Source organism: Streptosporangiales bacterium (assembly GCA_009379825.1).
In the GTDB taxonomy this organism is placed as follows: domain Bacteria; phylum Actinomycetota; class Actinomycetes; order Streptosporangiales; family WHST01; genus WHST01.
In genome coordinates this window covers 1-41,833 of the sequence record WHTA01000051.1, presented here as the reverse complement: position 1 = coordinate 41,833, position 41,833 = coordinate 1, and the positions used below count along the sequence as shown (strand labels likewise).

Genomic DNA, 41,833 nt, shown 5'->3' with positions numbered 1-41,833 from the left:
GCACCCGAGCCCGCGGCTCCGCCCGCCCGAACCGGCCCGCGACCCGCTCATGCAAGGTATCCAGCTCATCTATCACCAGATCGGTAACCACCCGACCATGATCAACTACCTGTCAAGCAAGTGCCGTTGCAGTACTAGGCGCAGTAGTGGCCGGCCGCGTGATCGAGGAGTACGGCCCAGCCACCGGCTTCACCCTCGCCGCGGTCATGTGCGCCCTGGCCGCCTGCGCCCTCCTCCCGGCAAAGGCCACCGGCGAACCCGAACACCCACGAGTCCCCCGGCCCGCCCCCAGGTCACCTGACCCGCCCACCTGCCCGGCCCCGCGCACGCGGCGTGGGCGCCGGCTGCCGGCCACCGGGCGTGCGGGCAACTCGGCGGGGCACGGACCACCGGTCATCGGAAGCCGGCAAGCTGGCCACCGGCGCCGGGCGTACGGGCAATGGGCGGGGCCCGGGCCACGGCCACCGGCCGTCGGGCGCGTGCGGGCAACTCGGCGGGGCACGGACCACCGGTCATCGGAAGCCGGCTACCGGCGCCGGCGTGGGCACGCGGGGCCGGCCACGGCCACCGGCCGTGGGCACGTGGACGGCCGGGCAAAATGCGGCGGGCAAGGTGGCTACCGGCCGCTCGCGTGTCGGCACGCAGCGGGCTACCGGGTGTGCGAGCCCGACAAGGCGGTCTGCACCCGGTCATTGGCAAACGGGCACCTGGCCGGCAAGCTGGTCGCCACCCCGCGACGGGGCGGGCGGGCAGCCGCGTCGGTTACTGGCCGCCGGACCGGCGAGCTGGTCACCGGCCACTGCGGGCGCGGGGTGGGTGCACGGCCGGCAGGCCGGCCGTGCCCAGCGCAGCCACTGGCCGCACCCGGGGCCGGCCGCGCGGCGTGCGAGCCGGCGGCGGAGCCCACCCCCGGGGCCACCTGCCAGGTGGCCGGCGCCGGCGGTCGGGTCGGCCAGCCGGCGGGGGCTAGCTTGCGGCGGTTCCTAGCGGCTCGCGTTCGAGGAAGTCCATGCCGCGCATTGGGTGCGGGATGTCGATGCCTTCGGCGCGGAAGCGCTCGTGCAGGCGCTTGACGAACTCGTGCTTGATCAGGAACTGGTCGCCGTACTCCTCGATCTGCATGATCACGGAGAACTCGATGCCGAGGTCGCCGAAGGTGTGGAACCGGACGACGGGCTCGGCGTCGGCGACGCCGCCGTCGATGCTCGACAGGACGTCACGGCCGACGGCGACGATGATCCGCTCGACCGTGGCCAGGTCGCAGTCGTAGGTGACGCGGGCCTGTACGACCATGTACAGGTCCTTCGCCGGCTGGTCGTAGTTGACCACGGCGCTGTTGGAGATCATCGCGTTCGGCACGATGACCATGTTGTCGAGCAGGTCACGCATCGTGGTGTTGCGCCAGTTGATGTCGACCACGTATCCCTCGTGGCCGTCCGGGAGCTTGATGTAGTTGCCCGGTTGCAGCTTCCGCGACGCCAGCAGGTGTACGCCGGCGAACAGGTTCGCCAAGGTGTCCTGCAGGGCGAGGGCGATCGCGATACCGCCGACTCCCATGGCGGTCAGTAGCGGGGTGATCGAGACGCCCATCGTCTGCAGCAAGATCAACATGCCGACCGCGAGCACCGCGATGCGCGCGATGTTCACGAAGATGCTGGCCGAGCTCGCCACCCCGGTCTTGGTGAGCACCGTGCGTACCAGGCTGCCCACCAGCCGGCTCACCGCAAGGGCGACCAACAGGATCAGCAGGCTCAACAGGAGCCGGTACGTCCACTTGCTCACCGTGCCGGTCAGCGGCAGCAGGGTGGCCGCGAACCAGGCACCCCCGATCACCAGCGCCGAGGACGCCAGATCGCGCAGGGCATTCACGAATACGTCGTCCCGAGTCCAGGCACTGCGCGGCAACCGGCCGTTGAGCCGCTTGACGAGTACCCGTATGAGCACGGCCGCGGTGACACCGACCACGACCGCGGCTACGGCAAAGATCAGCTCTGCCCAGGTAGGGGGTTGATGCAACGGAATCTCCAACTAAGCGGTGTAGTTTTCGAGCAACCTGAGCCACACCTCGCTGATCGTGGGGTACGCAGGTACCGCATGCCACAGTCGATCGATGTGCACTTCTCCGACGATTGCCACCGTCGCAGCGTGCAACAACTCGGCCACCCCGATGCCGGCGAACGTGGCACCCACGATCACGTGTCGCGTCTCGTCCACCACCATACGGGCCTGACCCGTGTATCCGTCGGCGAACAGTGCAGCTCCTGCGACGTTCCCGATGGGGAAGTCGACGGTGCGTACACGCAGACCTGCGTCTCGTGCCTGTCGGTAGGAGTAGCCCACCGCGGCGACCTCGGGATCGGTGAACACGACCTGCGGCACGGCCATGTGGTCGGCCGTCGCGACGTGCCTCGTCCACGGCACGGGGCCGACCCGCCGGCCGTCGGCGCGGGCGGCGATCGCCGCGCCGCACGCCCGGGCCTGGTACTTGCCCATGTGGGTGAGCAGGGCGCGGTGGTTCACGTCCCCGACCGCGTAGAGCCACTCGCCGGGCACGCCCCGCAGCAGACAGGTGTCGTCGACGTCGTCGAGCCAGTCACCGTCCTTGTGGCCCACCGTGTCGAGCCCGAGACCCTGGGTGCGTGGCACCCGGCCGGCGGCGACGAGCAACTCGTCCGCCATCACGGTCAACCCGGTGCTCGTGTCGATCACCACGCCGTCGCCGGTGCGGCTCACGTCGGTCGCGGTGGTGCCGAACCTGATGTCCACGCCGCGTTGCCTCAGCGCGCCGGCGACGAGCGAGCCGGCGAACCCGTCGACAGAAGGCAGCAGCGTGTCGCCGCGGACGATCATGGTGACCGCCGCGCCGAGCGCGGTGTACGCGTCCGCCATCTCGCAGGCGACCACGCCGCCGCCGATCACCGCGAGCCGGCCGGGCACCTGCTGTGCCGTCGTCGCGTCCCTGCTGGTCCACGGGTTCGCCGCGCGCAGCCCCGGTACGTCGGGGATCGAGGTGTCGCTGCCGGTGCAGACCACCACCGCGTGGTTCGCCCGCAGCCTGCTCTCGGTGCCGTCCTCGGCCACCACCGCGACCTCGCGCTCGCCGACCAGCCGGCCGGCGCCCCTGCGCAGGTCGATGCCGACGCTGTTCAGCCAGTCGACCTGGCCGTCGTCGGACCAGTTGGACGCGAACGCGTTGCGCGACGCCAGCACCGCGGCGGCGTCCAGCTCGCCGGTCACCGCCTCCCTGGCGCCCGGCACCGCCTGCGCGGCGGCCAGGGCGGCGGGCGGACGCAACAGGGCCTTGCTCGGCATGCACGCGTAGTACGAGCACTCGCCGCCGACCAGCTCACGCTCCACGACGACGGCGCTGAGCCCGCTCGCCACGACCGTTGCTGCGACGTTCTCCCCGGGTGGGCCGGCGCCGATCACGACGACGTCGTAGGCGTCGCTGACCGTCTCGTTCATGTCACCTCCCGAAACCTGCCGGCCGTGGCCGGCCGGCGCGTCGGCTACTTGGCCGCGGCGAGCCGTTGCCGCGCGGCCCGTCGGTACTTCCCCTCCCGCAGCGGGCGGGGAACGGTGAATGCGGCCACCCGCATCGCGTGCAGGGCCGCGGTGACGCCCATCGCCGGCGTCGGTGTACGCAGTCCGTAGAGCTCGCGCGCCCACGCCGGCAGCGACGCGTACGCGACGGCGCCGACGCTCGCCCAGCCCGGCCGTACAGCGGTGAAGTTCAGCACCAGCGGCATCGGCGGGAGGACGACGAAGCGTGCGGCGTCGCGTGCCTCCTGGGTGGCGGCGAGGCTGGGGCGCGCGGCGGTGAAGAACGCGGCCAGCTCCGCGGTGCTCGACGGGGCCGCCTTCGGGTCGATCCCGATCAGCCAGGCACGCCACCGCTGCTCGTCGACGTAGCGGTCCGCGGCGGCCGCGGACAGCCGCAGCCCCGCCCGGCGGGTGACGGACAGGTACGAGTCGATCTCGCAGCAGTGCACCCACAGCAGCAGGTCGTGCTGGTCGAGCCGGTAGCTCTCGCCGGTGTCGGGATCCACGGCGGTCAGCCGCTCATGGATACCGCGGATCCGCGCGGCGACCCGGTGCGCCTCCTCCACCGACCCGAACGTGGTGCAGCCGACGTAGCGCGCTGTGCGCACCAGTCGCTGCCAGGTGCCGTTGCGGTAGTCGGAGTTCTGGGTGAAGCCGCGGATCACCCGCGGGTGCAACGCCTGCAGGTACAGCGCGCGCGGTCCGGCCACCCACATCATCGGGTCGCCGTGCACCTGCCAGCTCACGCTGTTCGGTCCGGGCGGCCGGGTGTCGGCGTCCGGGGGGACGGTGAGCGTGTTCGGCACCGGTCCCACCTCCGGTCTCAGCAGCCCGACGCCGCGGTCAACGCGGTCTCCGCGCCGATCCCGGGCCCCTCTGCGTCGTCCCAGAATCGCAGGAGCGTCTTGACCAGGTCGTCGGGTACGTCCACGTTCGGGGAATGACCGGCCCCGGCGAAGATCGCCTCGCCGGCGCCGAGCCTGGTCGCCATCGCCGCCTGGACGGCGGGTGGCCATGCGTCGTCGCCGTCGCCGTACGCGACCAGCGTGGGCACACCGAGCGCGGCGAGGTCGTCCACCCGGTCCGGCTCGGTCAGCAGCGCCCTGGCCATGGCGACGAGCGCGTACGGCGAGCTGACCTCCAGCCGCCGGTGCACGAACTCCACCACCTCGTCCGGAGGTTTGGGGCCCGCCTTCAACCGTTCGAAGCGCTGCATCGTCGGCGCGACGACGTTCGGGCCGAACTTGGCGACCACCTCGACCAGCAGCCTGGCGTGCTTCGACCGCACCCCGATGATCCGGCCGGGCCCCGAACCGAGCACGGTGTACGAGCACACCCCGGTCGGGTCGGCAAGCAGCGCCGACCTGGTGACCAGGCCGCCGAACGAGTGGCCGAGCAGGTGCAGCGGCCCGCTGCCGGAGAGCGCGGCCACCATCGCGCGCACGTCCGCGCCGAGTGCGTCGGTGGTGTACGCCTCGTGGGTGGCCGGTCCCGGCGTCTCGTACTGGCCGCGCTGGTCGACGGCGATAACCGTGCGGCCGCCCGCCGCGATCGGCGCGAGCATGGCGATGAAGTCCTCTTTGCTGCCCGAGTAGCCGGGTACGAGCAGCGTGGTGGGCGCCGCCGACGCGTCCGCCGGCGGGTCGGCACGCAGCGCGGCGAACTCGCCGCGGTTGGTGAGAACTGAGGTGCGGAAGACCCCGTCGGGCAACTCGACGAACGGGGGAGTGCTCATAGGCGGGGCTTCCTGCTGCTCCGGGACCACTGGGGAGGACTACTCCTCGACAGTACCGCCATTGCCCGACCGGCGTGTCCTGCGTCGCCGCCTGCGTCGCCTGGGCTGCTCCCCGCCGTGACCGGCGTCCGCGTTGGCCGGGGCGGTTTGCTCGCTTGTGGCCGTGCTGTCCGATTCAATGGGTTCGCCGCGCCGGGTCCGCCTGCGCGACCTGTTACGGCGCGCCCGCTGCTCGCCGTCGCCTTCGGAGTCGCTCGCGGCCCGCTCGCCGCGCGGCTCGCGCCGCCGCGGGCTGCGGTCGTCGCGCGGCCGCCGGCTCGGCTTGGCCGCGCTGGCTCCCGGTGCGCCGGGCAGTGTGCCGGTGGCGTCCTCGGGGATCTCCAGTTCGCTGTACAGGTGCGGTGACGTGGAGTACGTCTCTGTGGGCTCGCCGAGGTCCAGGTCGAGGGCGTTGTTGATCGCCTTCCACCTGGCCAGGTCGGACCAGTCCACGAAGGTCAGCGCCGTACCGGTCGCGCCGGCGCGGGCGCTGCGGCCCACCCGGTGCAGGTACGCCTTCTCGTCCTCCGGGCAGTCGTAGTTGACCACGTGGGTGACGCTCTCCACGTCCAGCCCGCGGGCCGCGACGTCGGTCGCCACCAGCACGTCGATCTTGCGGCCGCGGAAGTTGCGCAACGCGCGCTCCCGGTCGCCCTGGCCGAGGTCACCGTGCACCGTGGCTGCCCTGAAGCCGCGTGCGACCAGGTCGCTGGCGACGTGGTCGGCGGAGATCTTCGTGCGGCAGAACACCATGGTGCGGCCGCGTTCTGGTACCTGCAACACCCGGGCGAGCACCTCCACCTTGTCCATCTGGTGGGTGCGGTACGCGAGCTGGCGCAGCTCCGGCCCGATGCCCTCTTCCTCGCCGGTCGCCCCGTGCACGTGCTCGACGTGCACCTGGGTGGCCTGCTTGAGGTAGCGCCGGGAGAGGCTGACCACCTCGCCCGGCATGGTCGCGGAGAACAGCAGCGTCTGCCGCCGCTCCGGGGTCATGGCGATGATCCGCTCGACGTCCGGCAGGAAGCCGAGGTCGAGCATCCGGTCGGCCTCGTCGAGCACCAGGGTGTTCACCTCGGACAGCTCGAGCACGCCGCGGTTGGCCAGGTCGAGCAGCCGGCCGGGCGTGCCGACGACCACGTCGACGCCGGACTTCAGCCCCTCGATCTGCGGATCGTAGGAGCGACCGCCGTAGATCAGCAGGATGCGGACGCCCCGGTCACCGGACGCCGTCTCCAGGTCGCCGGCCACCTGGACGGCCAGCTCCCTGGTCGGCACGATCACCAGCGCCTCCGGCCGGCCAGGGCCTGGCACGGTGATCCGCTGCAGTAGCGGCACGCCGAAGGCGAGCGTCTTACCCGTCCCCGTCGGTGCCTGCGCGATGACGTCGTTGCCGGTCAACGCAAGGGGAATGGTGAGCTCTTGCACGGGGAACGGCGACACGATGCCGACCGCGGAGAGCGCATCAGCGGTCTCCGCATCGGCTCCGAGGTCGCGGAAAGTCTTGATCGTTCGCACCCTTCTCGCATGGTAAGCAGGTGGGGCCCGTCGCCGCGGGTGTCACGACAGCCCCGATTCGCCAGAACGTATCGGTACGCCCCGGGACCCGACCGTGCCTGCGTCGCGGTGTCGTCCGGCGGGCACCAGTGCCGTCGTGGCGATACCCCCATCGCTACGGACTCCGTCGCGCGGGTACCGGTGGCTACCCCCGGCAGCCATGTCGACCATTCGCGCGACCGCGAGCAGTCTAGCTGCCGCACCTGCGGGGTTGAGCAGTGGCCGACGGCGGGCGTGTCGGCGACGCTGTGTTCTCCCGCCGGCGGGCGCCGGGATAGCCTGCGCGGATGAGCGAAGGAGCTGAGGAGCTGGCCGGAGGTAGGGGCCGCGTTGCTGCCTTGGTTGTCGGTCGCACCGTCGCGGCACCTGCCGGAGGGCAGCGATCGAAGCGGTCGCGGAGGAACGGATGAGCGATGGAGCGGGACAGCAGCCGCCGTCGGGCGTGGACCCAGCGTTGGACGTCGCCGTCGCCGATCTGCTCGGCGTGCTCGCCTACGCCGAGCTGGTGGCGTTCGAGCGGCTGGCCGCGTACTCCCGGCTGGCGCCTTCGCTGATCGACAAGGCCGCGCTTGCGGAGCTGGCAGTGGTGGAGTTCCGGCACTGCGAGCGGCTGGTGAACGCGCTCGCCGCGCGGGGCCTCGACCCGGAGGTCGCGATGCAGCCGTTCGTCCGGCCGCTCGACGACTTCCACGCCAAGACCAGCCCGAACGACTGGCTGGAGGGCCTGGTGAAGGCGTACGTGGGGGACGGTCTCGCCGGCGACTTCTACGCCGAGCTCGCGTCCGTGCTCGACCCGGACACCCGCGAGCTGGTGGGGGACGTGGTCGGTGACAGCGGGCACGCCACGTTCGTCGTCGACCGCGTGCGCAAGGCCATCGAGGAGGACCCGACGGTGGCCGGCCGGCTGGCGCTGTGGGCGCGCCGGATCGTCGGCGAGGCGCTGGTGCAGGCGCAGCGGGTCGCCGCCGACAGGGACGCGCTCGCAGCGCTACTCGTCGGCCGCGGCGACGCGGGCGCCGACCTCGCCGAGCTGGGCAAGGTGTCGAACCGGTTGCTCGAGAACCACAACGACCGGATGACCCGCCTCGGCCTCACGTCCTGACCGCGCCGCCGCCGTGGCTGGCGGCCGTGCTGGGCCAGTGATGGCGGGGCTTGGCGGGTCTGTCGCGCGGCAGAGCCTGACCGCGCCGCCGGCGTGGCTGGCGGCTGTGCTGGGTCAGTGGTGGCGGGGCTTGGCGGGTCTGTCGCGCGGCAGAGCCTGACCGCGCCGTGAACCGCCCCGGCGTTTCCGGAGATGGTCTGTCGCGCGGTAGAGCCTGACCGCGCCGCCGGCGTGGTTGGTGGCCGTGCTGGGTCAGTCGTGGCGAGGCTTGACGGGTCGTCGTGCCGCAGAGCCTGACTGCGCCGCCGCCGTGGCCGCCGCAATGGTCGCTCAGTCGTGGCGGCGGTTGCGGCCGGTGAGCCCGGCCAGCACGGAGACGCCGACCGCGGCGAGCACCAGCTGGATCACCAGCTCGAGCCAGTCGAAGCCCGGCGTGTCGGCCACCCCGAGCGGGGCTGCCAAGACCGTGCCGATCAACGCGGCGATGATGCCGACCCCGATCGTCATCCACCAGCGGATCTTCTGCTTGCCGGGGGCGAGCAGCCGACCGCCGAACCCGATGACCACGCCTACCACCAAGGCGCTGAGAATGCCGGTGATGTCCATCCGTCCCTGCCTTTCTGCGTTGGGACAGGTCCCTCTGTACGCAGGCTAGCTCGCTGCGGGTCAGACGGCGCCGAAGCCGACCCGGCGCTCGGTCTGCTCACCGATGTCGACGTAGGCGAGGCGGGCGGCGGGCACCACCACGCGGCGGCCGCGGTTGTCCTCGAGCACCAGCAGGCCGTCCGTGGCGCCGAGCGCGTCGGACACCGCTGACTGCACGTCGTCGGCCGATCCCGCGTACTCGATGACCAGCTCCCGCGCGGCGTACTGCACGCCGATCTTGACCTCCACAGGGACTTCCTCTCGGCATCTGTTCCGGCTTATGGACTACTGCGTGCAGCGTATCGGGGTGAGCGTGGCAGCTGGCGCCGCCGGCGCCCCGGGCGTGGCTACGCGGTGCGGGGCCAGCCGGAGATGCCGCGCCAGGCGAGCCGCGCGAGCAGGTCGACGGCCTCGGCTTTGGGCATGGTGTCGCGCACCGAGAGCCAGTGCCGCGCGGCCGCCTCGGCGTTGCCGACCAGGCCGCGGGCGAGCAGGCTGGCCTCCAGGGCCGGCATGTCGGTGTCCTCGGCGATCACCTCGCCGACCAGGTCGGAGCAGGCGGTGATCGCGCCGTCCAGCCGCTCCCTGACGGCCGGCTGGCTGCGCAGGTCGGACTCGAAGACCAGCTTGAAGGCCTCGCCCTCGTGGTCGACGAAGTCGAAGAACGCGCCGAACGTGGCCGCGACCCGCTGCTTGTTGTCCGTGGTCGACCGCAGTGCGCTCTTCACCCGCTCGACCAGCTCGCCGGCGTGCTCCTCGATGAGCGCGAGGTAGAGCTCGAACTTGCCAGGGAAGTGCTGGTAGAGCACGGGCTTGCTGACGCCCGCGCGCTCGGCGATATCGTCCATCGCGGCCGCGTGGTAACCCTGCGCGACGAACGTCTCCCGCGCCGCGCGCAGCAGCTGCTGGCGGCGGGCGGGCCGCGGCATCCGGGTGCCGCGTGGCGGCGTCTGCTGGCCGGCCGTCACGGCAGTTCCCCGACGGCCGCTTCCAGCGCTCTCCCGCGCACAACGCCTCCGCTGCTCCTGCCGCCCCAGTCGGGGCGCGCTCCGACCAACGGTACCGCCTACGCCGCCATGTGACCCGCAGTGCCTAGGGTTCGGCTAACGGTAGTCGTCCTCGTCGAGCTCGACCTCGCGGTACTGGTCGGCGGCGTCCGCGGGGTCCACGTCGTCGGGCAGGAGCTGCCGGTAGGCGCGCCGGCTCCCTCCGCCGGCGAGCTGGTGCTGCTCGGCGGCGTCGGCCTCGTTCAGGTCACTGTCGGTGAGCTCTGCCTCGTCGGCTTCGTTGCCGAAGTCGAAGTCCTCGCCGGAAACCGGGCGGGAGTCGCTTTCTGACATGGGCGGTAGCTTTCTTGCTCACGGGGTCGGCAACCGCTGCCGCGACGTCTCGAGCAGCGGGTCGAGCAGGTTACCGCGCTCCTCGACGCGGTCGATCACGTCCTCCGCCAAGAAGCGTAAGTCCGACGGGGTACGGCAGTCAGCCACCTCGGCCCAGCTGACCGGTGTCGAAACGGTCGGCTCGCTGCCGGCGCGCAGCGAGTAAGGCGCCACCGTCGTCTTGAACGCGTTGTTCTGGCTCCAGTCGATGAACACCTTGCCCTTGCGGAGGTTCTTCGCCATCCGCGAGACGACGAGCTTCGGGTGCTCCCGCTCCAGCCGGGCGGCGAGCGCCTTCGCGTACGCCGAGGTCTGCTCCGCCGGGGTCTCGGCGACGGGGACGTACAGCTGCATGCCCTTGCGCCCACTGGTCTTGACGCACGCCTCGAAGCCGTCCGCGGCGAGCGCGTCGCGCAGCAGCAGCGCGACCTCGCAGCACTGCACGATGGTGGCCGGCGCGCCCGGGTCCAGGTCGAACACGACGAGGTCGGGGTCGTGTACCTCGCAGCCGGGCAGCACCCGCCACTGCGGGATGTGCAGCTCGAGCGCGGCGAGGTTGGCCAGCCAGACCAGGGTGGGCAGGTCGTCGACGACGACGAAGCGCAGCATCTCGCGGCCGAGCGTGCTGCCTGGCGTCGGCAGCTCCTCCGTACGCACCCAGTCGGGCGTGTGCGAGGGCGCGTTCTTCTCGAAGAAGTCGGCCGCCTCGACGCCGTTCGGGAAGCGCTTCCTGGTGGCCGCGCGGTCGCGCAGGTGCGGCAGCATGACCGGCGCGATCCTCGTGTAGTAGTCGATGACCTCGGCCTTGGTGAACCCGGTCTCCGGGTAGAGCACCTTGGTCAGGTTGGAGAGCTTGAGGGTGCGCTCCTCCACCGAGACGAGTACCGACTCACCGGCCATCTGGGTCCACCTGGGTCGCGTCGAGGTCGGGCCGCAGACCGCGCCAGACCGCCGCCCGCAGCCGATTGTCCCTCGTCCAGCCGGTGTGCACGACCTCGGCCACCCGGGTCGGCGGCACCCAGTGCACGCTGCGCTCCGCGGCCGGGTCGAGCTGGCCGCGCAGCGGGCTGTCGGCGACCTCCTCGGCGGTGAACATGGCGTACAGCTGGTCGAGCACCTGGTCGCTGAACCCGGTGCCGACCTGGCCGACGTGGCGCAGGCCGCCGTGCCCGTCCGGCAGCGCGAGCACCACGGCGCCGACGGTGCCGGCCCGGCGGCCTTCACCGGGCAGCCAGCCGGCGACGAGCACGTCGCGGCTGTCCACGTGCTTCACCTTCACCCAGGCGTCCGACCGCTTGCCCGGCCGGTACACCGACTCCAGCCGCTTCGCCACCACGCCCTCCAGGCCGAGCCGCTTGGTGGCGTCGTACACCTCCCGCCCGTTGCCCGTTACGTAGCCGGGCACCTGCACCTTGCCGTCGGCGCGCAGCTCCAGCTGCTCGAGCAGCTCGCGGCGGTCCCGCAGCGGCAGGCCGGTGGTGTCGTGGCCGTCCAGCTGCAGCAGGTCGAACACGACGTACGTGACCTGGACGTCCCTGCGTGCCCGCCGTACGTCGACCGCCTTCGTCAGGTGCATCCGCTGCTGCAGCAGCCCGAAGTCCGGCCGGCCTTCGGGGTCGAACGCCACCACCTCGCCGTCGAGCACGGCGGGCACGCCGACCAGGCCGGTGAGCACGCTCAGCTCGGGGTAGCTCGCGGTCACCAGGTTGCCGACCCGGCTCCACAGGCTGAGCTCGCCGCCACCGAGACAGGCGACCACCCGTACGCCGTCCCACTTCGGCTCGAACGCCCACCCCGCGTCGTCGGCGGGCAGCTCGCCGGTGACGGCGAGCATCGGCGGCACGAACGCGGGCAGCATCTCCCCAGGTTATTGCTGGGTGAGGGCCAGCCGGGCACTGAGCGCGACGAACGCGGCGGCGAACGTGCGCCGTACCCAGGCCACCACCCGCGGCCGGCTGATGACCTTCGCGCGGATCGCCGCGGCGAAGATCCCGTACGCCGCGAACACCACGAACGTCGCCAGCATGAAGACGGCGCTGAGCTGCAGCATCCGCACCACCCCGCCGGACTGGCCGGTGCTCACGAACTGGGGGAGGAACGCGAGGAAGAAGATGCTCAGCTTCGGGTTGAGCAGGTTGACGAGGATGCCGCCGCCGATGACCTTGCCCGGTGACGGGGTGCCGGCCTGCTCCTCGACGACCAGGGCGCCGCGGTCGCGCCACGTGGACCACGCCATGTAGAGCAGGTACGCGACACCCAGGTACTTCACCACCTGGAACGCGACGGCGCTCGTATGGAGCAGCGCGGCCAGGCCGGTGATGGCGGCCACCATGTGCGGCACGATGCCGAGCGTGCAGGCGAACGCGGCCAGCACGCTGGCCCGGCCGCCGCGCGACAGGGCGGCCGCCAGTGTGTACAGCACGCCGGCGCCCGGCGTGGCCACCACGACCAGGGTCGTCACCAGGAATTCGATGCTCACCCGGGCGAATCTACGCGGTCTCAGGGCGACTCGTCAGCGGGTTCCAGCCGTACGTGCACCCCGCCCATGCGGTGCGGCACCACGTCGTCGCTCTGGTACGCGACCGGGTCGCGGTCGCCGGACAGCCGCAGCCCGGTCACGGCGGCGTTCTTCGGGACGTCGTACCAGAGCTCGACCTCGATGGCGTTGTGCCCGCCGATGCGGATCAGGTCCGGCTGCCGCCGCACGCCCATGGCGAACGGTCCGGCCGGTTCTGCGGCGCCGCGACGCCGGCGAGCGTCTGCCTGCGGGTGACATAGTCGTGGTAGCTGGGGTCGTGGTTGTCGACGCGCAGCGTGACGCGGCAGTACTGCCCCTCGGGCGTGCCCTCGCCGGCGTGCGTGCCCTGCACGGCGACGATGCCGCAGCCGAACTCGTATACGGTGAAGGTGAAGTGGCCGTCCACCACCGGCTCGGCGAGCGGCCGGGTGGTGCTCGGCGACGGCGACTTGGCGGGCCGGCGCGGCTCGTCGTCCTGGGTGCCGCGCGCGAACCAGCCGATGCCGACGCCCATGGCGAGCGCGAGCACCACCGCGCCCAGCCGTACTGCTACCGTCCGGCGACTCCGCATCGGACAAGTATGGCGCCGCTGGAGGGATGACACGTGGTGCAAGAGACGACCCTGGCCCGCGACCCGCTGCCGCTGCGCGGCCGGGTCGTCGTGGTGACCGGGGTCAGCCGCCGGATCGGCATCGGGTACGCGATCGCGCGGCGGGCCGCGGCGTACGGCGCCAGCCTGCTGCTGCAGCACCACAGGGAGCACGACGAGGAGCGGCTGTGGGGCGGGGACGACCTCGACGCCGTACGCGCGGGCGTCACCGCGGCGCTCGGCGACCCGGCCGCCAGGGTCGCCGACCTGCCGCTCGACCTCGCCCGCCCGGACGCGCCAGAGCAGCTGGTCGACCGCGCGTGCACGGAGTTCGGCCACGTGGACGCCCTGGTGTGCAACCACGCGCAGAGCGGCCTCGACGGTGCACTCGGCGAGCTCGACGCCGAGCTGCTCGACCGGCACTGGGCGGTGAACACCCGGTCCTCGCTGTTGCTCACGCAGGCGTTCGCCGCGCAGCACGACGGCCGGCCGGGCGGCCGGGTCGTGTTCCTGACCTCCGGGCAGCGGCAGGGTCCGATGCCGGGCGAGGTCGCGTACGCCGCGGCGAAGGGCGCGCTTGCCGAGGTCACGCTGACCGTGGCCGACCAGCTCGCCGACGACGGCATCACCGTCAACGCGGTCAACCCCGGCCCGGTAGACACCGGCTACCTCGACGAACGGACCTGGCAGCAGGTCGCGGCGAAGTTCCCCTTCGGCCGGTTCGGCGAGCCGGACGACCCGGCCAGGCTGATCGGCTGGCTGCTGACCGACGAGGCCCGCTGGGTCACCGGCCAGGTCATCGACACCGAGGGCGGGTTCCGCCGCTGGCAGTGACGGCCGCCGGGTCAGCCGTTGTCCACCGCCCGCACGTCGATGGACACCTCGGCACCCAACCAGAGGCTGGTGAGGACGTACTTCGTCCCGCTCGGCAGCGACCCGGCCTCGTCGGCGGCCGCGGACGCGGCGGAGCCGATCTGCTCGCAGTTCTTGTCGTAGAAGTAGAGGTCCAGGTCGTAGGTCGCAGCCGACTCGCCCTTCACCGTCACCGAGTGCATGCCGTCGCCGAAGCTGTCCGGCAGCTTCGTGACCCAGCCGTCCGTGCCTTGCGACGCCGGTGGCGCCGTGCAGTTGTTCTGCAGGTCGAGCATGGTCACGCTGGCGCCGAACTCACCGCCAGGGTTGCCCGCGGCGATCGTGCCTGAGTCCTTCACCGGATCGTCCGGCGGCTCCGGCGGCAGCGGCTGCACACCCTGCACGCCCTTGGCGAAGACCTGCACCTCGGCCGCCTGCACCTGCTCCTTGGTCTCGCCCATCGGTGCGTCAGCGTAGAAGCGTACGTACTTCGCGCGCGTCGGCTCGGCCAGCTGGAAGGTGCGGTAGTCCACGTCAGGGGCCACCGGTCGCGGTTTCTGGTAGCCGAACCCGTCCTTCTTCACCAGCGCGTTGCGCCACTGCTCGCCGTCGGTCGAGACCTGCACGGTGAAGTCCTTCAGCGCCTCGAACCTGGAGGTGGTGAACGCGCTCAGACGCACGGAGGAGACGTCCGCCGGCTTGGCCAGCTCGACGACCGCGTTCCCGCGCGGCTTCGTGGACCAGCGGCTGGACGCGGTGTCGTCGAACAACGCCTTCGCGCCTTCGCTGCTGGCCGAGACGACCTTCGCGCCGTTGCCGGTGGACGCCAGGTTCGGCGCGACCTCGAGCGTGACCCGCTTGCGGTCGCCCGCCTGCACCTTCACGGCGTCGAAGGTACGCGCGCCGAAGCCACGCGCCTGCACGGTCACGGGGTACTCACCGGCCACCGCGGGTGCGGAGAAGCCGCCGTCCGCGCCCGTCAGGCGCAGCGGCGTGCTGCCCGCCTCGAACGAGCCGAGGAACACGTTCGCGCCGGCGATCGGCTCGCCGGTGGACGCGTTCACGACCTTGCCGACCAGCTCACCGTTCTTCGACTCGTCGGGGTGGTCGAACGCCGGCGTCGGGTTCAGGTCGTCGCCGCCCTCGGTCTGGGCGTGTGCCCCGGCGCCGCGCTTCGCGAAGGCCGTCCAGAACGCGTCCCAGATCCCCTCGTACCTGTCCGAGTCGTGGTACAGGTCGTCGATCGCCGAGCCGATCGAGTCGCGCATCTCGAGGAACGACGGGTCGGCGGGCGAGCGCGGCATCGCCTCGGTCACGGTCAGGCCGGCGATCCGCGCCGCGGCCTGCTCGCCGTACTTCTTCACCAGCAGCTTGCGGTAGTCCCACAGGATGCTGGTCCAGATCTCGCCGTCGGAGTGCACCTCGGCGCCGCCGAGGTCGTAGCCGATGTCGGCGTACGTCGTCGGGTTGTCGTCGTACGCCCAGTTCCTGATACCCCGCTCGGCGTTGCCGGTGGCGTACGCGCCGACGACCGAGTCGTCCTGCAGGCCCTCGCGGTGCAGGTAGTTCAGCGCGTACCAGTCACCCCAGCCCTCGCCCATGGAGCCGGACTGGTGCGAGTTCAGCGCGTTGTCCTCGGCGCTGACGTAGCGGTTCGACAGCCCGTGCGCGTACTCGTGCTCGATCACCGAGGAGTCGAAGTCGCCGTCGCGGCAGGGGCCCTCGAACGAGTCGTTGATCGGCTCCCACAGGAACATGCCGCTCCACGCGGGGATGCCGTCAGGCAGCGTCAGCATGTACGCGTTGTCCCTGCCGGTGTAGAGCGGCTCGCCACCGGTCAGCGCGCCGGCTTGTGCCAGGCCGAGGATCGGGTCGCCGCCCTCGCCACCCTTGCCGTCGTTGTTGACCTGGAAGTTCCCGTCCTCCTCGGTGAAGCCGAGGTCGTAGAACTCGTCGTGGATCCGGTTGTGGTGGTAGAAGAGGTTGGTCGCGGCCGGGTCGATGTCCTTCGCGTAGGACGGCGGCACCGACTCGCACTCGCTGCGCTCCCAGTTCGCTGCGTACGCGTAGTTGAACTGCGACGTGGCGCTGACCGGGCGCGGCCCCTGGTCGGCGGGCACCAGGTAGTTGGACCAGTTCGCGTACGAGTTGGCGTTGTTGCCCAGCGTCGTCGGGCCGGGGAGACCGGCGACGCCGCTTGGGTCGACGTACCCAGAAGGCGACTCCTTGGTCGGCCCGAAGCTCTTCACCACCGCGTCGCCGCCCTTGGGCGCGCCGGGGTAGTTCGGGTAGACGGTGCCCTCCGAGTCGTTGTGCACCAGGCTGGCGCGGCGCAGCACCTTGCCGTCGGTGGCGTCGATCGTCACGTCCCACGCCCGGTCGAGCTTCTTCACGAACAGCACCTGCCAGGCCGGCTTCGCGCCGTCGGCGGTGACGAACACCGTCTTGCGCGCGTACGAGCCGGCGGCGAACGGGCCGCGGGCGAAGGTGGTGAAGCCGGCCTTCTCGCCACGCTCGTCGGCGCTGAAGTCGGCCTTCGGCGCGAGCGACCCGGCGACCTGCTCGAGCGCACTGTCGGCGGAGAGGTTCCAGCCGCCGCGCAGCGTGGCGCTGCGCGCGTTCTGCCCGGCGTACGACTCGACGGCGCCGTTCTTCCGCACGGTCACGGTCAACGAGCCGCCGTGCACGGCCGCCACGCCGTCGAACGTCTGGCGCAGGTCTACGACCCTGCTGCCGCTGCGCAGCCGGTGCACGCCGGTGACCTGGAGGTCGTCGAGGTCATCGGCAGCTAGCCCGAGCGCGCTGCGGTGCTCGCCGAGCCACCGTTCGGCGATCTGCCGCGGGGTGCCGTCGCGGGGCCCGGTGAGGGTGCCGCGCGCCGGCCGGATGGTGCGCGGGGTGCCCAGGTCGTCGTTCCAGGTCAGCCGTGGTCGGCTGGTGGCGTCCGCGGCGAGCTCCTCGAGCGCGCGCAGCTGCTCCTTGGTCGGCGACTGCCGCTTGCCCTGGTCGCGGGTGTCGACATAATCGTCGCCGTCCGCGGCCGGCGGCGGTGGCTGTACCGCCTGTGCGTACGCGGTGACGGATACCGCGACGATTGCGGCACAGCTGGCCGCGAGAACTGCCCGAGTGGCGTTGCGTCGTAGCACGCGCTGGTCACCCCTGCATGTCCAGGTGGCCCCCGAGTTCACCCCAAAGCATGGAGTCAGCGACCCCCCGGTTACTAGCCGGTACGCAACCGTGATCATCCGAGTACGGACAGCGACGCGAATGGCGACCGGACAAACCCGCTGGTCGTCGGGCATGCTGGGAGGCGAGAGAGCGAGAGGAGAGGCATGCGCAGCATCTGGAAGGGCGCGATCTCGTTCGGGCTGGTCTCCATCCCGGTCAAGCTGTACAGCGCCACCGAGGAACGCAACGTGTCCTTCCACCAGGTGCACCGGGAGGACGCCGGCCGGATCAAGTACCGCCGGGTGTGCACCGTGTGTGGTGAGGAAGTGCCGTACTCCGACATCGCCAAGGGCTACGAGCTGCCGAGCGGCGAGGTCGTCGTGCTCACCGAGGAGGACTTCGCCGACCTGCCGCTGTCGTCCAGCCGCGCGGTGGACGTGCTCAAGTTCGTGCCGCTGGCCGAGGTCGACCCCATCTACTTCGCGAAGAGCTACTACCTGGAGCCGGACGCCCAGGGCGCGAAGCCGTACGTGCTGCTGCGCGAGGCGCTCGAGGCGTCAGAGCAGGTCGCCATCGTGAAGATCGCCCTGCGCCAGCGCGAGCAGCTCGCGACGCTACGGGTGCGCGACGGCGTGTTCGTGCTCGAGACCATGCTGTGGCCGGACGAGATCCGCACCCCCGAGTTCGGGTTCCTCGACGAGGACATCGAGGTGCGGTCGCAGGAGCTGGAGATGGCCAAGTCGCTGATCGAGCAGATGAGCGGCGAGTTCGAGACGGACGAGTACTCCGACGCCTACCGGGAGGCCCTGCAGGCCGTCATCGAGGCGAAGGTCGAGGGCCGCGAGGTCGTGCAGCCTGAGGAGGAAGAGGAGGCCGGCACCGTCGTCGACCTGATGTCCGCGCTGCGCGCCAGCGTGGAGGCCGCGAAGACCGGCCGCGCGTCCGAGTCGGAGGAGGAGGCGCCGAAGAAGAAGGCGGCGAGCAAGCGCAAGACCGCCTGACGGCCGCGGCGGGAATGGTGTGGCGTCCGGCTCGGTTGGCACCGTTGAGAGACTGTTCCACGTACGACGACGCCACGAGCCGAGACCCGGAGAGACAACGTGTCGCTGCCACCACTGGTCGAACCAGCCGCTGAACTCACCGTTGACGAGGTACGCAGGTACTCCAGGCACCTGATCATCCCCGACGTCGGCATGGACGGGCAGAAGCGCCTGAAGAACGCCAAGGTGCTCGTCGTCGGCGGTGGCGGGCTCGGCTCGCCCGCACTGCTCTACCTCGCGGCAGCCGGTGTCGGCACGCTCGGCGTGATCGACTTCGACGTGGTCGACGAGTCCAACCTGCAGCGGCAGGTGATCCACGGCCAGTCCGACATCGGCAAGCCGAAGGTCGAGTCGGCGCGCAACAGCGTCGCGGAGATCAACCCGTACGTGCAGTTCAACGTGCACGAGACCAGGCTCGACAACAGCAACGCGCTGGAGATCTTCGAGCCGTACGACCTGATCCTCGACGGCACCGACAACTTCGCCACCAGGTACATGGTCAACGACGCCTGCGTCATCCTCGGCAAGCCGTACGTCTGGGGCTCGATCTTCCGCTTCGACGGCCAGGTCAGCGTCTTCTGGGACGAGTACGGCCCGAACTACCGCGACCTGTACCCGGAGGCCCCGCCACCCGGCATGGTGCCGTCGTGCGCCGAGGGCGGCGTGCTCGGCGTGCTGTGCGCGTCGATCGGCGCGGCCATGGTGACCGAGGCGATCAAGCTGATCACCGGCATCGGCGAGCCGCTGCTCGGCCGGCTGATGATCTACGACGCGCTCGCCATGACGTGGAAGACCGTCAAGGTGCACAAGGACCCGGAGGGTGAGCCGGTCAAGGAGCTCATCGACTACGAGGCGTTCTGCGGCGTGGTCTCCGAGGAGGCCGCGGACGCGGCGGCCGGCTCGACGATCAGCGTCAAGGACCTGAAGGAGAAGTTCGACCGCGGCGACGACTTCCTGCTCGTCGACGTGCGCGAGCCGCACGAGTACGAGATCGTGCAGATCCCCAATGCCGTGCTGATCCCGAAGGACCGGATCCTCTCCGGCGAGGCGCTGGCCGAGCTGCCCCAGGACAAGCCGATCGTGCTGCACTGCAAGACCGGCGGGCGGTCCGCGGAGGCACTCGCCGCGCTGAAGCAGGCCGGGTTCGCCGACGCGACGCACGTGGGCGGCGGCGTGACCGCCTGGGCCAACCAGATCGACACCTCGCTGCCGACGTACTGACGCGTCCTAGACTCCGCGGCGTGGACGACTTCGCGGAGGCCGTGCTCGATGTGGTCGACCAGATCCCGCCGGGCAAGGTGATGGCGTACGGCGACATCGCCGAGTACGTGGGCCGCGGCGGCCCCCGGCAGGTCGGCCGGGTGATGGCGCTCTACGGTGGCGGCGTGCCGTGGTGGCGCGTGGTGCACGCCAATGGCTCGCCCGCCTTCGAGGAGGACGGGCGAGCCGTCGCGGCACTACGCGAGGACGACACCCCGATGCGAGGTACCAGGGTCGACATGCGCCGTGCCCGCTGGGACGGCTTCTGACACTGCGTTACGGAGAGATCTACCCCGGTGACCCTCACAGGGGTTGAATGTCTGTGCACTGGCGCTGGCTGATGCCATCGCCGCCAAGCGGCGCGAACTCGCCGACGTCCAACGACAGTACGACGAACTCTTCGTCGACGGCCAGGCCCTCATCAAGGCCGTCGACAAACTCAGCGCCGGGGAAGCGCGACCGTGACGCTGAGTGGCGTGGCGCAAACGCTGACAAAGAAGCAGCTGCGTGACCTGCTCGACGAGAACAACCGAAGCCGGCAGCCACTCGGTCAAACGGCCGTGCGTCTCCGCGACGAGCTGACCGAACTCGAGAGCCAGCAGATCGGCGTCGGCAAGCCGTCACGCCGGCAGCAGCGGCGGGACCTGGCGCCCCACACCAAGCACACGGGGCGGAGCACGGCGACAACCGGTGACAACGGCCGGCGTCCGGACCCCTGCTCGACCAGCCGTTGCGCGCCGCAGGATCAACTCGACACAGCCAAAGGCACCATTTTACTCGTTACGTCGACGGGTTCTCGATGAACGTGACGACGTTGCCGTCGGGGTCGGCGACGGATGCCAGCCTGGCGTTCTTGTCGGTGGTGGTGACCTCGCCGAGCGCGATGCCGCGGCCGGCCAGCTCGGCGGTGTGTGCGGTCAGCTCGTCGACGGCGAAGTTGAGTGCCGTCTGCCCGGCACGCTGCGGGTCGTGGAACACCTGCACCCACGCGGTGTCGGCGACGTGCCAGTCGGCGAGGCTGGGCATCGGCCGGGCGTCGGCCGGCCGGCCGAGCAGCCGCTCGTACCAGGCCGTCGCCGTGGCGAGATCGCGTACGGGGACGACGGCGAGAACCTTTGTGATCGACATGGTCAGGACTCCAATGCTTCTGCGAGCTGATCGCGGAGCGCGTCCAGCTGGCTGGTGACGCCCTGTTCCCGCCATTCCGGCGCCTCCAGGCCGTCGAGGAACGTGCCCTGCTCGGTGAGCAGCAGCGTGGTGCCGTCACCGCTGGCGGTGAACTGCACCGTGGTCAGCGACACCGTCGCGGGACGGTCGTCGGCGTACAGCGTTGCCGTGTAGACGATCCGCTCGTTCGGCACGATGTCGCGGCAGTCGGCCTGGAACCGCAGCGCCGGCTGGTCGCCGCGGCGCGGGCTGCGGGCCAGCTCGGTGCCGCCGACGCGGAAGTCGAGCTCGTGCTCGGCGCCTTCACCGGCGAACCAGCTCGCCTTCGCGCTCGGCTCGGCCCAGGCGGCGAACACCCCCGTTCCGGCGCACCCGGGTAGGTGCGTTCCAGGGTGAACGTGGAGTGCAGGACGGTGTGGTCGGTCATCGTGTGCTCCTTGGTGTGGTCATTGCTCGGACAGGTAGTCGCCCAGCCGGTCGAGGCGTCGCTCCCACGCGGTGCGCTGCCGGTGCAGCCAGTCCTCGGCCGCCCGCAGGCGGTCCGGCTGCAGGTGGCAGGTGCGTACGCGCCCTGCCTTCGCCGACTCGACCAGCCCGCTGGCCTCGAGGACCTGCAGGTGCTGGACCACCGCCGCCAACGACATCGGCAACGGCCGGGCCAGCTCGCTGACCGAGGCCGGTCCGTTCGCCAGCCGCGCCACCATCGCCCGCCGACTCGGGTCGGCAAGCGCGTGGAGGATCCCGTCGAGCGACTCCTCTTGGTTAAGCATGTACTTAACTATCCGCCCGACCAAAGGCACAGTCAAGGGGTTGCTTAACTTTCTTGGGCTCGCACGGGAGGTGCGGGTTGTGGACCGGGTTCGCCGGTGCCGCTACCGGGCGTTCGCGGCGCGGTCCTCGTCGTCGGCCGGCCATGGGAACCAGTTGTCGCCGTCCGCGGGCTGGGTGTCGCCGGCATCCGCGGCGTGGCCGTGCTGGTCGGCGAGGACGGCCTGGTAGTGCTCCTCGATCGCGGCCGCGTGCACCGCCGGCGCGAACCGGCGCTCCACCTTCGTCCGTGCCGCCTGGCCCATCGCCGCCGCCCTGGCGGGGTCGAGGACGAACGGCCGGATCGCGTCGGCGAGGGTGGCCGAGTCGCGGGGCGCGACGAGCTCGCCGTCCACGCCGGGGTCGACGAGCTCGGGCAGCCCGCCCATCCGGGTCGCGACGACGGGGCGCGCGCACGCGAACGCCTCGAGCACCGCGAGTGGCTGGTTCTCGTGCCACACCGACGGCACGACGACCACCGCGGCGGACCGCATCAGGTCGTGCGTCTTCGTGCTGTCGAGGTTGCCGTGGAACGTCACCCGACCTGGTACCAGCTGCTCGGCTAGCCGCTCCAGCTCGTTGCGTTGCGGACCGTCGCCTGCGATGTGCAGGTGCGCCTTGGCGGGCAGGTGCTCCCACGCCCGGATCAGGACGTCGACGCCCTTCTCCTGGCTCAGCCGGCCGACGAACACCGCGCCCTCGCCAGGCACGTGGCTGGGGAAGACCACCTCGGTGTCGATGAAGTTGTCCTGGAGGTGCAGCCGGTCGGGGTACACGCCGGCCGAGCGCATCACGTCGGCGAGGAACCAGCTCGGGCACAGGAAGCGGTGGATCGGCGCGTACGCGTTCACCTTGCGGTGCAGCGTGGTCTCCAGTGCGGCCGCCGCGCTACGGGTCAGCGAGCCGTTGCAGCGCTTGCGCAGCGCCTGCATCGGCCCACCGGTGACGCAGGCCGTGCACGGCTTGCCGTGATCGAGCAGCTGAGACGTGGGGCAGGCGAGCTTGTAGTCGTGCACCGTCATCACCGCGGGAATGCCGCGGTAGGCCAGCGGCCGCAGGATGGACGGCGAGAGCTGGTGGTAGATGTTGTGCAGGTGCACAATGTCGGGCTTGAAGTCGTCGAGCACCTCGTCGAAGCCGCGCGCCGCGGACGTCGACCACATCATCCGGCCGAGGTTCTTCAGCTTGCCGACTGGTGACCGCGGCGGCGGGGTGAACGAGATCTCCGCCGGGAAGCTGCGCTCGTACTGGTAGGTCTCGTTGTCCGGGTGGTGCATGCCGAAGAACGTGACGTCATGGCCCGCGACGTGCTGGAGCTGCGCGAGGTCGTCGGCGTACGCCTCGGTGCCGCCGCGCCGGTGCAGGAACTTGTTCACATGCAGGATGCGCACTTCCGTCACGCCTTCCGTCGGTCGCAGGGCCGGGGCCGTCGGGCCGGCCGTCGAGTTGCCGGGCAGGCGCGCGACATCGCCGCGACTACCGCTCGTTGGCCGCGATCCCTGGTTTGGTATGCGCAATGGGGCCTACGCGCTGGGGGCGAAGCGCTCATCGCCGTCCATACTGCGCGCGTTCACCCAGGCCGCAACACCTGCAGATGCGGTCAGACACCACGAAAACACGACCGGTAACGCCAGGGCCGTCATCAGCTTCACCAAAGCGACAGAACACCCCAAGACGCCTACGCCGTCAACGCGGTCCGTGCTCGGTGGCCGCGCCCCTACGCGACGAACGGCTCGGCGGTCTGGGTGCTGCCGGTCCGCACGGCGGTGTACGCCCAGGCGATGCGGTCGACCGCATCGTCGATCTGCTCGTTCGGCAGCGTGTAAGGCAGCCGGACGAACCGCTCGAACGACGCCCCGGGGCCGAACCGCGGGCCGGGCGCGAGCAGCAGGTCGTGCCGCGCCGCGACGCCGGCCAGCGGTGTGGCGACCGGCTCCGGCATCGCGCACCACAGCGTCAGCCCGCCCGGTGGCACCTGGAACGTCCAGTCCGGCAGCCGCGACCCGACGGCGGCGACCAAGTGGTCGCGCTGGTCGTGCAGGTCCGCGCGGCGGGGCGCGAGCAGCTCGTCGCGGTCGGCGAGCAGGTGCGCGAGCACCAGCTGGTCGAGCACCGGAGTGCTGGTGGACAGCCCCGCACGGGTGGCCAGCAACGGGTCGACGAGGGACTGCGGCACCCGCAGCCAGCCGATCGAAAGCCCGCCCCAGTACGACTTGCCGGCACTGCCGAGCAGAAGCACCGGCGCTCCCGTCGACCGTGCGTACGCGGCGAACGGCTTCGGCATGTCGTGCTCGGCCACGTCGAGGGACAGGTCGACCATCGTCTCGTCGACGACGGTCGGCGTGCCCGAGCTCGCCAGCGCCCGGGCGAGGCGCTGCCTGGTCTCGTCGTCCATCAGGTGGCCGGTCGGGTTCTGGAAGTCGGGGATAAGGTAGGCCAGTCGCGGATTGGCCTGCCGCACCGTCGCCTCCAGCATGGCCACGTCCCACCCGGCCGGCCCCACCGCGGACGGCACCGGACGGGCGCCGGCGAGCTCGATGCTGCGCAGCGCGTTCGGGTACGTCGGGTGCTCGCAGAGCACCCGGTCGCCTGGGCCGGTGCAGTGGTGCAGCGCGAGGTCCCAGGCCGCAAGCGCGCCGCTGGTGACGATGATCTGCTCCGGCGTGGTGGCGAGGCCGCGCTCGGTGTACCGCTGCGCGAGCGCCTGGCGCAGCTCGGGCAGCCCGTGCGGCAGGTAGCCGTGCTGGGACGTGTACCGCGGCAGGTCGGCGGTGGCGGCGGCGACCGCGCGGGCGAAGCCGCCGACCGCGGGCACCGTCGCGCAGGCCAGGTCGAGCTCCTTGGTGTCCATGCCGGGCAGGAACGTCGGCTCGTCGTCCAGCCGCCTGGTGGGCAGCGTGGTGCGGCTGCCGGAGCCGCGCCTGCTGTCCAGGTAGCCGCGCTCGCGCAGCTCAGCGTACGCGCTCGCGACCGTCGTACGGCTCAGCCGCAGCGCGCTGGCGAGCGAGCGCTCGCTGGGCATCCGGGTGTGCGGCGGCACCCGGCCGTCCAGCACCAGGTGCTCGACGGCCTGCGCGAGCCGCAGGTACGTCGGCCCGGGGCCACGGAGGGTGCCAACCAGGTCGACCAGACGGTACGAAGAGACATGTCGTTCGGCGGCCATATAGCCACTATTGCGCAATTGGCTATGGATGACCAGACCAGTTGTCGGGAATCATGGCCTGGTGACCGCGATCAGTCGTCCGAACATCCGCTCCGCCGTCAGCCTGGACTCGCCACTGGCCCAGCTCCGTGAGGGCCGGCTGGTGCGCCGGCTCGTCCAGCTGTACCTGGGCCTCGCGCTCTACGGGTTCTCGCTCGGCCTGATGATCCGAGCCAACCTCGGCCTCGACCCGTGGGACGTGCTGCACCAGGGCATCGTCCGGCACGTGCCGCTGTCGTTCGGCGCCGTGGTGATCCTCATGTCGTTCGTGGTGCTGCTGTTCTGGATCCCGCTGAAGCAGTGGCCGGGCCTCGGCACGGTGAGCAACGCGATCGTGGTCGGACTCGGCGTGGACCTCACCCTGCACGTGCTCGCGCCGCCGTCGGCGCTGTGGCTGCGCATAACGTTCGTCGTCGGCGCGGTCGTGCTGAACGCCGTCGCGACGGCGGCGTACGTCGGCACCCGGCTCGGGCCGGGCGCGCGGGACGGCCTGATGACCGGCCTGGTGCGGCGGACCGGCCGGTCGGTGCGGCTGGTGCGGACGGTACTCGAGGTGGGCGTGCTCGCCATCGGCTGGCTGCTCGGCGGCTCCGTCGGCGTCGCGACAGTGGTCTACGCGTTCGGTATCGGCCCGCTGACCCAGCTCTTCCTGCCCTACCTGACCGTGTACCCGAGGGTCCCGGCTAGCTGAGGCGGCCAGGCAGCTGCGCGGCGCGCTCGATCAGCTCGCGGTCGTAGGCGATGCCGGGGACGTACATGATGACGTAGTCCGCCCCGGCCTCGAGCGCCTGCTCGATCCGGCCGGCGATGCCGTTCACGGTGTCCAAGACCAGCCCCGGGTACCTGCCGACGAACGTGTCGTGGTCGACCGAGCCACGGGCCTTCGCGGTCGCCTTCTGCGGGTCGGCGCCGTCCGCGATCGGGAAGACGTTCAGCGACGTCGACTTGATGATCGAGTCGTAGTCGCGGTCGACGGTGTCGCAGTGCCTGCGCAGGATGTCGAGCTTCTCCCTGATCACCTCGGGCCTGCCCGCGCCGACGTTGCACGCGTCGCCGTACTTGGCGACCAGCTTCAGCGTCACCTTCTCGCCGCCGCCGCCGATCCACAGCGAGGGGTGCGGCGTGCGTACGCCCTTCGGCTCGTTGATCGGCTTGTCGACCGAGTAGTACTTGCCGTCGAAGACGACCTCGTCCTCGGTCCACATCCGGTAGACGATCTCGACGGCCTCGGCGAACGCGCCCATCCGGTCGCGCAGCTCCGGCCACGGGTAGCCGTAGGCGCGCCACTCGTGCTCGTACCAGCCGGCGCCGATGCCAGCGTAGAGCCGGCCGCGTGCGGCGGCGTCCACGGTGGACGCCATCTTCGCGTACAGGCTGGGGTGGCGGTAGCCGTTGCAGCCCACCATCTGCCCGACGTTCACCCGCGTGGTCTCGCGGGCGAGCGCGGTGGTCGCGGTCCAGCACTCGAAGACGCTGTTCTGCGTCGGCTCAGGCACCGTGTGGAAGTGGTCGTAGAGCCAGATGGAGTCCCACGGGCCGGCGTCGGCGGCCTTGGCGGTCGCGACCATGGTCTCGAACTGCTCCGCCGGATCGGCGATCTCCGCGAGATCCATCCGCCAGCCCTGAGGTACGAAGATGCCGAACCGAGTCGTCATGCGCACGCCTTCCGTCGCGATGTCTGCACCGCCCTTTCTATCGTTGGTGGCGGGAACCGCAAAACATCTGATGTATCGTGCGAGGATGAAGAGGTCGCCGCAGGTGCCTGCGTACCAGGACCTCGCCGACGCGTTGCGGCTGAGGATCGTCAGCGGGGAGCTTGAACCCGGTGACCGGCTGCCGGTCGAGCCGGAGCTGTGCGCCGAGTACGCGGTCAGCAGGAGCACAGTGCGCGAGGCACTGCGGGTGCTCTCCAGCCAGGGCCTGGTCGTCACCACGCGAGGCGTGACCGGCGGGACGTTCGTCGCACACCCGGACGGCGACCAGATCAGCGAGTACCTGGAGACCAGCCTCGGTCTGCTGGTGCAGTCGGACGCCGCGGGCATCTCCGTGCGTTCGCTCCTCGAGGTGCGCAGCTTCCTCGAGGTACCGGCGGCCGGGTTGGCGGCACAGCACCGCACCGAGGCGCAGCTCGAGGCGCTGCGCGACACGCTGATCGACCCACGCAGGGTGGACGCCGCCGAGATCGGGCCGACGAACATCGGCTTCCACGCGCTGCTGCTCGAGGCCAGCAGCAACCCGCTGCTGAGCGTCGTCACCCAGCCGGTGTTCCGGATGGTCAGCCGCCGGTTCGCCAGGGACGACGCGCCGAAACGCTTCTGGGCGAAGGTCTTCAACGACCACAGGGAGATCTTCTACTACGTCGAGGCCGGTGACGCCGAGGGAGCGCAGGAGGCGACCGCCGAGCACCTCGGCCACCTGCGCACCACGTACGAGCACATCGACAGGGAGCGGCGCGATGGGCGAGGGGAGATCCGAGCCACGTTGCGTTGACCCGCAAAAAATCAGATGTTTACGCTGAGGCAACGCTTGAAGGGATCGGATCATGGTGACGCACCCACCCGAGTTGGGCAGGTTCTTCGAAGACTTCCAGGTGGGTGACGTCTACAAGCACCCGCTCGGCCGCACCATCTCGGAGACCGACAACACCTGGTTCACGTTGCTGACCTGCAACACCAACCAGAACCACTTCAACGCCGTGTTCGCCGAACGCTCGCCGGTCGCAGGGAAGATCATCGTCAACTCCGGTCTCACCGTGGCGATCGTGCTCGGCCAGAGCGTGATCGACGTCAGCCACAACGCCATCGCCAACCTCGGCTGGGAGAACATCAAGCTGACCCACCCGGTGTACGTCGGCGACACGCTGTTCTCCGAGTCGGTCGTCACCGGGACCAGGAAGTCACGCAGCCGCCCGTACGCGGGCATCGTCACGGCCCGCACCCGGGGACTCAACCAGGACGGCGACGAGGTGCTCTCCTGGGTGCGCAGCGTGCTGATCTACTCCAGGGACGCTCCGCACCACAAGGGATGGTTCCCCGAGGCGAAGACCGGGCCGTTGACCGTCGACGGTGGCGAATGAGTGGAGGGCCGTCATGAAACCGCTCGAGGACCTGCGCATCGTCGCGGTGGAACAGTACGGTGCAGGGCCGTGGGGCAGCCTGCAGCTGGCGGACCTCGGCGCCGAGATCATAAAGATCGAGGACCCGGCCGCCGGCGGTGACGTCGGCCGGTACGTCCCGCCGTACCACGAGGGCGAGGACTCGCTGTTTTTCGAGGCGTTCAACCGCAACAAGCGCTCGCTGTCGCTCGACATCGGGTCGCCGCAGGGGCGTGCGGTGTTCGACGACCTGGTGCGGAACGCCGACGTCGTCTACTCCAACCTGCGTGGCGACGTGCCGGCGAAGCTGCGGCTGCGCTACGACGACCTCAAGCACCTCAACCCGCGCATCGTCTGCTGCTCACTGAGCGGCTTCGGCATGACCGGCCCGCGCAGCAAGGAACCCGGCTACGACTACGTGCTCCAGGCGATGGCCGGCTGGATGTCGGTCACCGGCGAGCCCGGTGGCCCACCGACGAAGTCCGGGCTGTCGCTCGTCGACTACTCCGGTGGTTACGTCGCCGCACTGTCGTTGCTCGCCGCCGTGCACAAGGCGCGCCGCGACGGTGTCGGCGCCGACTGCGACGTGAGCCTCTACGACGTCGCGGTGTCGTTGCTCGCGTACGTCGGCGCCTGGCAGCTCACCGGGGGCTACGAGCCGCAGCGCATGGCGCAGTCTGCGCACCCTTCGCTGGTGCCGTTCCAGGCGTTCGAGGCGTCCGACGGCTGGTTGGTCATCGGCTGTGCCAAGGAGAAGTTCTGGCAGCGGCTGACAAAGGTGATCGAGCGCCCGGAGCTGGCCGACGACCCGCGGTTCCTTACGTTCGTCGACCGCGGCGAACACCGCGACGAGCTGCTGTCGGTGTTGACCGAGATCCTCGCGCAGCAGCCCGTCGAACACTGGCTGACGGAGCTGCGCGCGGCTGGCGTGCCGTGCGGCCCGGTGAACACCGTCGCCGCGGCACTGGCCGACGAGCACACGCTCGCCCGCGGGCTGGTCGTGGAGACCGAGCACCCGGAGTTCGGCACCGTGCGGCAACCCGGCACGGCGGTGCGGGTCGGGCCGCCGCGCGCCGAGCACCGCAGGGCGCCGCAGCGCGGCGAGGACTCCGCGTACGTACTGCGCGACCTGCTCGGCTACGACGAGGAGAAGATCTCCGACCTCGGTGCGGCCGGGGCGTTCGGTGACCGGTAGGGAGATCAGCATGGATTTCGAGCTCAGTGACGAGCAGCGGTTGTTCCGTGAGTCGTTGCGTGACTTCGTGGATCGGGAGATCCGTCCGGTCGCGCAGGAGTGGGAGGCGTCGGACCGGTATCCCACGGAGATCGTGGCGACGATGCGGCAGCTTGGCCTGTTCGGGTTGACGGTGCCGGAGGAGTTCGGCGGGATGGCCGCGGACATGGTGTCGTTCGCGTTGGTGTTCGAGGAGATCTCCCGGGGTTGGATGGGTATTGCGGGGATCCTCGGTAGTCATTCGTTGTCGTGCTGGATGATCGCGCGGCATGGCACGGAGGAGCAGCAGCGCACCTACCTGCCCGACCTGGCGACCGGGAAGCGTCGTACGGGGGTGGCGCTGACCGAGCCGAACGCGGGCACGGACCTGCAGGGCATCCAGACCACCGCCAGGCGCGACGGCGACAGCTACGTGCTCAGCGGGACGAAGACCTGGATCACCAACGCCAGGCATGCCGACCCGTTGCCGGTGTTGTGCAAGACCGATCCGACGGCGAGCCCGGCGCACAAGGGTATGTCGGTCTTCCTCGTGGATGCGGACACGCCGGGTTTCGCCGTGCAGCGGGACCTGCCGAAGCTGGGTTACAAGGGCACCGAGTCGTGTGAGGTGGTGCTCGACGAGGTGCGGGTGCCGGCGGCGAAGCTGCTCGGCGGTGTCGAGGGGCGGGGGCTGCAGCAGGCGTTGTCGGGGTTGGAGACCGGCCGGATCAATGTGGCCGCGCGGTCGTTGGGTGTTGCGCAGGCGGCGTACGACGAGGCGTTGCAGTACGCCGGGCAGCGGGAGGCGTTCGGACAGAAGATCCAGGACTTCCAGGCGATCCAGCTGAAGCTGGCGGACATGGCGATGCAGGTGCAGTCGTCGCGGCTGATGGTGTACTGGGCGGCGTCGCGTGCGGATGCGGGCGAGCGGGTGGACATGGAGACCGCGATGGCCAAGGCGCATGCTTCGCAGGCGGCGTTGGACTGCTCGCTGGCGGCGATGCAGGTGCACGGCGGCTACGGGTACTCCAAGGAGTTCGTCGTCGAGCGGCTGTACCGCGACGCGCCGTTGATGGCGATCGGCGAGGGCACCAACGACATCCTGAAGACGGTCATCGCGAAGGCCCTCACCACCGGCCGCGGCACCGTCGCCTGACGCCGCTCGGCGGGTACTGCCCGCGCTGTCCGCCGGATCTGGTGGAATCGGGGCGTGCAAGTCCGGAGCTTCCGGCTGGTTCGTCGTCCGAAACCGGCTGGCGCCGCGCCCCAGCTGGATGACGCCCAGCGCCGCGTCGTAGAGCACCCGGGCGGGCCGCTGCTCGTACGCGCCGGGCCGGGTACCGGCAAGACCGCCACGCTGGTCGAGGCGGTTGTCGACCGCATCGCCGGCCGCGGCCTGGCGCCCGAGCAGGTGCTGGTGCTGACGTTCAGCCGGAAGGCCGCCGGTGAGCTGCGCGAGCGGATCACCGCGCGGCTCGACCGCACCATGCAGGAGCCGCTCGCGCTCACCTTCCACTCGTACGCGTACGCGCTGGTGCGCAAGGCCGCCGTGCTGAACGGTGAGCCGCCGCCGCGGCTGTTGTCCGGCCCCGAGCACCTGGTGGAGATCAGGCGGCTGCTCGAGGGGGAGATCGAGGACGGTGCGTCGTACTGGCCGGCGGCGCTGCGGCCGGCACTGGGCACCCGCGGCTTCGCCGAAGAGGTGCGCGACCTGATGCTGCGGGTCACAGAACGCGACTGCACCGCCGCCGACCTGGCGCTGCTCGGCAAGGAGTACGGCCGCGAGGAGTGGACGGCGGTCGCCGGCTTCATGGAGCGCTACGCCGGCCGGTTCGACGTGGAGTGGGCGCGCGCGTTCGACTACGCCTCGCTGGTGCGCGAGGCCATCGCGCTGCTCGACGCGCCCGAGCCTGGCGGCGTCGGCGCGCGCGAGCGGGAGACGCGGGCCGCGGTGTTCGTGGACGAGTACCAGGACACCGACCCGGCCCAGGAGGGCCTGCTCTACGCGCTCGCCGGCCAGGGGCGCGACCTCACCGTGGTCGGCGACCCCGACCAGTCGATCTATGGGTTCCGCGGTGCGGACGTGAGCTGCATCGAGCGGTTCCCCGAGGTGTTCCGCACCGTGGACCGGCGGCCGGCCGGCGTGGTCGACCTGCGTACCTGCCGGCGGTCCGGGCCCACCCTGCTCACCGCGTCGCGTCGCGTCGCGTCGCGGCTGCCCGGCGCGCGGTCCACGCACCGGATGCTCACCTCGGCTCGTACGGAGGACCCGGGCAGCGTGGCCGTCAGCCTGCTGGCGAGCCGGGAGCAGGAGGCGGCCAACGTCGCCGACGTGCTGCGCCGTGCACACCTGGTCGACGGCATCGCCTGGCAGCGGATGGCCGTGCTCGTGCGGTCCGCCAACCTGCAGGCGGCGCCGCTGCAGCGCGCGCTGACGGCGGCCGGCGTGCCGGTAGTGGTCGCAGGCGACGAGGTGCCGCTCGTGCACGAGCCCGCGGTGCGGCCGCTGCTGCTCGCACTGCGCGCGGCCGTCCAGCCGGACGCGCTCGACGAGGACGCGGCAACCGAGCTGCTGTGCAGCCCGCTCGGCGGCGCCGACCCGCTCGCGCTGCGCCGGCTGCGGCGGGCGCTGCGCGATGTCGAGCACGACGCCGGCGGCACCCGCACGGTCGCCGAGCTGCTGCCCGCCGCGCTGCTCGACGAACGCGAGCGCGCGCTCGTCCACCCGGACGCGAGGGGTCCCGCGGACCGCCTCGCGCAGCTGCTCGCGAAGACCGCACAGGCGGTGCAGAGCGGTTCCGCTGAGGAGGCGCTGTGGGAGCTGTGGTCAGGCTCCGGGCTGGCGCAGCGGTGGCGCGACGTCAGCCTGCGCGGCGGGTTCCGCGGCCAGCAGGCCGACCGCGACCTGGACGCGGCGTGCGCGCTGTTCGACGCGGCCGCCAGGTACACCGACCGGATGCCAGGCGGCAGCCCGGTGGGTTTCCTCGACGACCTGGTCGCGCAGGAGATCCCCGGCGACACGCTGGGGGAGCAGGCGCCCCGCGCCGACGCCGTGCGCCTGCTCACCGCGCACCGGTCGAAGGGCCTGGAGTGGGAGCTCGTCGTCGTCGCCGGTGTGCAGGAGGGCATCTGGCCGGACACCAGGCTGCGCGGCACGCTGCTCGGCGTCGAGGACTTCGTCGAGGTGGCGCAGGGCAACGAGCCGCTCGTGCCGTCGATAGCCGCGAAGCTGCTCGAGGAGGAGCGCCGGCTGTTCTACGTCGCCACCACCCGCGCACGCAGCCGGCTGGTGGTCACCGCGGTCCTCGGCGGGGTGGACGGCGACGAGCAGCCCGCCAGGTTCCTCGGCGACCTCGGCGTCGAACCGGAGCAGGCCGGTGTACGGATGCCCCGCGCGCTGACGCTGCCGGCGCTGGTCGCCGAGCTGCGCGCGACGGTCGCCGACGGCACGTCGTCGGGCGGTCGCCGCGCGGTGGCGGCGGCGCACCTGGCCAGGCTGGCCGGCGACAACGTCCGCGGGGCCGACCCGGACGAGTGGTACGCGACCACCGAGCTCTCCGCACAACACCCGCTGTACGGCGAGGACGACCGGATCACGCTGTCCCCGTCGCAGGTCGAGGGGTTCGGCGCGTGCGGGCTGCGCTGGCTGCTCGAACGTGCGGTCGGCGCGGCCGACGTGGGCGCCGCGCAGAGCGTCGGCAACGTCGTGCACGCGCTCGCCGCGCTCGCGCCCGAGCCGACCGGTGCGGACCTGGACGACTTGCAGGCCCGGTTGAGCGAGGTGTTCGGCCAGCTCGACCTCGGCAGCCGCTGGTTCACCCGGCGCAGGGAGAGCGACGCCGCGGCCATGGTGGAGCGGTACGTCGGCTGGCGCGGCCAGAACTCCCGCACCCTGCTCGCCGCCGAGCAGCCGTTCGACGTCCGTACCGGCCGGCTGCGGTTGTCCGGCCGGGTCGACCGGGTGGAGCGCGACGAGCAGGGCCGTGCGTACGTCATCGACCTGAAGACCGGGCGGTCGGCGCCCGCGGACGACAGCATCGGCAGGCACCCGCAGCTCGGCGTCTACCAGCTCGCCGCCCGGCTGGGCGCGTTCGCCGCGCTCGGCGTGGAGCAGCCGGGCGGCGCTGCGCTCGTCCAGCTCGGCAAGGGCAAGACCGTCAAGGAGCAGGCACAGCAGGCACTCGCGGACGACGACGACCCCGGCTGGGTGGACGACCTGGTCGCGGACGTGGCGGCGCGGATGTCGCAGGCGCGCTTCGTCGCCCAGCTGAACTCGCACTGCGGGTCGTGCAAGGTGCGGTCGTCGTGCCCGCTGCAGGACGAGGGCGGGCAGGTGCACCCATGACGAGTGAGCTGCCGGTGGCCGCCCCCGTGCCCGGTCGGTGGGGGTGGCGCCGGTGACTGCCCTGTCGCAGGAGGTCAGGTACGACCCGTTCCGGCTGGCGCGCATCTGCGCCGCGCCCGAGCCGACGCCGGAGCAGGCCGCCGTCATCGCCGCGCCCACGGCGCCGTGCGTGGTGGTCGCGGGCGCCGGGTCAGGCAAGAGCGAGACCATGGCGCGCCGGGTGGTGTGGCTGGTCGCGAACGGGCTCTCGCTGCCCGAGCAGGTGCTCGGCCTGACCTTCACCCGCAAGGCCGCGCGCGAGCTCGGCGTGAAGGTGCGCGACTGGCTCGACCGGCTGCGGGCGCAGCCCGAGTTCAGCGGCTCCCTCGGCGCGGAACGGCTCGCCGGCGACCCGGTGATCTCCACGTACCACGCGTACGCCGGGCGCATCTACCGGATGCACGCGCTGCGCGACGGCGCTGAGCCCGGTGCCCGGCTGGTGACGCCTGCCGTGCAGTGGCAGCTCGCGCACACCGTGGTGGCCAGGTACGACGGCCCGATGGACGCGGTGGAGTGGACGCCGAGCACGGTCACCGCCGCCGTACTCGAGCTCGCCGGCGAGATGGCCGAGCACCTGGTCGGGCCGGACGACATCGTGCTCGACCAGGAGCGCTGGGAGGCGCGTGCGGCCGCGCAGCAGAAGGGCCGGCCGGCATTGGTCACCCGGCTGCTGAAGAACCAGCGCGTGCGCGGTCAGCTGCTGCCGCTCGTGGCGCAGTACCAGCAGGCGAAGCAGGCGGCCGGCTTGATCGACTTCGACGACCAGATGGCCGCCGCCGCCCGGCTGGCGTCCAGGCATCCGGCGGTCGGCCGGGTGGAACGGTCCATGTTCGACGCCGTGCTGCTGGACGAGTACCAGGACACCAGCCACAGCCAGCTCACCCTGCTGCGCGGCCTGTTCCCCGACGGCTTCCCTGTGATGGCCGTCGGCGACCCGGCCCAGTCGATCTACTCCTGGCGCGGCGCGACGGCCGGCAACCTGCGCCGGTTCGCCGACGACTTCCCGACCGCCGACGGCGCCCCGACCACGCGGCTGCACCTCACCTGGAGCTTCCGCAACGTCGAGCGGGTGCTGACCGTCGCGAACGCCGTCGTCGATCCGCTGCGGTCGGCGGACGTGAGCAAGCCGCTGGTGCCCGCGCCGGTGCTCGAGGACCCCGGCGAGGTCGAGTGCGCGCTGCTGGAGACCGTCGACGACGAGGCGCAGTGGGTCGGCGCGCGGGTGGCCGGCCTGGTCGAGGCGGAGGAGTGCCGGCCGTACGAGATCGCCGTGCTGGTACGTAAACGCAGCCAGATCACCCGGTTGCGCGAGGCGATGGAGAGCCGCGGTGTGCCGGTGGAGATCGTCGGCCTCACCGGACTGCTCACCGTGCCCGTCGTCGCCGACGTGGTGTCCACGCTGCGGGTGCTCTACGACCCGACGGCGAACGCGTCGCTGATCCGGCTGCTCACCGGGCCGCGCTGGCGGATCGGCGCGCGCGACCTGGTGGCGCTCGGCCGCCGCGCCAGGCAGCTGGTGCGGGTCGACGACGAGGCTGCCGACCAGCCGCAGGACCCGTTCGCGAACGCCGTGCTCTCCGAGCTCGACCTCGGCAGCCTCGCGGACGCGCTCGACGACACAGGGCCGCACCAGGCGTACTCCGCGCGCGCGTACGCCAGGTTCCGCGCGCTGGCCGCGGAGCTGCGGGTGCTGCGCGAGCGCGTCCAGCTGCCGCTGCCCGAACTGGTCGCCGAGGTCGAGCGCACGCTGCGGCTGGACATCGAGGTCGCGGCCCGTCCCGGCAGCGACCCGCGGGCCGCGCGCGCCGACCTGGACGCGTTCGCGGAGGAGGCCGCCAGGTTCTCCCGCGACGACGAACGCCCGACGCTCGGCGCGTTCCTCGCGTACCTCGACGCGGCGGAGGAGCAGGAGTCCGGGCTGGAGATCCCGCACGTCGGCGACTCGGACAGCGTCAAGCTGATGACCGTGCACGCGGCGAAGGGCCTGGAGTGGCCGGTGGTGTTCGTGCCCGGGCTCGCCAGCGGCAGCAAGGTGTCGGTGTTCCCCGCGCGGGCGCAGACGTCCACCAGCTGGACCGACAACGCGCGGCTGCTGCCGTTCGCGTTACGCGGCGACGCGCGCGACCTGCCGCAGCTCGCCGGGGTGGGCCGCGACGACGCGCAGCGCTATACGGCCGCGACAATGGCGCGGCAGGCGGCGGAGGAGCGTCGGCTGTTCTACGTCTCGGTGACCAGGGCGCAGCGGCTGCTGTGCTGCACCGGCTACCACTGGGGCACCGGTGTCACGCCGCTCGGCCCGTCCAGCTTCCTCACCGAGGTACGCGACGCGTGCCAGTCCGGCAGCGGCCGGGTGCGCGACTGGGTGGAGGAGCCGGTCGCAGAGAACCCGCTGCTCGCCGGTGGCTCGACGGCCTGGTGGCCGGTCGACCAGGATCCCGAGGTGGTGGCCGAGGTGCGCGCGGGCGCCGACCTGGTGACCGAGGCGACGACGGCGTTGCCGCTGGCACCGACGACGGCCGAGGACGACTGGGCGACCGACGTCGAGCTGCTGCTCACCGAGCTCGCGGCGAACAGGCGTAGCCACGACCAGCAGGTCGAGCTGCCCGAGCACCTGTCGGTGTCGGCGCTCGTCGCGTTGGCGCGCGACCCGGACCGGTTCGCGCTCGACCTGCGCCGCCCGGTGCCGCAGCGCCCGGAGCCGCGCGCCAGGCGCGGCACCGTGTTCCACCGGTACCTGGAGGCGCGGTGGGGGCAGCAGCGGCTGTTCGGCCCGGACGACGAGCCGGGCGCCGGCGACGTGGGCGGTGCAGGCGACGCGGAGTTCGAGCTGCTGCGGGAGCGCTTCGAGGCCAGCGCGTGGGCCGACCGGGTGCCGCTGGACGTCGAGGTGCCGTTCGAGATGCACGTCGAGGGCGTACTGGTCCGCGGCCGAATGGACGCGGTGTTCCCCACCGACGACGGCGGCTACGAGGTCGTCGACTGGAAGACCGGCAGCCCACCGGGCCCGGACGAGGAGCAGGCCGTAGCGGTGCAGCTGGCCGCGTACCGACTGGCCTGGGCCCGCCTGCACGACGTGCCACTCGACCAGGTGCGCGCGTCGTTCCACTACGTCCGCTCCGCCCGCACCATCAGCCCCGTAGACCTCCTGGACGCCGACGGCCTCGCCGCACTCATCCGCACCCTGCCCACCGAGGAATGAGGTCGGTGCTGTGCCGGCGGGTTGTTGGGCCGGCCCCATCGATCTGCTCGACGCCGGCGGCCTCGCCGCGCTGATCGGCGCCCTGTCGACGGAGCCGTGAGGGTCAGCGCGGGGCGACGAGCAGTGGTTGGGTCACCGAGCCGAGCTCGCCGTAGCGGTCGCCGAGGGTGCCGGTGGTCGAGCCGATGCCGTCGCCGCTGACTACGGTTGCGGCGTCGATGCACACCCACTCGTCGTGGGGGTGTCGGTGCACGGTGACGGTCGCGGCCGGCGGGATGAACAGCCAGCCGTCAAGCGGCACCACGCCGCTGATCCCGTTCGCCGCGTCCGCGGTGAGCAGCACCCGGTCGAGCGGCTGCAGCGGCACGCCGGCGACCAGCGGGATCCTGGGGCGTGTCCACACCGCGGCCGGGCCGAGGTCGTCGAGCGAGCCGTGGATCCAGCGCCAGTCGATCGCCTCCCCGTAGCCCCACCGGTCCCAGCCGGAGAAGAACCGCTGCGGCTGTGGGGGCGGGATGTCCGCGGGCAGTCCAGGCGGGTCCGCGGAGTTGCCGTTGGTGGTGATCTCCCAGGCGCGGGCGAGCGCGACCGGCCGGCCGGCCACGGTCAGCTCCGCCTCGAGCAGCCGGATCCGCTTGCCCGGACGGACCACGCGCGCGGCCGTTTCGAGCGGCTGTCGCGGCACGGCACCCAGGAACTCGACGGTCATCCTGGCCAGCCGGAAGCCCGGCTGCGGGTCCACGGCGCGCATCAGGTGCCCGAGCAGTGCGGTGGGCGGCCCGCCGTGCTGCGCCTCGGACTCCCACGGGCTCTCCGTCGCGTACGTAGGCTCGAACCTGTTCTCACCGGCAGGGACGTAGAACGCCTCGGGGAGCTCGGCCGGTGCGTCGTTCGGCATCACGGTGTCCTTCCTGCCTGCGGTTCCGTCGCCCGGCCACGACGCGGCGCCGCAACCCACCGGACAGTCTGACCGACGCACCCGATGCGCCGACGGCGGCGCCCGGTTAATCTCGGGGCGTGAGTAGTCTCCCGCACCTCGCCCTCGCCCGTGCCACCGTGGACCGCGACTGCTACGCCCGCGAGGACGCGGCCGTACTGGACGAGCTCTGGGCCGCGCCACAGACTCGCGTCCTCGTCGTCTCGGACGGCGAGACGTTGGTCGACGATGCGGGGACGCGGCTGGTCACCGTCGTCCCCGACGACGCGCCGCCGGGGGAGCGGTACTACCTGGGGCGCGGCGACGGCGGCACGTTCTTCGCCGTGCGATCCGCCCTGCCTGAGGGGCTCGACGGCGCGCGGCCGGCCGGCCTGCGGGAGATCGGCACCACGCTGGACGACCAGGAGGCCGGCCTGGTGGTGCACGCCGTAGCGCTGGAGCGCTGGCACGCCACGCACCAGCACTGCCCGCGGTGCGGGACACCGACGGACGTCGTGCACGGCGGCAGTCAGCGCGACTGTCCCGCCGACGGCAGCAGCCACTTCCCGCGGGTCGACCCCGCGGTGATCATGCTGGTCTACGCCGACGACGGCCGGTGCGTACTCGGGCGGCAGGCGGTGTGGCCGGCGAAGCGGTTCTCCGTGCTCGCCGGCTTCGTCGAGCCGGGCGAGGCGCTGGAGCACGCGGTGGCACGCGAGGTCGAGGAAGAGGTGAGCCTGCGCGTCGACGACGTACGTTACGTCGCGAGCCAGCCCTGGCCGTTCCCGTCCAGCCTGATGCTCGGCTTCACCGCCCGGGTGGTCGGCGGCGAGCTCGCCGTGGACGAACGGGAGCTCGCCGACGCGCGGTGGTTCAGCAAGGCCGAGCTGACCGCCGCCCTGGCGGACGGCTCGCTGCTGTTGCCGCCACCGGTCTCCATCGCCCGCCGCCTGGTGGAAACCTGGTACGGCGAGCCCTTGTCCGACTAACCGTCAGGCTGCGGCGAGCCGCTCCTCGACCTGGGCTACCGAGGGGTTGGTCAGCGCGGTGCCGTCAGGGAACACCACAGTGGGCACCGTCTGGTTGCCGCCGTTGACGCTCATGACGTACTCGGCCGCCTGCGGGTCGGCCTCGATGTCGACCTCGGCGAAGCCGATGCCAGCACGGTCGAGCTGGCTCTTCAGCCTGCGGCAGTAGCCGCACCACTGCGTGGTGTACATGGTGAGCTGAGCCGACATCGGCGCGGCGTCCCTTCGTCTCGGTTCCGTCTCAACCACCCGAACACGCGGCGCCCGGCAAACCTTCCCGCACCGGCGGTGCCTCCTACGCGCCGTTACGTCGGCGGGCTTTGCGAAGATGACCGTATGTCGGTCGAGGCGATACTCCACGGGCTCGACCCGGAGCAGCGTGCCGTCGCCGAGACCGTCCAGGGCCCGGTGTGCGTACTGGCCGGTGCCGGCACCGGCAAGACCAGGGCGATCACGCACCGGATCGCGTACGCCGTGCGCCGCGGGCTCGTGCCGCCGAGCCAGCTGCTCGCCGTGACGTTCACCACGAAGGCTGCAGGGGAGATGCGCGGCCGGCTGCGGGCGCTCGGCGTGCCGACCGTACAGGCGCGTACGTTCCACTCCGCGGCACTGCGGCAGCTCCGGTACTTCTGGCCGCGCGTGGTCGGCGGGCCGCCGCCGAAGATCGTGGAGAGCAAGGTAAAGCTGGTCGCCGAGGCCGCCAGGCAGTGCGGGCTCACCCTCGGCCGGGCGGAGCTGCGCGACGTGACCGGCGAGGTGGAGTGGGCGAAGGCCAGCCAGATCCGTCCGGACACGTACGTACGGCGGATGCTGCAGGCCGGCCGCCGACCACCGGTCGACGCGACCGACGTCGCGAACGTCTTCGCCAGCTACGACGAGCTGCTCCAGCAACGCAACCTGCTCGACTTCGAGTCCGTGCTCGAGCTGACCGCGGGGGTGCTGCTGGAGCACGCGGACGTCGCGGCGGAGGTGCGCCGGCAGTACCGGCAGTTCGTGGTGGACGAGTTCCAGGACGTCAACCCGTTGCAGAAGCTCGTGCTCGACGCCTGGGTGGGCGACCGGCACGACGTGTGCGTCGTTGGCGACCCGAACCAGACCATCTACTCGTTCACCGGCGCGAGCCCGTCGTACCTGCTCGACTTCGCCGCCGAGCACCCGGACACGACGACGATCCGGTTGGAGCGCGACTACCGGTCCACCCCGGAGGTCGTACGGCTGGCGAACGCGGTGATCGACCGCGCCAACGACAGGAGCGAGGCACACCGGCTCACGCTGCTCGCACAACGGGAGGCGGGGCCGGAACCGGAGATCGCGGCGTACGACGACGAGCCCGCCGAGGCCGCGGCCGTCGCCGCCCGGGTACGCGACCTGCTGGACGAGGGCATCGAGGCGCCCGAGATCGGTGTGCTGTTCCGCGCCAACTCGCAGTCCGCGGTCTTCGAGCACGCGTTCACCGAGGCGGACGTGCCGTACGTGGTGCGCGGCGCCGAACGGTACTTCGACCGGCCTGAGGTGCGGGAGGCCACGGTGCTGCTGAAGGCGGCTGCCCGTACCGGTGAGACGCCGGACCGGCCGTTGCCCGAGCAGGTCGCCGACGTCCTGGGCACGGCCGGCTACCAGCGGCGGCCGCCCGCCGGCAGCGGTGCCGCGCGGGAGCGGTGGGAGTCGCTGGCCGGACTGGTGCGGTTGGCCGAGGAGATCACCAGGGCCGACCCAGAGGCCACCGTGCAGCACGTGGTCGCCGAGCTCGACGAGCGCGCGTCCGCGCAGCACGCGCCGACCCCGGCCGGGGTGACGCTGGCGAGCCTGCACTCGGCGAAGGGACTCGAGTGGGACGTCGTCTTCCTCGTCGGCCTGAGCGAGGGCGCCGTCCCGATCGTCTACGCCGTGACGCCGGCACAGCTGGAGGAGGAGCGTCGGCTGCTCTACGTAGGCGTGACCCGGGCGCGCGAACGGTTGGTGCTGTCGTGGGCACGCGCCAGGGAACCTGGCGGGCGCGCCGTCAGGGAACCGACCAGGTTCCTGCGCGGCCTGCTCACCGGCGCGAAGCCGACGGCCAGACCGAAGCCCACCGCCGCCGAGCGCGCGCCGAAGGCCGGGCCGACGCCGTGCCGGGTGTGCGGCAGGAAGCTGGCCGGTGCAGTCGAGCGCAAACTCGGACATTGCCTGGGCTGCCCGGCCGACGTCGACACCGAGCTGTACGAGCGGCTCGTCGACTGGCGCAGCCAGGCGGCCGCGGAACAACAGGTACCTGCCTTCGTCGTGTTCACCGACTCGACACTCACCGCCATCGCGGAGCAGCGACCGACCACCCTCGGTGAGCTCGCCGCCGTCGCCGGTGTCGGAGCGCGCAAGCTCGAGCTGTACGGCGAGGCCGTGCTCGCGTTGGTGGCACCATCGGTCGAGACGGGATGAGCCGTACCGATGGTGAAGTATCTCTGCGCAGAAGGTGAAACACCCGAAAATTAGGTTGCTCCTTACCGCATCTACCCATAATCTGAACTACGGCCGCACGACGCGGTGCCGAACGAACTGAGAGAGGAGGTGGCCGAGATGGGCACGTGGATGACGACGAACGTGACGCAGCCGGCTACCTCCGGTGGCACCGCCATGCGTGAGCGGCTCGTGTCCGGTCTTGGTGCGTACATCGCGCCCGCCCAGGCCCACGTCCAGGGGACCACTGTGCCTGCAGGCAGCGACCAGCCTCGCACGTTCGTCAAGAAGAACCCGGCCGCCATCAAGGATGGTGCAGCTTCGGGTCTCCGGTCCTGGAGACATCCGGTGTAACAGACACACTGGCGCCTCCAGGCCGCGGAACCCGAACCGGGATCCGCGGCCTTTTTGTTTGCCCACAGCCGACAACACCAGACCAGAAACTCTACCCGAGGAGGTGTCAGCCCCGATGTCCGCGACCGTGCACTCGTTGTTCGAGGCGCCGTTCGCCCTGGATCTCGAGTTGCCCTGTCGAGCCGAGGACCCGGAACTGTTCTTTGCCGAGTCACCGGCCGACGTCGAGTTCGCCAAGGCGCTGTGCCAGGACTGCCCGGTGCGTGCCGAGTGCCTAGCGTCCGCGCTCGAACGGCGTGAACCGTGGGGTGTCTGGGGCGGTGAGCTGTTCGTGCAGGGCGTCGTCATACCGCGTAAGCGACCGCGGGGACGTCCGCGCAAGTCAGAGGTAGCCGCCTGACCGGTCCGACCCGGACCAACACGGCCCAGCCGAGGCGAGAGCGAATCCACATGGCGACGAAGACCAAGCAGGCCGTAAAGGCCACTACGACCACAGAACCATCGAGGAGAACTGCCGTGAACTTACTAGCCGAAGAGAACGCGCGAGAACGAATGCGCAGCCGTCTGGCGGAGGCCGAGCGTGAGCGCAGAGTCAGCCACGCGATAGCGGTT

General features: G+C 71.4%; 38 protein-coding genes and 1 pseudogene. 16 read left to right on the top strand and 23 right to left on the bottom strand.

Translation table 11 applies throughout. The features are described from left to right. Positions 1 to 966: 966 nt before the first annotated feature. The 5 genes from GEV07_21290 to GEV07_21270 all read right to left on the bottom strand — a co-directional run bounded on the left by GEV07_21290 (position 967) and on the right by GEV07_21270 (position 6,832). Entirely contained in the window at positions 967 to 2,016 is a 1,050-nt protein-coding gene (locus GEV07_21290) for a mechanosensitive ion channel (protein ID MQA05149.1), read from the bottom strand. A gap of 12 nt (positions 2,017 to 2,028) precedes the next feature. Further along, positions 2,029 to 3,465 carry a pyridine nucleotide-disulfide oxidoreductase gene (locus tag GEV07_21285; protein MQA05148.1) on the bottom strand — a complete coding sequence of 479 codons (1,437 nt, stop codon included), beginning with the start codon at positions 3,463 to 3,465 and terminating at the stop codon, positions 2,029 to 2,031. Positions 3,466 to 3,509: 44 nt separating this feature from the next. Then, positions 3,510 to 4,262: a DUF2236 domain-containing protein gene (locus GEV07_21280; GenBank protein ID MQA05147.1), complete on the bottom strand. Its 753-nt coding sequence runs from the start codon at positions 4,260 to 4,262 to the stop codon at positions 3,510 to 3,512. A 104-nt stretch (positions 4,263 to 4,366) separates the two neighbouring features. Next, positions 4,367 to 5,278, bottom strand: a complete 912-nt coding sequence (locus GEV07_21275) for an alpha/beta fold hydrolase (GenBank protein ID MQA05146.1) — start codon at positions 5,276 to 5,278, stop codon at positions 4,367 to 4,369. 39 nt (positions 5,279 to 5,317) lie between these two features. Then, the gene (locus tag GEV07_21270; protein MQA05145.1) at positions 5,318 to 6,832 is read right to left on the bottom strand and encodes a DEAD/DEAH box helicase; all 1,515 of its coding nucleotides are present in this window, start codon (positions 6,830 to 6,832) and stop codon (positions 5,318 to 5,320) included. Between the two features lie 445 nt (positions 6,833 to 7,277). Between GEV07_21270 and GEV07_21265 the strand changes: the two genes are divergently transcribed. After that, complete coding sequence (locus tag GEV07_21265) at positions 7,278 to 7,973, top strand: hydroxylase (protein MQA05144.1); 696 nt, start codon at positions 7,278 to 7,280, stop codon at positions 7,971 to 7,973. A 330-nt stretch (positions 7,974 to 8,303) separates the two neighbouring features. Here GEV07_21265 and GEV07_21260 read toward each other — a convergent pair whose 3' ends face one another. The 9 genes from GEV07_21260 to GEV07_21220 all read right to left on the bottom strand — a co-directional run bounded on the left by GEV07_21260 (position 8,304) and on the right by GEV07_21220 (position 13,086). Next, positions 8,304 to 8,579, bottom strand: a complete 276-nt coding sequence (locus GEV07_21260) for a GlsB/YeaQ/YmgE family stress response membrane protein (protein ID MQA05143.1) — start codon at positions 8,577 to 8,579, stop codon at positions 8,304 to 8,306. 60 nt (positions 8,580 to 8,639) lie between these two features. After that, positions 8,640 to 8,867 carry a DUF3107 family protein gene (locus GEV07_21255; protein ID MQA05142.1) on the bottom strand — a complete coding sequence of 76 codons (228 nt, stop codon included), beginning with the start codon at positions 8,865 to 8,867 and terminating at the stop codon, positions 8,640 to 8,642. A gap of 98 nt (positions 8,868 to 8,965) precedes the next feature. Further along, positions 8,966 to 9,547, bottom strand: coding sequence for a TetR family transcriptional regulator (locus tag GEV07_21250; protein MQA05141.1), 582 nt, complete (start codon positions 9,545 to 9,547; stop codon positions 8,966 to 8,968). Between the two features lie 174 nt (positions 9,548 to 9,721). Then, positions 9,722 to 9,958: a hypothetical protein gene (locus GEV07_21245; GenBank protein ID MQA05140.1), complete on the bottom strand. Its 237-nt coding sequence runs from the start codon at positions 9,956 to 9,958 to the stop codon at positions 9,722 to 9,724. Between the two features lie 18 nt (positions 9,959 to 9,976). Next, complete coding sequence (locus GEV07_21240; protein MQA05139.1) at positions 9,977 to 10,897, bottom strand: ATP-dependent DNA ligase; 921 nt, start codon at positions 10,895 to 10,897, stop codon at positions 9,977 to 9,979. Then, positions 10,887 to 11,855: a hypothetical protein gene (locus GEV07_21235; GenBank protein ID MQA05138.1), complete on the bottom strand. Its 969-nt coding sequence runs from the start codon at positions 11,853 to 11,855 to the stop codon at positions 10,887 to 10,889. Before GEV07_21235 ends, GEV07_21240 begins: the two co-directional genes overlap by 11 nt. A gap of 9 nt (positions 11,856 to 11,864) precedes the next feature. Continuing rightward, positions 11,865 to 12,476, bottom strand: a complete 612-nt coding sequence (locus GEV07_21230; protein ID MQA05137.1) for a LysE family translocator — start codon at positions 12,474 to 12,476, stop codon at positions 11,865 to 11,867. A 20-nt stretch (positions 12,477 to 12,496) separates the two neighbouring features. Beyond that, positions 12,497 to 12,703: a hypothetical protein gene (locus GEV07_21225; protein ID MQA05136.1), complete on the bottom strand. Its 207-nt coding sequence runs from the start codon at positions 12,701 to 12,703 to the stop codon at positions 12,497 to 12,499. Continuing rightward, complete coding sequence (locus tag GEV07_21220) at positions 12,682 to 13,086, bottom strand: hypothetical protein (GenBank protein MQA05135.1); 405 nt, start codon at positions 13,084 to 13,086, stop codon at positions 12,682 to 12,684. Before GEV07_21220 ends, GEV07_21225 begins: the two co-directional genes overlap by 22 nt. A 36-nt stretch (positions 13,087 to 13,122) precedes the next feature. Between GEV07_21220 and GEV07_21215 the strand changes: the two genes are divergently transcribed. Beyond that, on the top strand, positions 13,123 to 13,938 hold the full coding sequence (locus tag GEV07_21215) for an SDR family oxidoreductase (GenBank protein ID MQA05134.1): 816 nt from the start codon (positions 13,123 to 13,125) through the stop codon (positions 13,936 to 13,938). Between the two features lie 11 nt (positions 13,939 to 13,949). Here the strand turns inward: GEV07_21215 and GEV07_21210 are convergent, their stop codons facing one another. Then, complete coding sequence (locus tag GEV07_21210; GenBank protein MQA05133.1) at positions 13,950 to 17,201, bottom strand: coagulation factor 5/8 type-like protein; 3,252 nt, start codon at positions 17,199 to 17,201, stop codon at positions 13,950 to 13,952. 87 nt (positions 17,202 to 17,288) lie between these two features. Here GEV07_21210 and GEV07_21205 point away from each other — a divergent pair, with 87 nt between their 5' ends. From GEV07_21205 to GEV07_21190, 4 genes are all read left to right on the top strand, one after another. Further along, on the top strand, positions 17,289 to 18,125 hold the full coding sequence (locus GEV07_21205; GenBank protein MQA05132.1) for a Ku protein: 837 nt from the start codon (positions 17,289 to 17,291) through the stop codon (positions 18,123 to 18,125). A 99-nt stretch (positions 18,126 to 18,224) separates the two neighbouring features. Further along, positions 18,225 to 19,385 (top strand): adenylyltransferase/sulfurtransferase MoeZ, encoded by a 1,161-nt coding sequence (gene moeZ, locus GEV07_21200; protein ID MQA05131.1) that lies wholly within the window; start codon positions 18,225 to 18,227, stop codon positions 19,383 to 19,385. Between the two features lie 20 nt (positions 19,386 to 19,405). Continuing rightward, positions 19,406 to 19,693, top strand: coding sequence for a cysteine methyltransferase (locus GEV07_21195; protein ID MQA05130.1), 288 nt, complete (start codon positions 19,406 to 19,408; stop codon positions 19,691 to 19,693). Between the two features lie 207 nt (positions 19,694 to 19,900). After that, complete coding sequence (locus GEV07_21190) at positions 19,901 to 20,227, top strand: hypothetical protein (GenBank protein MQA05129.1); 327 nt, start codon at positions 19,901 to 19,903, stop codon at positions 20,225 to 20,227. On the opposite strand, the gene GEV07_21185 is transcribed toward GEV07_21190, so the two are convergent. From GEV07_21185 to GEV07_21165, 5 genes and pseudogenes are all read right to left on the bottom strand, one after another. Beyond that, positions 20,205 to 20,552, bottom strand: coding sequence for a VOC family protein (locus GEV07_21185; protein MQA05128.1), 348 nt, complete (start codon positions 20,550 to 20,552; stop codon positions 20,205 to 20,207). The genes GEV07_21190 and GEV07_21185 overlap by 23 nt on opposite strands. 2 nt (positions 20,553 to 20,554) lie before the next feature. After that, a pseudogene (locus tag GEV07_21180) lies at positions 20,555 to 21,018 on the bottom strand (polyketide cyclase). A 19-nt stretch (positions 21,019 to 21,037) separates the two neighbouring features. Further along, positions 21,038 to 21,361, bottom strand: a complete 324-nt coding sequence (locus GEV07_21175; GenBank protein ID MQA05127.1) for a metalloregulator ArsR/SmtB family transcription factor — start codon at positions 21,359 to 21,361, stop codon at positions 21,038 to 21,040. Positions 21,362 to 21,463: 102 nt separating this feature from the next. Then, positions 21,464 to 22,915, bottom strand: a complete 1,452-nt coding sequence (locus tag GEV07_21170; protein MQA05126.1) for a glycosyltransferase — start codon at positions 22,913 to 22,915, stop codon at positions 21,464 to 21,466. 200 nt (positions 22,916 to 23,115) lie between these two features. Then, complete coding sequence (locus GEV07_21165) at positions 23,116 to 24,561, bottom strand: aminotransferase class I/II-fold pyridoxal phosphate-dependent enzyme (protein ID MQA05125.1); 1,446 nt, start codon at positions 24,559 to 24,561, stop codon at positions 23,116 to 23,118. A gap of 70 nt (positions 24,562 to 24,631) precedes the next feature. Here GEV07_21165 and GEV07_21160 point away from each other — a divergent pair, with 70 nt between their 5' ends. Then, the gene (locus GEV07_21160; protein ID MQA05124.1) at positions 24,632 to 25,291 is read left to right on the top strand and encodes a hypothetical protein; all 660 of its coding nucleotides are present in this window, start codon (positions 24,632 to 24,634) and stop codon (positions 25,289 to 25,291) included. On the opposite strand, the gene GEV07_21155 is transcribed toward GEV07_21160, so the two are convergent. Beyond that, positions 25,284 to 26,255 carry a TIGR03560 family F420-dependent LLM class oxidoreductase gene (locus GEV07_21155; GenBank protein ID MQA05123.1) on the bottom strand — a complete coding sequence of 324 codons (972 nt, stop codon included), beginning with the start codon at positions 26,253 to 26,255 and terminating at the stop codon, positions 25,284 to 25,286. The genes GEV07_21160 and GEV07_21155 overlap by 8 nt on opposite strands. A 70-nt stretch (positions 26,256 to 26,325) precedes the next feature. On the opposite strand from GEV07_21155, the gene GEV07_21150 reads away from it, so the two are divergent. From GEV07_21150 to GEV07_21125, 6 genes are all read left to right on the top strand, one after another. Next, positions 26,326 to 27,090, top strand: a complete 765-nt coding sequence (locus tag GEV07_21150; protein ID MQA05122.1) for an FCD domain-containing protein — start codon at positions 26,326 to 26,328, stop codon at positions 27,088 to 27,090. Between the two features lie 52 nt (positions 27,091 to 27,142). Continuing rightward, entirely contained in the window at positions 27,143 to 27,676 is a 534-nt protein-coding gene (locus tag GEV07_21145; GenBank protein MQA05121.1) for a MaoC family dehydratase, read from the top strand. Between the two features lie 13 nt (positions 27,677 to 27,689). Next, a complete protein-coding gene (locus GEV07_21140; GenBank protein MQA05120.1) occupies positions 27,690 to 28,889 on the top strand; it encodes a CoA transferase in 1,200 nt (399 codons plus the stop codon). Between the two features lie 10 nt (positions 28,890 to 28,899). Continuing rightward, positions 28,900 to 30,063: an acyl-CoA dehydrogenase gene (locus tag GEV07_21135; protein ID MQA05119.1), complete on the top strand. Its 1,164-nt coding sequence runs from the start codon at positions 28,900 to 28,902 to the stop codon at positions 30,061 to 30,063. 54 nt (positions 30,064 to 30,117) lie between these two features. Continuing rightward, positions 30,118 to 33,252, top strand: a complete 3,135-nt coding sequence (locus GEV07_21130; protein MQA05118.1) for an AAA family ATPase — start codon at positions 30,118 to 30,120, stop codon at positions 33,250 to 33,252. 94 nt (positions 33,253 to 33,346) lie between these two features. Then, a complete protein-coding gene (locus GEV07_21125; protein ID MQA05117.1) occupies positions 33,347 to 36,490 on the top strand; it encodes an AAA family ATPase in 3,144 nt (1,047 codons plus the stop codon). A gap of 103 nt (positions 36,491 to 36,593) precedes the next feature. Here the strand turns inward: GEV07_21125 and GEV07_21120 are convergent, their stop codons facing one another. Next, on the bottom strand, positions 36,594 to 37,388 hold the full coding sequence (locus tag GEV07_21120; GenBank protein ID MQA05116.1) for a thioesterase family protein: 795 nt from the start codon (positions 37,386 to 37,388) through the stop codon (positions 36,594 to 36,596). A 119-nt stretch (positions 37,389 to 37,507) separates the two neighbouring features. Between GEV07_21120 and nudC the strand changes: the two genes are divergently transcribed. Beyond that, positions 37,508 to 38,395, top strand: a complete 888-nt coding sequence (nudC, locus tag GEV07_21115; GenBank protein MQA05115.1) for an NAD(+) diphosphatase — start codon at positions 37,508 to 37,510, stop codon at positions 38,393 to 38,395. A 3-nt stretch (positions 38,396 to 38,398) separates the two neighbouring features. Here the strand turns inward: nudC and GEV07_21110 are convergent, their stop codons facing one another. Then, on the bottom strand, positions 38,399 to 38,644 hold the full coding sequence (locus GEV07_21110; GenBank protein ID MQA05114.1) for a mycoredoxin: 246 nt from the start codon (positions 38,642 to 38,644) through the stop codon (positions 38,399 to 38,401). Between the two features lie 126 nt (positions 38,645 to 38,770). On the opposite strand from GEV07_21110, the gene GEV07_21105 reads away from it, so the two are divergent. Both GEV07_21105 and GEV07_21100 read left to right on the top strand, forming a co-directional pair. Continuing rightward, entirely contained in the window at positions 38,771 to 40,849 is a 2,079-nt protein-coding gene (locus tag GEV07_21105; GenBank protein ID MQA05113.1) for an AAA family ATPase, read from the top strand. A 487-nt stretch (positions 40,850 to 41,336) separates the two neighbouring features. Continuing rightward, positions 41,337 to 41,621, top strand: a complete 285-nt coding sequence (locus GEV07_21100) for a WhiB family transcriptional regulator (protein MQA05112.1) — start codon at positions 41,337 to 41,339, stop codon at positions 41,619 to 41,621. The last annotated feature ends 212 nt before the right edge of the window (positions 41,622 to 41,833 follow it).

What these genes read in the sequence shown, in the direction of transcription:
- GEV07_21285 (MQA05148.1), bottom strand. Translation starts at nt 3,465, where the DNA reads ATGAACGAGACGGTCAGCGACGCCTACGACGTCGTCGTGATCGGCGCC.
- GEV07_21280 (MQA05147.1), bottom strand. Translation starts at nt 4,262, where the DNA reads ATGATGTGGGTGGCCGGACCGCGCGCGCTGTACCTGCAGGCGTTGCAC.
- GEV07_21275 (MQA05146.1), bottom strand. Translation starts at nt 5,278, where the DNA reads ATGAGCACTCCCCCGTTCGTCGAGTTGCCCGACGGGGTCTTCCGCACC.
- GEV07_21265 (MQA05144.1), top strand. Translation starts at nt 7,278, where the DNA reads ATGAGCGATGGAGCGGGACAGCAGCCGCCGTCGGGCGTGGACCCAGCG.
- GEV07_21260 (MQA05143.1), bottom strand. Translation starts at nt 8,579, where the DNA reads ATGGACATCACCGGCATTCTCAGCGCCTTGGTGGTAGGCGTGGTCATC.
- GEV07_21250 (MQA05141.1), bottom strand. Translation starts at nt 9,547, where the DNA reads ATGCCGCGGCCCGCCCGCCGCCAGCAGCTGCTGCGCGCGGCGCGGGAG.
- GEV07_21245 (MQA05140.1), bottom strand. Translation starts at nt 9,958, where the DNA reads ATGTCAGAAAGCGACTCCCGCCCGGTTTCCGGCGAGGACTTCGACTTC.
- GEV07_21240 (MQA05139.1), bottom strand. Translation starts at nt 10,897, where the DNA reads ATGGCCGGTGAGTCGGTACTCGTCTCGGTGGAGGAGCGCACCCTCAAG.
- GEV07_21235 (MQA05138.1), bottom strand. Translation starts at nt 11,855, where the DNA reads ATGCTGCCCGCGTTCGTGCCGCCGATGCTCGCCGTCACCGGCGAGCTG.
- GEV07_21220 (MQA05135.1), bottom strand. Translation starts at nt 13,086, where the DNA reads ATGCGGAGTCGCCGGACGGTAGCAGTACGGCTGGGCGCGGTGGTGCTC.
- GEV07_21210 (MQA05133.1), bottom strand. Translation starts at nt 17,201, where the DNA reads ATGATCACGGTTGCGTACCGGCTAGTAACCGGGGGGTCGCTGACTCCA.
- GEV07_21205 (MQA05132.1), top strand. Translation starts at nt 17,289, where the DNA reads ATGCGCAGCATCTGGAAGGGCGCGATCTCGTTCGGGCTGGTCTCCATC.
- GEV07_21185 (MQA05128.1), bottom strand. Translation starts at nt 20,552, where the DNA reads ATGTCGATCACAAAGGTTCTCGCCGTCGTCCCCGTACGCGATCTCGCC.
- GEV07_21175 (MQA05127.1), bottom strand. Translation starts at nt 21,361, where the DNA reads ATGCTTAACCAAGAGGAGTCGCTCGACGGGATCCTCCACGCGCTTGCC.
- GEV07_21165 (MQA05125.1), bottom strand. Translation starts at nt 24,561, where the DNA reads ATGGCCGCCGAACGACATGTCTCTTCGTACCGTCTGGTCGACCTGGTT.
- GEV07_21155 (MQA05123.1), bottom strand. Translation starts at nt 26,255, where the DNA reads ATGACGACTCGGTTCGGCATCTTCGTACCTCAGGGCTGGCGGATGGAT.
- GEV07_21150 (MQA05122.1), top strand. Translation starts at nt 26,326, where the DNA reads ATGTATCGTGCGAGGATGAAGAGGTCGCCGCAGGTGCCTGCGTACCAG.
- GEV07_21145 (MQA05121.1), top strand. Translation starts at nt 27,143, where the DNA reads ATGGTGACGCACCCACCCGAGTTGGGCAGGTTCTTCGAAGACTTCCAG.
- GEV07_21140 (MQA05120.1), top strand. Translation starts at nt 27,690, where the DNA reads ATGAAACCGCTCGAGGACCTGCGCATCGTCGCGGTGGAACAGTACGGT.
- GEV07_21135 (MQA05119.1), top strand. Translation starts at nt 28,900, where the DNA reads ATGGATTTCGAGCTCAGTGACGAGCAGCGGTTGTTCCGTGAGTCGTTG.
- GEV07_21120 (MQA05116.1), bottom strand. Translation starts at nt 37,388, where the DNA reads ATGCCGAACGACGCACCGGCCGAGCTCCCCGAGGCGTTCTACGTCCCT.
- GEV07_21110 (MQA05114.1), bottom strand. Translation starts at nt 38,644, where the DNA reads ATGTCGGCTCAGCTCACCATGTACACCACGCAGTGGTGCGGCTACTGC.
- GEV07_21105 (MQA05113.1), top strand. Translation starts at nt 38,771, where the DNA reads ATGTCGGTCGAGGCGATACTCCACGGGCTCGACCCGGAGCAGCGTGCC.
- GEV07_21100 (MQA05112.1), top strand. Translation starts at nt 41,337, where the DNA reads ATGTCCGCGACCGTGCACTCGTTGTTCGAGGCGCCGTTCGCCCTGGAT.